This is a genomic window from Litorilinea aerophila (assembly GCF_006569185.2).
Classification (GTDB): Bacteria; Chloroflexota; Anaerolineae; order Caldilineales; family Caldilineaceae; genus Litorilinea; species Litorilinea aerophila.
Map to the genome: position 1 here is coordinate 1 of NZ_VIGC02000004.1, position 57,671 is coordinate 57,671.

Annotated in this window: 38 protein-coding genes (1 of these 38 running past the window's edge); 18 read left to right on the forward strand and 20 right to left on the reverse strand. The window is 63.3% G+C overall.

Annotated elements, in window-relative coordinates; genetic code table 11:
• Positions 1 to 181: 181 nt before the first annotated feature.
• The 11 genes from FKZ61_RS03545 to FKZ61_RS03590 all read right to left on the reverse strand — a co-directional run bounded on the left by FKZ61_RS03545 (position 182) and on the right by FKZ61_RS03590 (position 13,831).
• Positions 182 to 889: an energy-coupling factor ABC transporter ATP-binding protein gene (locus FKZ61_RS03545; RefSeq protein WP_141608706.1), complete on the reverse strand. Its 708-nt coding sequence runs from the start codon at positions 887 to 889 to the stop codon at positions 182 to 184.
• 10 nt (positions 890 to 899) lie between these two features.
• Positions 900 to 1,688 carry a cobalt ECF transporter T component CbiQ gene (gene cbiQ, locus FKZ61_RS03550; RefSeq protein ID WP_141608707.1) on the reverse strand — a complete coding sequence of 263 codons (789 nt, stop codon included), beginning with the start codon at positions 1,686 to 1,688 and terminating at the stop codon, positions 900 to 902.
• Between the two features lie 58 nt (positions 1,689 to 1,746).
• Entirely contained in the window at positions 1,747 to 2,724 is a 978-nt protein-coding gene (locus FKZ61_RS03555; protein ID WP_141608708.1) for an energy-coupling factor ABC transporter permease, read from the reverse strand.
• 816 nt (positions 2,725 to 3,540) lie between these two features.
• A complete protein-coding gene (locus FKZ61_RS03560) occupies positions 3,541 to 4,551 on the reverse strand; it encodes a zinc-binding alcohol dehydrogenase family protein (RefSeq protein WP_141608867.1) in 1,011 nt (336 codons plus the stop codon).
• 226 nt (positions 4,552 to 4,777) lie between these two features.
• Positions 4,778 to 5,296, reverse strand: a complete 519-nt coding sequence (locus FKZ61_RS03565; RefSeq protein WP_141608709.1) for a type 1 glutamine amidotransferase domain-containing protein — start codon at positions 5,294 to 5,296, stop codon at positions 4,778 to 4,780.
• A gap of 76 nt (positions 5,297 to 5,372) precedes the next feature.
• Positions 5,373 to 5,507: a hypothetical protein gene (locus FKZ61_RS23840; RefSeq protein WP_268251865.1), complete on the reverse strand. Its 135-nt coding sequence runs from the start codon at positions 5,505 to 5,507 to the stop codon at positions 5,373 to 5,375.
• Between the two features lie 67 nt (positions 5,508 to 5,574).
• Complete coding sequence (locus FKZ61_RS03570) at positions 5,575 to 7,527, reverse strand: ABC transporter ATP-binding protein (RefSeq protein WP_141608710.1); 1,953 nt, start codon at positions 7,525 to 7,527, stop codon at positions 5,575 to 5,577.
• 4 nt (positions 7,528 to 7,531) lie between these two features.
• Positions 7,532 to 9,340, reverse strand: coding sequence for an ABC transporter ATP-binding protein (locus FKZ61_RS03575; RefSeq protein ID WP_141608711.1), 1,809 nt, complete (start codon positions 9,338 to 9,340; stop codon positions 7,532 to 7,534).
• A gap of 352 nt (positions 9,341 to 9,692) precedes the next feature.
• Positions 9,693 to 10,784 carry an ABC transporter ATP-binding protein gene (locus FKZ61_RS03580; RefSeq protein WP_141608712.1) on the reverse strand — a complete coding sequence of 364 codons (1,092 nt, stop codon included), beginning with the start codon at positions 10,782 to 10,784 and terminating at the stop codon, positions 9,693 to 9,695.
• Positions 10,777 to 12,411: an ABC transporter permease gene (locus tag FKZ61_RS03585; RefSeq protein ID WP_211358388.1), complete on the reverse strand. Its 1,635-nt coding sequence runs from the start codon at positions 12,409 to 12,411 to the stop codon at positions 10,777 to 10,779. Before FKZ61_RS03585 ends, FKZ61_RS03580 begins: the two co-directional genes overlap by 8 nt.
• Before the next feature lie 346 nt (positions 12,412 to 12,757).
• Complete coding sequence (locus FKZ61_RS03590) at positions 12,758 to 13,831, reverse strand: iron ABC transporter substrate-binding protein (protein WP_211358389.1); 1,074 nt, start codon at positions 13,829 to 13,831, stop codon at positions 12,758 to 12,760.
• 279 nt (positions 13,832 to 14,110) lie between these two features.
• On the opposite strand from FKZ61_RS03590, the gene FKZ61_RS03595 reads away from it, so the two are divergent.
• Together FKZ61_RS03595 and FKZ61_RS03600 are read left to right on the forward strand one after the other, a co-directional pair.
• Positions 14,111 to 15,025 carry a class I SAM-dependent methyltransferase gene (locus tag FKZ61_RS03595; RefSeq protein ID WP_141608713.1) on the forward strand — a complete coding sequence of 305 codons (915 nt, stop codon included), beginning with the start codon at positions 14,111 to 14,113 and terminating at the stop codon, positions 15,023 to 15,025.
• A gap of 24 nt (positions 15,026 to 15,049) precedes the next feature.
• Entirely contained in the window at positions 15,050 to 15,895 is an 846-nt protein-coding gene (locus FKZ61_RS03600) for a TrmH family RNA methyltransferase (RefSeq protein WP_141608714.1), read from the forward strand.
• Positions 15,896 to 16,057: 162 nt separating this feature from the next.
• On the opposite strand, the gene FKZ61_RS03605 is transcribed toward FKZ61_RS03600, so the two are convergent.
• From FKZ61_RS03605 to FKZ61_RS03640, 9 genes are all read right to left on the reverse strand, one after another.
• Positions 16,058 to 19,663 (reverse strand): CARDB domain-containing protein, encoded by a 3,606-nt coding sequence (locus FKZ61_RS03605; protein WP_170199194.1) that lies wholly within the window; start codon positions 19,661 to 19,663, stop codon positions 16,058 to 16,060.
• A 121-nt stretch (positions 19,664 to 19,784) separates the two neighbouring features.
• Positions 19,785 to 22,316 (reverse strand): ABC transporter substrate-binding protein, encoded by a 2,532-nt coding sequence (locus FKZ61_RS03610; RefSeq protein ID WP_141608716.1) that lies wholly within the window; start codon positions 22,314 to 22,316, stop codon positions 19,785 to 19,787.
• Between the two features lie 106 nt (positions 22,317 to 22,422).
• Positions 22,423 to 22,740, reverse strand: a complete 318-nt coding sequence (locus FKZ61_RS03615) for a choice-of-anchor U domain-containing protein (RefSeq protein ID WP_141608717.1) — start codon at positions 22,738 to 22,740, stop codon at positions 22,423 to 22,425.
• Between the two features lie 57 nt (positions 22,741 to 22,797).
• Positions 22,798 to 28,143, reverse strand: a complete 5,346-nt coding sequence (locus FKZ61_RS03620; protein WP_141608718.1) for an SBBP repeat-containing protein — start codon at positions 28,141 to 28,143, stop codon at positions 22,798 to 22,800.
• 101 nt (positions 28,144 to 28,244) lie between these two features.
• The gene (locus tag FKZ61_RS23845; RefSeq protein WP_268251866.1) at positions 28,245 to 28,376 is read right to left on the reverse strand and encodes a hypothetical protein; all 132 of its coding nucleotides are present in this window, start codon (positions 28,374 to 28,376) and stop codon (positions 28,245 to 28,247) included.
• A 147-nt stretch (positions 28,377 to 28,523) separates the two neighbouring features.
• Positions 28,524 to 32,132 (reverse strand): NHL repeat-containing protein, encoded by a 3,609-nt coding sequence (locus tag FKZ61_RS03625; RefSeq protein ID WP_170199196.1) that lies wholly within the window; start codon positions 32,130 to 32,132, stop codon positions 28,524 to 28,526.
• A gap of 432 nt (positions 32,133 to 32,564) precedes the next feature.
• The gene (locus FKZ61_RS03630; RefSeq protein WP_141608720.1) at positions 32,565 to 34,976 is read right to left on the reverse strand and encodes an LVIVD repeat-containing protein; all 2,412 of its coding nucleotides are present in this window, start codon (positions 34,974 to 34,976) and stop codon (positions 32,565 to 32,567) included.
• A 566-nt stretch (positions 34,977 to 35,542) separates the two neighbouring features.
• Positions 35,543 to 36,589 carry a Vgb family protein gene (locus tag FKZ61_RS03635; protein ID WP_211358390.1) on the reverse strand — a complete coding sequence of 349 codons (1,047 nt, stop codon included), beginning with the start codon at positions 36,587 to 36,589 and terminating at the stop codon, positions 35,543 to 35,545.
• Positions 36,590 to 36,691: 102 nt separating this feature from the next.
• Positions 36,692 to 37,564 (reverse strand): restriction endonuclease, encoded by an 873-nt coding sequence (locus FKZ61_RS03640; RefSeq protein ID WP_141608721.1) that lies wholly within the window; start codon positions 37,562 to 37,564, stop codon positions 36,692 to 36,694.
• Between the two features lie 487 nt (positions 37,565 to 38,051).
• Here FKZ61_RS03640 and FKZ61_RS03645 point away from each other — a divergent pair, with 487 nt between their 5' ends.
• The 16 genes from FKZ61_RS03645 to FKZ61_RS03725 form a co-directional block, all read left to right on the forward strand.
• Positions 38,052 to 39,086 carry a class I fructose-bisphosphate aldolase gene (locus FKZ61_RS03645; RefSeq protein ID WP_141608722.1) on the forward strand — a complete coding sequence of 345 codons (1,035 nt, stop codon included), beginning with the start codon at positions 38,052 to 38,054 and terminating at the stop codon, positions 39,084 to 39,086.
• Positions 39,087 to 39,206: 120 nt separating this feature from the next.
• Positions 39,207 to 40,124 carry a metallophosphoesterase gene (locus tag FKZ61_RS03650; protein WP_170199198.1) on the forward strand — a complete coding sequence of 306 codons (918 nt, stop codon included), beginning with the start codon at positions 39,207 to 39,209 and terminating at the stop codon, positions 40,122 to 40,124.
• Positions 40,125 to 40,424: 300 nt separating this feature from the next.
• Positions 40,425 to 42,386, forward strand: a complete 1,962-nt coding sequence (gene ftsH, locus FKZ61_RS03655; RefSeq protein WP_141608724.1) for an ATP-dependent zinc metalloprotease FtsH — start codon at positions 40,425 to 40,427, stop codon at positions 42,384 to 42,386.
• Between the two features lie 213 nt (positions 42,387 to 42,599).
• Complete coding sequence (locus FKZ61_RS03660) at positions 42,600 to 43,412, forward strand: hypothetical protein (protein WP_141608725.1); 813 nt, start codon at positions 42,600 to 42,602, stop codon at positions 43,410 to 43,412.
• 28 nt (positions 43,413 to 43,440) lie between these two features.
• The gene (locus FKZ61_RS03665) at positions 43,441 to 44,346 is read left to right on the forward strand and encodes a UbiA family prenyltransferase (protein ID WP_141608726.1); all 906 of its coding nucleotides are present in this window, start codon (positions 43,441 to 43,443) and stop codon (positions 44,344 to 44,346) included.
• Positions 44,347 to 44,678: 332 nt separating this feature from the next.
• A complete protein-coding gene (locus tag FKZ61_RS03670; RefSeq protein ID WP_141608727.1) occupies positions 44,679 to 45,170 on the forward strand; it encodes a deoxycytidylate deaminase in 492 nt (163 codons plus the stop codon).
• A gap of 8 nt (positions 45,171 to 45,178) precedes the next feature.
• Positions 45,179 to 46,531, forward strand: coding sequence for a glycoside hydrolase family 1 protein (locus FKZ61_RS03675; RefSeq protein WP_229964126.1), 1,353 nt, complete (start codon positions 45,179 to 45,181; stop codon positions 46,529 to 46,531).
• Between the two features lie 284 nt (positions 46,532 to 46,815).
• Positions 46,816 to 48,087 (forward strand): mandelate racemase/muconate lactonizing enzyme family protein, encoded by a 1,272-nt coding sequence (locus tag FKZ61_RS23850; RefSeq protein ID WP_141608729.1) that lies wholly within the window; start codon positions 46,816 to 46,818, stop codon positions 48,085 to 48,087.
• A 15-nt stretch (positions 48,088 to 48,102) separates the two neighbouring features.
• Positions 48,103 to 49,281, forward strand: a complete 1,179-nt coding sequence (locus FKZ61_RS03690; RefSeq protein ID WP_141608730.1) for a mandelate racemase/muconate lactonizing enzyme family protein — start codon at positions 48,103 to 48,105, stop codon at positions 49,279 to 49,281.
• Positions 49,282 to 49,324: 43 nt separating this feature from the next.
• Entirely contained in the window at positions 49,325 to 50,170 is an 846-nt protein-coding gene (locus FKZ61_RS03695; protein WP_141608731.1) for a sugar phosphate isomerase/epimerase family protein, read from the forward strand.
• A 64-nt stretch (positions 50,171 to 50,234) separates the two neighbouring features.
• On the forward strand, positions 50,235 to 51,137 hold the full coding sequence (locus tag FKZ61_RS03700) for a dihydrodipicolinate synthase family protein (protein WP_141608732.1): 903 nt from the start codon (positions 50,235 to 50,237) through the stop codon (positions 51,135 to 51,137).
• 79 nt (positions 51,138 to 51,216) lie between these two features.
• A complete protein-coding gene (locus FKZ61_RS03705; protein WP_211358391.1) occupies positions 51,217 to 51,987 on the forward strand; it encodes an SDR family NAD(P)-dependent oxidoreductase in 771 nt (256 codons plus the stop codon).
• Between the two features lie 367 nt (positions 51,988 to 52,354).
• Positions 52,355 to 53,491 (forward strand): Gfo/Idh/MocA family protein, encoded by a 1,137-nt coding sequence (locus FKZ61_RS03710; RefSeq protein ID WP_141608733.1) that lies wholly within the window; start codon positions 52,355 to 52,357, stop codon positions 53,489 to 53,491.
• A gap of 3 nt (positions 53,492 to 53,494) precedes the next feature.
• Entirely contained in the window at positions 53,495 to 54,490 is a 996-nt protein-coding gene (locus FKZ61_RS03715; protein WP_141608734.1) for a Gfo/Idh/MocA family protein, read from the forward strand.
• Positions 54,491 to 54,579: 89 nt separating this feature from the next.
• Positions 54,580 to 55,845, forward strand: coding sequence for a Gfo/Idh/MocA family oxidoreductase (locus FKZ61_RS03720; protein WP_141608735.1), 1,266 nt, complete (start codon positions 54,580 to 54,582; stop codon positions 55,843 to 55,845).
• 788 nt (positions 55,846 to 56,633) lie between these two features.
• A protein-coding gene (locus FKZ61_RS03725) for a chloride channel protein (RefSeq protein WP_141608736.1) crosses the window boundary here: on the forward strand, positions 56,634 to 57,671 show its 5' portion. Its footprint extends 996 nt past the window's final position; the window shows 1,038 of its 2,034 coding nt (coding positions 1–1,038); it begins with the start codon at positions 56,634 to 56,636; the stop codon falls past the right edge of the window.

The following is a 57,671-nucleotide window of genomic DNA, read 5'->3' on the forward strand; positions in this document are numbered from 1 at the left end:
CTACCTAGGAGATAACCAGACACAGGTTGGCCTGCTGTTCTGCTGATGGTTATTCAGTTTTCAATGTGCGTCACGATGTGCTGATGGTTTCATCGCTAAAACCGTCACGATGTGCTGATGTACGACAACTACCGTCTACCAAACTACCGCTACCCACGCCTCTTGCCACGACGGGGCGCTGCTAAGGGGCCAGGCCATGCCGTTCCAACAGGGCGTGGTCGGCCAACAGCTGGGCTGTGGGGCCACAGGCTACCACCTGGCCATTATCCATAATGGCTGTCTGCTCGGCAAGTTCCGCCACCAGGGGCATGTCGTGGCTGGAGATGAGCATGGTCATGTCCAGCCCTTTGAGCAGGTTGATCAGCATGCGCCGGGCTCGAGGGTCCAGGCCGGCCGACGGCTCGTCCAGCACCAGGATCTCCGGGTGCATGGAGAGGACGGTGGCGATGGCAATGCGCTTCTTCTCCCCCATGCTCAGGTGGTGGGAGACCCGGTTCCGGTACTCAGACATGCCCACCGCCCGCAGCGCCGTCTCCACCCGCAGGAGCACGTCCGCTTCTGGCAGACCCATGTGGAGCGGCCCAAAGGCCACGTCATCGAAGACGGTAAGGGAAAAGAGCTGGTCGTCCGGGTTCTGGAAGACCATGCCCACCGCGGCCCGGATGCGGGGAAGATTTTCCTCGTTCATCTCCATCCCCGCCACCCGCACCCGGCCTTCACCCCGCAGAATGCCGTTCAGGTGCAGCATGAGGGTGGATTTGCCCGCACCGTTGGGGCCCACCAGGGTCATCTTGACCCCGGGGGGAACGGTCAGGTTGACGCCCCGCAGGGCCTCCCGCCCGTCCGGGTAGGTGAAGTACAGATCCTCGACTTCGATGGTGTGGTGCACTGCCAACTCCTCAGAGAAACTTGACCATGAGCACGATGGCCAACAGCAGGAACATGACGGCCCATGCCACCCAATCGGCAAACCCGGGGTGATGGTGTGCCAGGGTTCGGATGGACCCCCGATAGCCTCGGGCGACCATGGCCTGGTAGATGCGCTCGCTGCGTTCGAAGGAGCGCAGCATCAGACTGCCCACCATGTAGCCGGCGACTTTGCCCCGCCAGGTCAGGCTGCCGCCGCTAGGCACGCCGGGCAGGGCTGCGCTGCGGGCGGCCCGGGCACGGAGCAGGCGCAGGGCCTCGTCGGCCAGCACGTTCAGGTAGCGATACATGAAGGAGATGATGGCCACCAGGGGCGCCGGCACATAGAGCGCACGCAGCGCCCACAGCAGGTCGTGGAAGGGAGTGGTGGCCACCAGCAGGATGGCCATCTGAACCGAGATCCAGGACTTGACCAGGATGCTCAGGGCGCGCAGGGTACCCGCGTCGGTGATGGCCAGGCCGCCGAACAGGGGCAGGGTAGCGATGGTCTCGCCCGGCACGGTGAAGGGCAGGGTGATCGCGGCCAGGGCAAAGGGCAGGGCGATCACCGAGCGCTTGAGCACGAAGAGCGGCCCCAATCGAGAGAAGTAGGCGGCCTCCATGGCAGCCAGCCAGAGCAGGACATAGATGCCGAAGGCGCCGAACGGAGCCAGGCTCACGGCCAGGATGAAGAGAATCGTCAGGGCCACCTTGGTCCGGGGATCCAGCCCGTGGATCAGGGACTCTCGATGGTGATAGCGATCCTGTAGATGGATGTGCATGGCTCTTCAGAATCCCTGTCATCCGTGTCATCTGTGGAATCTGTGGCTGAAGAAGAAGTCACGGCGCAATCCGCTGCCGGCGCACCAACCGACCTACGCCGTAGGCCAGGCCAAAGACCAGTACCGTTCCCAGGACGACCGCCACCACCCCCGAGAGGGCCGGGTGGCTGATGAAGGGTACGGTATAGTCGGGCAGCAGGCGATAAAGCGGATCCATGGCCCGGGCCAGGAAGCCCTGGTCCGCGGCCACCCGCTCCAGGCCGTCCGGCGCGGGGGAGGCGGCCCAGGAGAGGAGCGCCACGAACAGGGAGATGAGCAGGCCGCCGGCAACCCAGCGGGCTGTCTCTGCGCCCGGCGCTGCTTCCCCGGCTGCCAACAGGTCAGGGCGGGTGCGGGCGATGAGCAGCAGCGCGCCCACGGTAATCAGGGCCTCGCCCACGCCGATGAGGGCATGGATGCCCGCCATGGCCGGCAGGGCAATGGCCAGGGGGGACGTGCCGGAGACGGCCAGCTGGAGGGCCGTGGCTACCGCGCCCACCTCCACCGAGAGCCAGGCCCCGGCCGCCCCGGCCACCATCAGGCCGGTCTGACCCTGGATGAGGCGTCCCACCAGGCGATAGACCAGGGCGCCGGTGAACGCGGTGAGGACGCCCATGTTCATGATGTTCCAGCCCATGACCAGCAGCCCGCCATCCTGAAACAAGAGGGCCTGCAGGCCGATCACCGCGGCCATCACCAGGACGGCTGCCCACGGCCCGAGGACGATGGCGGCCAGCGCACCGCCCAGCAGGTGGCCGCTGGTGCCGCCCGCCACGGGGAAGTTCACCGCCTGGGCCGCAAAGATAAAGGCGGCCATGACCCCCAGCACCGGAACCTGCCGTTCCCCCAGCTGATCCTGGGTCTGACGCAGGGCGTAGCCGATGGTCACCACGGCCAGGAGCCATCCCACCAGGGAAACGGGGGTGCTCAGGAAGCCGTCTGGAATGTGGAGAAGGGTCGGTTTCAGGGACGCGTTCAGCAACAGAAGCCAATTCATCTGCGTCGTTCTCCTTTCGAGTGCGGCAGTCTGTTGGTTTCATTTCCGCACACCGCTGCACGTAGGTCACGCATCCCTGCGTGACAGGGGTGCACGGGACCCTGGTACCCCACGCGCCAGCCTGGCCCCCCTGTCCGGCCAGGAGACCGGACCTACGGTGCTGCGCGTAGGTCACGCATCCCTGCGTGACAGGGAGGCACGGGACCCTGGTCCCCCACGCGTCAGCCTGGCCCCCCTGTCCGGCCAGGAGACCGGACCTACGGTGCTGCACGTAGGTCACGCATCCCTGCGTGACAGGGAGGCACGGGACCCTGGTCCCCCACGCGCCAACCTGGCCCCCCTGTCCGGCCAGGAGACCGGACCTACGGTGCTGCACGTAGGTCACGCATCCCTGCGTGACAGGGAGGCACGGGACCCTGGTCCCCCACGCGCCAACCTGGCCCCTCTGTCCGGCCAGGAGACCGGACCTACGGTGCTGCGCGTAGGTCACGCATCCCTGCGTGACAGGGAGACACGGGACCCTGGTCCCCTACGCGCCAGTCTGCCCCCTCTGTCCGGCCAGGAGACCGGACCTACGGCGCTGCACGTAGGTCACGCATCCCTGCGTGACAGGGGTGCACGGGACCCTGGCCCTCCACGCGCCAGCCTGGCCCCCCTGTCCGGCCAGGAGACCGGACCTACGGCGTGGTGCACAGCTTGGAATCATACTCGCCTTTTCACGCCCCAAACAGAAGGGATCTTCCATATCTGCTGGATTTTCCGGCCCTGTTTCTTCCCAGCCCCCAGAGGGCGATGCCGTGGAAGGCCCGCCGGACCTTATCCATCCACCCGCAGCGCGATTTTACCGATGGTGTGGCCCGTCTCCAACATGCGATGGGCCTCCTGGATGTCGCGCCAGGAGAGGACGGCGCTCAGGGTCGACTCCAGGGTCTGGTCGTCCAGCAGTTCGGCCACCCGGTTCAGGATGGCGCCCTGCTTTTCCGGCTCCACGTTGAGGCGGGGGCGGGTGAACATGAGCTCCCACGCCACGCTGCCCCGAATGGGCACCAGGCCGCTCACGTCCAGGGCCTTCGCCTCCGGCCCGCCCAGGATCAGGCAGATCTTGCCCAGGGGGTTGAGCACCTCCACCAGTTGGGGGAAGTTGCCCAGGGGCGCGGTGCTGAAGATGTAGTCCACGCCGGTGTAGCCCAACTCCTGGAGCTGAGGACGCAGGCGCTGGCTGTGGTCAATGACCTGGTCCGCGCCCATCTTGCGGCATTGGGCCTGGGATTCGGGCCGAGAGGCGGTGGCGACCACGTGGAGCCGGCAAACCCGTTTGGCGATCTGGATGGCGATGGACCCCACGCCGCCTCCGCCGCCCACGATGAGGATGGATCGACCTGCATCTCGACCGCCCTCGTCCACGCCCAGGGTTTCGATGATCCCTTCCCAGGCGGTGAGGGAAGTGAGGGGCATGGCTGCGGCCGCCTCGAAGCTCAGGGTCTGGGGCTTGTGGCCCACGATGCGTTCGTCTACGGCCACGTATTCCGCGTAGCAGCCGGCCCGGGTGATGTCACCGGCAAAGTAGACTTCGTCGCCCACCTGGAAACGGTCCACTTCCGGGCCTACTGCGGCCACGATGCCGGCGCCATCCCAGCCCAGGATTTTGGGCGCATCGGGCACGGGGGTATTGGCTGGCCCTCCCGCCCGCACTTTGGTGTCCACGGGGTTGACCGCGATGGCCCGCACCCGCACTAGCAAGTCCTGGGGGCGCAGCGCTGGCCGGGGAACCTGGGCAAAGTGCAGCACCTCTGGCCCGCCGTAGACCTCCTGCACAATGGCGGTCATCTGGGAAGGAATTTGGGATAGCTCTGACATGATACCTGCCTCCTGGAGAACGACAACCACCGCGAGCACGGTGGTTGTCGTCAGAAATTTTCACGTTGTTCGCAGTTGTTCGCAAGGGCAAGGGCGGACGTCCACGGCTGGCGTCCACGGCGGTGATGAGTCACCGTTGGCTGCTGTTCAAACCAGCCCTCGCCTGGGGTACCTGGGTCTGAACCCGCGCCGCTCCTCAGCTTTCGAGAGCGGCGATGATGGCCGGCAGGAAGTAGGGCAGGTCGGCCGGCGTCCGGGATGTGACCAGCTTGCCGTCCACCACCACGGGCTCGTCCACATACTCGGCGCCGGCGTTGATGAGGTCATCCTTGATGGCGCTGACGCAGGTGGCCCGTTTTCCCCGCATGATACCGGCCGAGATGGGTACCCAGGCAGCGTGGCAGATGGCGGCCACCATGCCACCCTGGTCGTGGACGCCCTTCACCAGGGAGAGGATTTCGGGGTAACGGCGCAGCCGGTCCGGCGCAAAGCCACCGGGCACCACCACGCCGTCGAAGTCGGCGGCCTTCACCTGGGAAGCGGCCACCTCAGCCTTGACCGGGTAACCATGCTTGCTGGTGTAGGTCTTCGCCTCTGGCCCCACCAGGGTCACCCGGGCGCCCGCCTCCAGCAGGCGGTAGTAGGGATACCACAGCTCCGGATCTTCGTACATATCTTCAGCCAGGACGGCCACATGTTTTCCTTCGAGGCTCATGGTGTACTCCTTGTGAATGAGTATACTGCTCTACCTACCCCCTTCCCCTAGGGGAAGGGGGTAGGGGGATGGGGACTCAACAATCACATTGTAACATATTTCGATGGTGTTCCCGGAACTCTTCTGCTGTCAGGCCCAGCAACAGCACGTCGTGGAACTGGCCGCCGGTGTAGATCATGCGGCGCAGGCGACCTTCCTGCCGAAACCCCATCTTTTCGTGTAGACCAGCGGAGGCCCGGTTAAAGGCGTAGACCTGGACAGTGACCTTCTGGTTGGTTTCAGTTTTGGGTGAAGCCGCCGCCGTTCTGCGCGGCCCACTGCATGGTGTACAGGTTGTAGTAGCGTCCCCGGCGGGCCAGGAGCTCCTGGTGGGTGCCCTGTTCCACGATGCGCCCGTGGTCCATCACCACGATTTGGTCAGCGTTGATGATGGTGCTCAGCCGGTGGGCAATCACAAACGATGTGCGCCCCTCCATGAGCCGGTCCAGCGCGAACTGGATCTGCTTCTCGGTGGTGGTGTCCACGCTGCTGGTGGCTTCGTCCAGGATCAGGATGCGGGGATCCGCCAGCAGGGCCCGGGCGAAGGAGATGAGCTGCCGCTGGCCCACGCTCAGGTTGACGCCGTTCTCGCCCACCTGGGTCTGGTAGCCCTCGGGCAATTGGGCAATGAACTCGTGGGCGCCGATGGCCTGGGCCGCGGCCACCACTTCCTCATCGCTGGCCTCTGGCCGGCCGTAGCGGATGTTATCCGCAATGGTGCCGCCAAAGAGGAAGGTGTCCTGCAGGACGATGCCCAGCTGGGAGCGCAGGCTCTGCTGGGTGACGTGGCGCACGTCGTGGCCGTCGATCTTCACCGCACCGTCGGTCACGTCGAAGAAGCGGGCAATGAGGCGAATGACCGTGCTCTTGCCTGCGCCGGTCTCGCCCACCAGGGCGATGCGCTGACCGGGCTCTGCATGGAGGGTCACGCCCCGCAGCACCGGTTCCCCATCCTTGTACTGGAAGAAGACGTTTTCCAGATCCACCCGGCCCTGGATGGGCGGCAGGGGATAGGCGTCAGGCGCGTCCACCAGGTCTGGCTGGGTATCCAGCAGCTGGAAGAGCCGTTCGCAGCCGGCCATGGTGGCCTGGAAGGTGTTGTAGCGCTGGGCCAGTTCCCGGATGGGCTCGAAGAAGCGGTCCACGTAGAGGACGAAGGCCACCAGGGTGCCGGCGGTGAGGGCATCGCCCAGGACCAGCCAGCCGCCCACCCCCACCACCAGCGCGGTGGCCAGCGCGCCCATGAAGTCCACGCCAGGGAAGAAGATGGCCGTTAGCCGGGCGGCATCCACGTTGGCGTCGAAGTAGGAGCGGTTCAGGTCATCAAAGTGCTGGAAGTTGCGCCGCTCCCGGGTGAAGCTCTGGGTCACCCGAATACCGGAGATGGACTCATTCAGGTAGCCATTGATCAGGGAAAGGCGGGTGCGGGTGGCCCGGTACGCGCTGCGAACCCGCTTGCGCCAGTAGTTGGTGAGCCAGATCATCAGGGGCAGCACGGCAAAGGTGACCAGGGCCAGGCGCCAGTTGAGGGAGACCATGGCCACGATGATCCCCAAGAGCACGAAGCCGGAGCGGGCCAGCCCGGTGATGGACCAGGTGACGAAGTCCTGCAGCACGCCCACGTCGCTGATGAGCCGGCTCATCAGGCGGCCCACGCTGTAGTTGTTGTGGAAGTTGAGGGAGAGCCGGTGCAGGTGGCGGAAGAGCTCGCTGCGCAGGTCCGCCACGATGCGGGTCCCCACATAGGCCATGAGCGCGATGCGGCTGCGGTTGGTGGCCCATTCCAGCACCGCGGCCAGCAGGAAGATGACCGTCCACAGGCGCAGTTGGGGGAGGGAACCGGCCCGGATGCCCTGGTCGATGGCCTGGCCGATGAACCAGGGCCCGGCCACGCTGAGCAGGGACGAAATGGACATGAGGATCACCGCCGCGATCATGCGGGCCCGGTAGGGCCGCATGTAGGTGAAGAGGCGCCGGAGGAGGCGGCTGTCGTAGGCCTTGCCAATGGTGTCTTCCTCTTCCTCCGGCAAGAGGTCGCGGATTTTATCCTCCCGGGCCAGCCGCTCCTGCTCCTCCGCGCTGAGGCGGGTGCCGAAGAGCCAGGCCCAGCCCGGTCGATCTGCGCCCCGCAAGGTGGATGGGGCCGTGGAGGCGGAAGGCGTCTGCGTTTGCGTCTGAGTTGCCTGGGACATGGGATTACCTCCTGGTCACACAGGACGCCGGCGTATCGGGCGCCGCCTGTTGTTGTTGCTGGAGGGCGATGAACTCCTCCTGATCCTTGAGCTGCAGGTCGTAGATTGCCCGGTAGAGGCCGCGGCGGGCCAGCAGCTCCTGGTGGGTCCCCCGCTCCACAATGCGGCCATGGTTCAGAACCAGGATCTGGTCCGCGTTTTTCAGGGTCAACAGGCGCTGGGCAATGACGAAGGTGGTTCGCCCCTCCATCAGCACGGCCAGCGCCTCCTGGATCAGGTGCTCTGTCTCGGTGTCCACGCTGCTGGTGGAATCATCCAGAATGAGGATACGGGGGTCCCGCAGGAGGGCCCGGGCGATGGCGATGCGCTGTTTCTGGCCACCGGAGAGGGTCACCCCCCGTTCTCCCACCCGGGTCTGGTACCCCTCCGGGAAGGAGACGATGAAATCGTGGGCCCGGGCAGCCTTGGCCGCGGCGATGATCTCCTCCATGGAGGCTTCGGGGCGGCCGTAGGCGATATTCTCGGCGATGGTGGTGCTGAAGAGGAAGGGCTCCTGAAGCACGATGCCGATGTGCCGGCGCAGGCTCTGGAGCTGCACCCGGCGGATGTCCACGCCATCCACCAGCACCCGCCCCGAGGTGGGGTCGTAGAAGCGGGGGATCAGGTTGGTGATGGTGGACTTGCCAGAGCCGGTGGGGCCGATGAGGGCCACCACCTGGCCCGGTTTGGCCACGAAGTCGATGTCCTCCAGGACGCTGCGGCCGGCGCCGTAGGCGAAGCTCACGTGCTCGAAGCGGACCTCGCCCTGCACCTCCTCCAGGGGGATGGCGTCGGGCGGTTCCTCCACCTCGTTGGGCGTGTCGATGATCTCGAAGACCCGGGCGGCGCTGGCGCTGGCCGTGGCCGCCATGTTGACCAGAAAGCCGATGCGCAGCACCGGGCCGTTGAGGAGCAGCACGTAGGAGATCATGGCGAAGAGGGAGCCCACGGTCACCTCCCCGCGGATGGCCTGGGGGCCGCCAAACCAGAGGAGCAGCAGGATGGCCGAGGCCAGGATCAGGGTGAAGAGGGGCCAGAAGTTGGCCCACACCTGGATGGCCGCGTAGCGTTTCTGGAACCAGCTTTCATTTTCCCGGTCGAACTTCTCCAGCTCGTATTGCTCTCGGGCGAAGGCCTTGACCACGCCGATGCCGGTCATGCTCTCCTGCATCACCGACGAGAGGGTGCCCATCTGTTCCTGGATCACCTTGAACATGGGGCGGATGATGTTGCCGAAGCGCAGGGCCGTGGCCACCAGCAGGGCCAGGGGGCCGATCACCAGCAGGGCCAGCCGGGCATGCTCCAGGAAGAGGGCTACCACCACGCCGGCCAGCAGCAGGATGGTGGCGATGAGGTCCATCAGGCCCACGCCGGTAAAGCGCTCCGTCTCGGTGATATCGCTGGTGGCCCGGCTCATCAGGTCGCCCGTTTGAGCCCGGTCGTGGAAGGCGAAGGGGAGGTTCTGCACCCGCCAGTAGAAGTGGTTACGCAGGTCGTAGGCCACCCGGAAGGTCAGCCACTCGCCGAAGAAGCGCTGGCTGAAGGAGACCATGCCCCGCAGCACTGCGATGCCCAGGATGAGGCCGGCCGCGGTGAAGAGGGCGGAGGGTTGCCGGGTGGTCAGGCCGTTGTCGATGGCACTTTTGATGACCTGGGGCACAATCAGATTGAGCCCCGTGGCGATGAGCATGGAGGTGTAGGCGATGAGCACCTGGCGCCAGTAGGGGCGCAAATAACCCAGCAGCCGTCGATAGATGGCGAATCTTCCTTGCATCGGTTCCCCCTCCTATCTTGTCATGGGTGCGTACCACGCCTGGGGCAAAAAGAATGCCGTGGGCATCGTTACCCACGGCGGGCAGCCTGGCGGGGCGGCAATAAAAAAAGCCGTGGAACCCAAAGTTGTCCACGCGCCGCCTCAACGCCCTATCGATTACACCGGATTTGGCAGGATCCGACCTGTTTTTCGTCGTTTCATACCGGCTCAACCTGTCCTATGCAACCGCTCCCCACAGTCGATGTCGGGACTGATGCCGGTTGCAGAAATGGACATTCGTTAGTTAGTCTAACAAACGGCATGGCCGGTGTCAAATTTGCGGACGAGGCGACGAGGCGGGGGAAACCTCGCTTCAACGGTCCATGAGCATAGGGGCCTGCTCGGCCCTGTGCCCCTCTGGCTCCTCCCTGAGCGGAAAGTAGGCCAGGGGGTGGCCCGGCGTCAACGCCACCCGCACGGCTGTCCCCGGTGCATAGCGAATTGTGTGGGGACCTTCCCAGCGCACCAGTCGTCCCGAGGACAGGTGGACATCATAGAGGTACGAGCTGCCCCGATAGACCATGCGCACAATCCGTCCGGGCCCGTCCGGGTCCGGGGTCAGGGTGAGATCGTCGGGCCGGGCTGCAATCTCCACCCGGGTACCCACGGGCAGGTCAACGGGCTGCGCCAGAAAGCCCAGCTCCGTCTCCAGGCCGCCCTCGCGAACCACCCCTTCCAGGAAGAAGGAGGCACCCATGAACTCGGCCACAAAGCGGGAGGCCGGCGCGGCGAAGACCGTCTCCGGCGGGCCAATTTGCTCCACCCGGCCTTCGTTCATCACCGCAATGCGGTCGCCCATGTAGAGGGCCTCGTCCTGGTGGTGGGTCACAAAGACCACCGTCACCTGGGTCTCCCGCAGGATCTGCAACACCTCGCCCCGCACCTGGTCCCGCAAGCTTTCGTCCAGCCCAGAGAAGGGCTCATCCAGCAGCAGCACCTGGGGGCGGGGCGCCAGCGCCCGGGCCAGGGCCACCCGCTGTTGCTGGCCGCCCGAGAGGGCGTGGGGCATGCGGTTCTCCATGCCCCTCAGCCCCACCAGAGCCAGCACCTCCCGCACCCGTCGCTCCCGGTCCTCTCCCCGCTTCAAGCCATAGGCCACATTTTCCGCCACGCTCAGATGGGGAAACAGGGCGTAGTTCTGGAAGACCATCCCCACCCGCCGCTGTTCCGGCGGCACAAAAATACCCGGCCCGGCCACCACCCGATTGCCGATGAGGACGCGGCCCTGGGTGGGCCGTTCAAAGCCGGCAATCAGGCGCAGGGTGGTGGTCTTACCACAGCCGCTGGGCCCCAGAAGGGCCACAATCTCCCCCACGTGGACCGTCAGGTTCACATCCTGAACCGCGGCCAAGGGAGGCTGGTAGCTTTTGCTCAGATTTTCACAGCGAACGGCAATATCAGTCATCACGTTCTTCCCGCAAGATGTTCAGCGCCATGGGCAAAGAGGACGCCAATACAATGAACAGCGCCGGTGCGGCCGCGGCGGCAAAGAAAGCCTCCGACACCGAGGACCAGACCGCGATGGCCAGGGTCTTGAAGCCGATGGGCGCCAGGAGCAAGGTGGCCGGCAGTTCCTTCATGGCCGTCAGAAAGACCAGGCTCATCCCGGCCAGCAGCCCCGGCCGCAGCAGCGGCAGCGTGACCGTGGCGAAGACCGAGAGGGGCCCTCGTCCCAGGCTGCGGGCCGCCTCCTCGATGCTGGGGTGGATCTGGAGCAGGGATGCCCGCAGGGAACCCACCGCCTGGGGGATGAAGAGGATGCAGTAGGCCAGGAGCAGCATGGGCAGGGTTTGATAGAGCCAGGGGGCATGGTTGGCGCCGAAGAAGACCAGGGCCAGCGCGATGACAATGCCCGGCAGGGCAAAGGCGCTGTAGGTCAACCGCTCCAACAACTGGCTCAGCCGGCCCGGCCGCCGCACCACCAGGATGGCCACAGGCAGGGCGGCCAGGGTTGTGACCAGCGCAGCCAGCCCAGAGGCCAGCAGCGAGTTCCACGTGGCCAGCCCCAGGTCGTTGACCGTCTCCCCGGCCAGCAGGCCCCGCACCAGCCAGTAGACCAACACCAGGGCCGGCAGTACCAGGGCGAAGAAGGTGACGCCGGCGCAGAAGAGGAAGGCCGGCCAGCGCCAGCGCCCCAGATGCACCAGGGACGGCGGCCGAGCCGTCCCGCTGACGCCCTGGTAGTAGGCCGCCCGCCGCTGGATGCGAAATTCCAGCAACACCAGCACCAGGGTGACGGCCACCAGCAGCAGCGCCAGCAGCGCGGCCTGGGAGCGGTCGAAGGACCGGTACTGGACGTAGATTACCCGGGTGAAGGTGTCGTAGCGCATGATGGCCACCGCGCCGAAGTCCCGCAGGGCGTAGAGGGCCACCAGGAGGCTGCCCGCCCCCAACCCCGGGCGCATCAGCGGCAGGGTCACCCGCCAGAAGACCCGCCAGGCACTGTCCCCCAGGTTGCGGGCCGCCTCTTCCAGGGCAGGATCCAGGCGCAGCAGCGTGGCCCGGGCGCTCAACAGCAGATACGGATAGCTCAGAAATGTCAGGGTGATCAGCGCGCCGGGAAAGCCGTAAATGGGGGGCAGTCGCTGGATACCCAGGGGCCCCTCCAACAACTGCTGGACCAACCCCCGGGGACCCAGGGCCGAGACCATCAGGTAGGCGCCCACGTAGCTGGGCATGACCAGGGGCAACGGGGTGAGGATGGACCAGAGCCGCCGCAGGGGCACGTCGGTGCGCACGGTGAGCCAGGCCAGGGGCACGGCAATCACCAGGGAGGCGCCGGTGACCGCAAGGGCCAACCCCAGGGTGCGGGCCAGGGTCAACAGGGTACGGCCCTGCACCAGGTTCTCCCAGCCTGCCGGCCCGGCCTCCAGGCTACGAATGAGCAGGTAGGCCACCGGCAGCAAAAGGATGGCCCCCACTACCAGGCCGGCCGCCCACAGCAGCCAGCCATACCCGTACATGGGCAGCCGCAGCTGCCAGGGGCGTTGTTTCTGGATCAATGAAACCGCAGGGCGAAAAAAGTTCAGCATCCCGGCCATTTCCCGGTTATTGGCCTCTCGCACGAACAGGCCAGCCAAAAGCGCAGGCCGGCCACAGACCTTTTAGTAAATCCCGGCAGAAATTCGCCGATGGTTTCCACCAGAGGTAGTGCCGCCGAATTTCTGCCGTGGTATTTACGCCAGACGGTACTACACGCATTCTACCCGAAACAGGCTCCTCTCCCCACATCTTCACCTCTCCGAATGCGCATCCAAATGCGCAGCGTGCTCCGAATACGTCAAAAGCGCTCAACAAAAGCGTTCAACCCGGCCAGGTCGACACGAACCTGGCCGGGTTGGCTCGGCATGGGATGGGTACTGCTGGCGCCCGGCGCGTTCAGGGCAGGACGCCCACCTCCGACAGCAGGCGAGTCGTACCCTGGAGGTCGGCCAGGTCGGCCAGGTCGATGTCGATGGCGTTGAGCTCTTCCAGGGGGACCAATCCCTCCGGCGGGGGCACGTCATCGATCACCGGGTACTCGTAGGTCTGCTCGGTGAAGTACTGCTGCGCCTCGGGCGAGACCAGGAACTCGATGAACTTTTGGGCGTTCTCCGGGTTCCTGGCTGCGGCCAGCTGGCCCACGCCGGCCACCATCACCAGGGAGCCAGGACCGCCGCCGGGCAGGAAGTAGTTGCGGGCCTTGAAGTCCTCGCCCTCCTCCCGCAGGAAGCGGTAGAGGTAGTAGTGGTTGACGAAGCCCACCTCGATCTCACCGGCGCCCACCGCAGCCACGATGGGGGAGTTGCCCTCAAAGACCACAGGGTCATTGGCCAGGATTCCCTCCAGCCACTGGCGGGTCTTCTCCTCGCCCCAGGCCACCCGCATGGCAGTCACCATGGCCTGGAAGGACGCGTTGGTGGGCGCCCAGCCGATGCGCCCGGCCCACTGGGGATCGACGAAGTCCCAGATATCCGCGGGCAGGTCGGCCTCGGTGAGCATCTCGGTGTTGTAGACCACCACCCGGGCGCGGCCGGACACCCCGACCCATTTCCCTGCAGGGGAGCGGAAGCGGGGCTTGACCCGGTTCAGGATCTCTTCGGGCAGGTCGGCCAGGAGCCCGGCGTTCATCACCGCGCCCAGGCCGCCCGGATCCTGGGCGAAGAAGACGTCGGCCGGCGAGTTGGCGCCCTCTTCCAGCAAGGTAGCCGCTACCTCGGGCGTACTCCCATAGCGCACCTCCACCTGAATCCCCGTGGACTCGGCGAAACGGTCGATGATGGGCTGGACCAGGTTTTCACTGCGGCCTGAGTAGATGACCAGGGAACCAGCATCGGCAGCCGGGGCGGCCTCCCCGGGAGCGGCGGGCTGCACCGGCGCACAGGCCGCCACCATGGCAACCAACAGTAACGCGCTCAGTACCCATCCGGCCCTTCGCCGGGCTTCGGTCCCGGCCCATTTGAAAGCTTTCAACGTTTCCCTCCTTTTCAAGACATTTTCATGATGTTTGAATTCAAGGTGGTTCAACCTGAAATGGCTGTGTGGGGGCACACGGCCCCCACCATAGCACATGCCCCGGGGCGATTCAAGGGGAAATTGGACCCGGTTCCAGGCTTGGGGGGTGCGGCGCTTGTGAAAAACGTAGCTAAGCGGGTTTAAGCCGAGGATTAACCAGCGTTTACGGGTGGGATGAAATCGCCCGCCTCTTCCCAGGCTTGGCCCCACGCTGGCCCCTGTGATACACTCCAGGCCATGACCAATCTGCACGCATCTTTCGACAGCACCCAGCCGGACCCGGCCCTCTTTGCCGGCGAATATACCCTGCTGGATTCGGGCAATGCCAGCAAGCTGGAGCAACTGGGCCCCTACCGCCTGATTCGGCCTGCGCCCCAGGCCATCTGGCATCCTCGCCTGCCCCGCTCCGAGTGGGATCAGGCCCATGCCATCTACGAGCGCAGCTCCAGCGGCGGCGGTTCCTGGCATTGGCAGCGCAAGGTCTCCCGGGAGTTCGACGTCTTGTTCTCCAACCTCTCCTTCCGCATCAAGCTGACCAATTTTGGCCACCTGGGGCTCTTCCCGGAGCAGGCCATCAACTGGGGCTGGCTGCGGGAGAACATCCGGGAGCGCCTGCAGCGGACCAACTACCGCAATCTCCACGTGTTGAACCTCTTCGCCTACACCGGCGGCAGCACCCTGGCCGCCAGCCAGGCCGGCGCCCACGTGGTCCATGTGGATGCGGCCAAAGGGGTGGTGGATTGGGCGCGGCGTAACGCCCGCCAGTGTCACCTGGACGAGCGGCCCATCCGCTGGCTGGTGGACGACGCGCTCAAGTTCGTCAAGCGGGAGATCCGGCGGGGAAACCGCTACCAGGGCATCATCCTGGATCCGCCCTCTTTTGGCCGGGGACCCAAGGGTGAAGTCTTCAAGATCGAGGATGACCTCCTGCCCCTGCTGGAGGCTTGCCGGGAGCTCCTGGCCCGGGATGCCCTCTTTGTCCTCTACAGCTGCCACACCCCCGGCTTCACCCCCATTGTCCTGGCCAACCAGCTGGCCGACGTGGTGGGCGAGCGGGGAGGCAGCCTGGAGCACGGTGAGATGGTCATCCCGGACTCCACGGGCCGGCTTTTGCCCAGCGGCACCTACGCCCGCTGGCTGGCCGACTCGTAACCGTTATCCTGCCCATCCCAATCCATGGCCATCACCATCCAAAGCCTTCAGAACAGCCGCATCAAAGAGCTGGTCAAGTTGAGCCGGCGCCGCCGTCGGGATGAGCGCCGGGTGACCCTGGTGGAAGGGGTGCGGGAAGCCAGCCGGGCCCTGGCCGCGGGCATCGTGCCCCAGGAGGCGTACATCTGCCCCGGGCTCATGGTGGACGAAGCCGCCCAGGCCCTGGGGGCTGAACTGGCCCGCCTGGAGGCTGCAGGCGCCCTGCGCCTTTTCGAAGTGACCCCGGAAGTCTTCGCCAAGATTGCCTATCGGGGCGAGAGCGGCGGCGTGGTGCTGGTCATCCCTTACCTGAGCCACACCCTGGACGAGCTGGCCCGGCGGCGGCCCACCTTCCTGGCGGTGATCGAAGGGGTGGAAAAGCCGGGCAACCTGGGGGCCATCCTGCGCACCGCGGACGCCGCGGGCGTCGACGCGGTCATCGTCTGTGCTGGCGCCACCGACATCCACAACCCCAACGTGGTGCGGGCCAGCCTGGGGACCCTCTTCACCGTGCCGGTGGTAGAGGCGTCCAGCGAGGAGACCATCGCCTGGCTGCGGCAGCAGGGGATCCGCACCCTGGCGGCCACGCCGGCGGGGGAGGTCCCGTACACCGCCGTGGACATGACCGGCCCGGTGGCCGTGGTGTTGGGCAGCGAGGCCCACGGCCTCAGCCCGACCTGGCTGGCCGCGGCCGACGCGCGGGTCTACATCCCCATGCGGGGCATGGCGGACAGCCTGAACCTGGCCATCTCCGCCGCGCTGTTGTTGTATGAGGTGGTGCGCCAGCGGGAGGGGGAAGGCGCTGGTGGCGCGCAGGTTGCCGGCGGTTGAGCCGGGCCTTGGGGATCGGCCGCTACTTCTTTACCAGCGGGATGGCGTTGTCCTCGACTGGAGGTTCCAGCACAGCCAGACGTTCATTGGTGATTGGGTCGTATAGCCCTACCAGGATAGAGGAGAAAGCGAGCGACATGGGGTGAATTCATTGGACTTCACTTACTGGGTTTGGAGCAAAGGAAGATAGAGAAAATGTTCCTGGGCCTGCACGGAAAAGCTCACCTCGGCAGAGATATCTGTCTCATCGCCTAAGTCGTCGTACCCGGTGACCGCCACATAGTAGGTCAAATTGCCGAGCAAACCGCTCAGGAGATTCAGGAGATAACGGGTTTCCCTGCCGGCGTCGAAACGATAGGAATAGAGGCCTGGAGAGGTCCCGATATACACATGATAGCCCTGAGCCCCACTCTCTGACCATGTGACTTCCCATTGGAATTCACCGGCTTCACGAATTTGGAGCTCGGAGGGTGGCGTTCCTTTGGGTGTGAACGGCAGGGCGCCCATATCCGTCCCGGCAGGCGTCCCACGGCCTATTGCCGGTGAACCGGCATGCAGCCGATAGTCCCCATTCGCCATGTCCCGGAACATGGGGTCCATGGACAGTCCTCCCTCACCAGGGCCGCCTCCCACGTAGTCTACACCATTGCCCCACACGTCGTTGTTGCCCCACACGTCGTTGTATCGCACTGTGGCGCCCACTAGATTGACCAGCCCGCTCCCACCATTACCGATGATCAGATTGTTCTCCGCCAAACCGGCGCTATGGTTGAGCACTACACCGCCTTCATCGTTCTGCACCACCGTGTTGTTGCGCACAATGAGGACAGGATGTTCGTTGCTGTTCACCCCACCTCGACTGTTGCGGTCAATGATGTTGCCCTCGATGGTCACCTGAGCCTGATCCGACTCGAACCAGGCCCAGACGCCAAAGGCGTTGCCCGTAATCCGATTTTCCCGAACTACCACGGCTCCTTGCTCTATCCAGACGCCAGCGTTGAAATACCCATCCGCACTGCCTTGAATGGTGAAACCCTGGAGTGAGCTGTCCGTACCCAGGCGCACTACAGGTCCCTCTGCGCCTCCTGCGTCGATGACGGATTGTGACCAACCCTCTCCCACCAGCGAGACCCCTGCCGGAACAGCGACTTGTTCCTGATAGCGGCCGGCCGCGACCTGGATGGTATCCCCGAACAAGGCGTGAGGGATGGCCTCGCCAATGGTCTTGAAGGCTGTCTCGGGCAAACGGCCGTCCCCGGATTTGGTCACCGAAGCGTCCACATACCAGGTCAGGTTCGCCTCCCGCACGCTGACGGGGAAGGAAGTGAGGTTGTTCGCCTCGTTCACCTCCTGGATTGTATTCTCCGGGTCGACCCAGACGTAGATAGTCTCCTGGCCCACCCGGTCCGGCGTCCACTCCACCGCCACCATACGGCTCTCCCCAGCCTCCAGGCGGGTGATGACCTGGGTGGCACCGATCTGCACCCCGCCCTCCCGAGGATCCCCCCGGTACATGGCCACGACCACATCCTCCGCGGCCACCTCTCCCACGTTCCACACCCACATGCGCAGCTCCGTCGGATAGCCCACTACCGCAGACCCGTGACTCCAAGCATCGAAGGCGAACTCCGGCATGTACTCGCGCACATAGGGGCCGGTAAATTCCCCTATAGCAGGCAAGCGAGCTACTTGGACAGGGTTGTCCCATGTGAATTTAAAATGATATCGATGAATGCCCAAAGGTAGGGATATGCTGAACTGGTAGGTGCCTCGACCCCTCTGGCCACTACGCAAGGACATGGGATACGCCACATCGTCGATCACCACATTTGCCGTGTGGGGAGGCAACATCTGTTCGTTCCAGAAGGAGACCAGATAATCAAATGTGGTCTCCACTGTGCCAGTGTAGGGCACTGCCATGCCACTGGGTAACGCAGGCACTGTGGTGCCAGGAGGCCCGCCGCTGAACACTTCCACCAGGGTGCCTCGGCCACCCGGCGCAAAGCCCACGGCCACCTGCCTCAGGTCGGCCGCCATGATGTTGTTACGGTGTCCCTCGCTGTCCATGAAGCCCTGATGGGCCCACTCCATCCCTTCCCGCCCTGATGTGGCTTGGAACAGATTCTCCCCTGTCCCGTAGGGGTATCCGCTGTCGTAGGCGCGCTCACTTGGGCCCCGGCCGGCCAGATCGACATGACCTTGACAGCAGTTGGAATTATTCATTCCCAAAGCATGGGCGCGTGCGGAGTAGGCAAGATTGGGATGCCATCCCAAAGGATTCACTGCGGCCAAATCTGGATACCCCCATGCCCCTGGATCCATGCGTGCCTCGTTGATCAGGACATGCATGTACCGCTCATCCAGGTTGGGCACAGCGTCAAAAGCGGTGCTGTAGGACTCGTTGGAATAGCTCGAATCCCCAGCGTTATTGTAGGCGCGCACACGGTACCAGTAGCTTTCTCCCACTACGGTGTCGACATCGGTGTAAACGGTCGTGTTCGCCGGCAAGGTGATCCAATCGCGCCATTCCGTGCCGAAGATCCCTTCTGCACGCTGCACCACGAAGCCCAGCTCATTGGTGATGTTGTCCGTCCAGGACAGGCGGATGGCCCCCTGGGGGGATGCTCCCACGTGCAGATCGCGTGGATTGGAAAGCGCCTTCGGTGCAGATGCCGGGGGGACTTGTCCGTCCCACACAAAGCCGTAGACATCCCAAGTATGGTTTCGGTTGTCCTGCCAGACCACTGTGTTCCCGCTGACTGCCGGATTGATCTGCTGGCTAGGCTCCAGGGTGACGGGGAACACAGTTCCATCTGCACGCACATAGACAAACACATCCCAGTTCCCGTAGGCGTCCCTGTCCTGCCAAATGATCAAGTGGTCGGAGACAGCGGGGTGTTCCTGCTGTCCCGGCCCTGTAAAGACAGTGAAGCGGCGGTTCTCCACCAGATCATACCCGAGGATGTCATAGCCCGGATCGGGCCAGCCGAAACACTCGTTCTGCCAGACCACTGTGTTGCCGCTCACACGGGGGTGACGGATCTCGCCTCTGCATTCGGTTCCCGGCTCCAGGAGATGGTATGTATTGTCCTCAATCCGATAGCCCCGGACCTGCCAGGTATTTTCGCGATTGTCTCGCCACACAACCCAGCCGTTATCGATGTCTGGATCGCCCTGAAATCCCGCGGCCACCGCCAGCGGAAAGGTTGTGCTGATGCTAATCTGGTATAGATACACGTCCGCCTGCCAGTAGTCGCCCGTTTCATCGTGATAGACAATGTAATCCTCCCAGATACGAGGAAACCGTTGGTGTCCAGGTCCGGTGGCCACGGCAAACACCTCACCGGTGCTCAGCCGGGTTGCGTAGATGTCCCAGGTGCCGTTGCGGTTGTCCTCATAGACCACCACGTCGCCGCTGATGTCCGTAAAGAGCTGGGCGGCACCGTGAGACGTGACCTGGAATTCCTTCCCACCGGCCAGGTCATAGCCCCACACATCCGTGGGGCCCTGGGAGCGATCATCGAACCAGACGACCCTGTTCCCATCTATGGATGGCGCTTCCTCGCTGGTCAACGGGAGGGCCGAGATGGGGAACTCCCCAGCCGGCGGTACGGAGAGGGAACGAACCGGTTGGAGCAAGGGCGGCATGGTAGAGGAGCGGGCCGTGGAGACGGCCGGTGTTGCGGTGGGCGTGGGCCAGGCGGACAGGCGCGGCCGGATCTCGCTGCCATCTACACCGGACGGGATCGGCGTGGGCAGCGGCTCCATGACGAGGCCAGCTTCTGCCGGAGAGGATGCCATCCAGCCCAGACTTAGCAGAAGGACGAGGAGGGTTACTCGCGGCATGAGCATTGGAGTACGCACGGGAAGAGAGCTCATTGCTTCCGGTTCAACGCCGGGTCACAGGCAGGAAGAGCAGGTCGGTGTAGGCAATGCCCTTGGGCACGGAGAGCATCGGCCCGCTGCCTTCCTGCGCGCGCAGGGGCTTGTCTGCATCCAGGAACAGGAGCGTGGTGGCCGTAGGATTCACCGTAGCCGTCACCCAGTAGTAGCCCTCGTCCGCCTCTGCAGTGGCCAGGATCAGGGAAAAGCGTCCCGCTCCATCTGTGTTCACCTCACCTAATAGATGCTGGTTGACCAGTACCTGCACCGACGTATTGGGCGGGAAGTTGTCTCCCTGTACGGTGAAATAGCTGCCCGGCGCGCCGTCCGGATAGTTCAACCAGGTGCGGGCTCCCTCCACCACGAAGTCCCACTTCTCCGCCACGTCGGGATAGTCGGCAAAACGTTGCAGGGTGAGGGTGGGTGTGACCACGTCCAGGTAGAAAGGACCGGTGCCCACCCAGAAATGGCCCCTGGCCCCATACCAGGCCGACAGGCGATTCCAGCGATCTTGCGCCTCCTCCGTGGTCACGTAAGCTCCTAGGGTGTTGGCATAGGGGATATACGTTGAGGCGGCGCTGGTGTTCAGGTAGTTCGCCAGCACCGTCAGGCTAGAACCCTGTACGTAGTCCATCCAACCTACGCCAGTCTTGTCGGCCTTCGCTGCCGTGAAGGCCAGCGCGCCGTCCGCCTCTGCACGGATACCCGGAGCCAGGTTGTGCCAGGCGCCAGGGCCTGTAGCGTACCCAGGCCACCAGGTATGGACGTTGTGCTCAGCGTCCAGTTCCCACGCATCTTCGTAGGTCTCGATGACCAAGGGGTCCAGAGAAACGATGCGAACACCCTTGAAGTGACTCAAAAAGCTCTCCAGACCGGGCTGGGCGCTTTCGTCAAAGATGGGACTCTCCGGCTTGCCCCGGTCAAAGGTCAAAATCATACGCATGACGAAGTCGGCCACATCCAAAGGGCTCCCGTCATGCCATTTGACGGTCTGGAACAAGTCCGCCGGATAGCGGACAGTGCTCTTGATGCGGGCCGTCTGAGGCTGGCCGAACTTTTCCCCGGCAGTGATGAAGCGCTGCTGCACGGGATCCCAGTCTACCCAGGCATCGGTCGACACGGTGATGCTAGAGGCGAAGGTCAGGGTGACCCAAGGATGAGTCCGCACAATGGGTAATCCCTTCTGGGCTACCACTTCCGCGGCCTCGATGCGATGAGGCCAGGGCAACCCGTCCTCCGGATCGGTCATTAGGGCCCAATCTTGAGTAGCGCGAATGGGCATGGTATCCTGGAGCCAGTCGCTCCCTCCCAAGGGGTTCCAGGGACCCATCGGGGTGGATCGCGTCTGGGCGATGCGTATCACGCCACCCTCCTGTTCCTTGAAGCGTACCGTGTGCGGCCAGGCCTGGACACCGGCAATGCCACCCACCCGGCTGACAGCAACAGATATCGCGGAACGAAACGGGGAAAAGCTTTCCCCGTTTACCAGCCAAATGCGTACCGAACCTACACCTGGATCCTGGAAAGAAGCCTCCAATGCCCGACGGAACAGGTCATCTCGTTCTGCCATGGTGGTGTAGGTCCGATTGGCCAGGCGACTTGCCACTTCCTGAAACTCTGGCGACGGGTTGTATGATTGCCACAGGGGCACCGCCATACCTGATGGGGTATAGAAGAACAGAAAATTACTCCCTGCATCCCGCCTGGCCGAGGTTGTGAGCCAGCCACTTGTATATAGGTGCCAGGCTCCTTCCCTAGGATCAGATTGGAGATAGATGGCCGCAGCCTCTGAGCCTGTCTTGTATTGACGATCTACCGTAAAGCCCGCCATTTCCAGTTGGTCCGCGATGTAGTCCCCTATCTGCCGACGCAGATCTTCACTGCGGATCAAGAAAATGACAACGATGGGCTGACCTCCATCGTACCACTTGCCGTTGACTAGAGTGGCACCCATGCTGCGCATCTCTGTGTCGATGGCAGCCAGGGCCTGGGCTGTATCATAGGCGTAACGGGTTTCAATGGCCTGAATAGCTTCCCGATACCGCACGTAGTCGGCATCGGCCGGAATGAGCGGCACATACTTCGGCGTGGCTGCCCCTTGGAATATCGTCTGGGCAATGAAGTTCCGGTCGATCAACCAGTTGAGGGCTTCCCGGATGCGATAGTTGGAGAAGGGGTTCAAGCGACCGTCCTGGAAGCGGGGACCGGCGGGGTTGATGGTCAGCTCGTTGTAGCCGCCAAAGAAGCGCACGTAGTCCAGGTTCGGATCGTTTTCCACCGTTTCAAGGAGAGCGCCGCTTACGATATCGGCTGCGTAGATGTCCAATTGGGAGGTGCGTAACTGTTCAATGGCGGTGGTCACTGACGGCTGGGCGGTAAAGATAACCGTGTCCACCCATGCCCCGGTGTGGTCGGTGGTCCCCGGCGGCGTGCCGGGTTGGTTCTCCTGGGCCAGAACGTTGTGTACACCAATTGCCGTGCAGATCCAGAATGCGAATGTGAGCGCCATCAACGTGCGGAGCATGGCGTGCGTCTTCATCCTCCTCTACCTCCTTTGCGGTGCGTGTAGGGTTATAGGTGCTGTCGGTCTACAGAAAAGGCCGGGGCCGATTTCCTGGCCCCGGCCTATTGCTCTTCCTTGCAGGCTATCTCCAGATCACCGGCAGGTACAGGAACTCGTCCAGCGCTACGCCTCCCGGACCGCCCGGATCCGCTATCACCCCGTTGGCCGTGAGATCCCCGTCCCCGCGGCCCCCGTCCACCAGGTGCAGCCGGATCGTCCGCCCCAGGATCTCCGCACCCGTCCCCGTGGCTGGATCGTAGCCGAACTCGTACCAGTGCGCTTCCGCATCGTCCGGCGTGGGCCCGTACTTCCAGTACCCCGTGGCCATCGGACCATCGTGGACCACGAGGGTCAGGGTGATGCCGCTCCCCGGGCTCAACCCCACCATTTCAAAGGCCAACAGGCTTCCATGTGACCCTCTTACTCACGTTGGTTAGGCTCCCAGGCGGTGCTACGCTCAACGGCCAGCCCAAGGCAGGTAGATACGCCATTCCAGGCTCTTAAGGCTTTCGGTGCGCTGCTCTCTTGGATTCGGATAAAGAGTTTGCACCACAGGGAGATAGATGACATTTTGAGTAGAATTTTCGGGGACAATCGCTGTATTCAGCATCGTGATGCCCAGGACTGGTGCAATTTCATCGGCTGTCAACCTGGGCTCGCTTGTCAAATACAACCGCTTGGTGGACGAAACCACTTCCGTGTTTACCTTCACTACAAAGGACCGTTCCACCTTTTCGCCATTCTCAACCGTGCCAAGCATCCAGCGAACCTGGCCGAATTCGATTGTGCCTCCATCTGTGATGCTCTGCGGCAACACAGTCACGCCGGCCGGAATACTGGTCGTCAGCACAGTATTATTTAGCGGGAACCCAAGACTATTCGTGAAGCTCAAGGTATAGGTCAGAAAATCGCCAGGGTAAACGACCCCTAAGGGGGTAACCTCGTAGTTCAAGTTCGGCCCAGGCAATCCCACCTGTACCAGATCGGCGAAAGCTTCATGCGAGGCACTCTCAGCGTTCACCTGACCGCGAACCACATAGTTCCCCTTAGCAAGTGTTCCGGGCAAGGCAAATAGAACAGTTGCCTCAGACCCGTTCGGCACCTCAAACGGCTGGCTGTTTGTATATACTGTGTTGGATAGGGTATCGAGCACGCGAATTGTCAGGGAACCCGATACGGGATTCTCTTCGAGCCAGTTGGTGACCGTAACCACGACAGGGACCTCTTCTCCAGGCAGGACGGCTCTTGGCAGGGCATAGTCCAAGGCAAACGGCCAAAGAGCCTGAAAAGCAACGGCATTGGAATCCGCTGTAAGCTCCTGTCCATCCAACGGATTCACCAAGCTCAGGGTTGCCGGCGGCAACATTCCTTCAGTGCCAGGAGCCCCCGGAAAACCAAACGTGAAAGTAAGAACCTTCATAGCAGTGGGGTTTACGACCGTGTGCCAGGTGATGCTGCTCCCGCTCTGGACTGCGCCTCCTGCATCCAGCAACTCTATCCCTGCCGGCAAGGTTTGGGTAACGGTAACAGGCACCGTGCTGGTGAATGGATTGTTGATCCACAGTTGTGCTTCGTGCTGCTGTCTCCAAGGTACTGGGAGAATGTAAGTGCTCAAGGGGGGATCAATAGGCATTGCTTCTTGTTCTGCGCTGCTGGCAGCTGCGCTGCTCGATGAGAGACGCGTCGGGTTCCAGGAGCTTATGACGCTGTCGACAAAGTAGACGCCCCAATCATTTGCGCCCAAAATGACGAACTCTATGTCCGATTCCTGTGTCGGCGATATGCCTGTGGTGCCAGAATCTTTTTTGTAATTTAGGCGCACCACTCCTGTTGTCCCTGGCTTCAGGTTGATGGTGGCTTCCTCCTGGGTAAATATAGTTGCCCATGGCAAACCAAAACGACTGGTGTCTACCCTATACCGCGCCGTCACGTAAAATGTGACTTCGTTGGAGCTCGTATTTTCCAAATGGACTTCGCTCCAAGAATCGGTTTCATTCCAGAAGGGCCCCCAACCAGTGCCCTCACTGCGGTGCACAATTCGCTGCACTCGTCCGGTGGCAGGGTTGGGGTCTTGCCGCAGAAGAATCTGGAGCAGACCTCTGGAGGCCGTTTCATGGATCTGTTGCAAGATATCCGGTGAACCGGCCAGCGTAGACACGGCCAGGTTATACATTTGTATGGACTCGCCGAGATTTTTCGCGTTCACATATGTATCCAGAAGAGTTCTCGAACCGCCCAATGCAACCAGTCCGGCACCGTCCAAAAAATAACTTGCCAACAACTTAGCCGAGGTGCGCCACACGAAATTTGCCAGGGCGTTGGACCGCTCTGAATGGGCACGCCGCAGATCTGTCAACGTCAAACGAGGATAACGCAGTCGTTGCCCTAGAAGAATCAAGGCGCCGGTACGCAGTTTCAAATCTGCCTCATAAGTTTTCTGGTCAGCCTCGCTCATGCCGGGCAAATTGGCCAACAGCTGGCTACGGCGTTCGCGAAGAAAATCTTTCAGCTCTTCAGCTGTACGGTCCACAGTGGGGTACAACAGTGTTTGTGTACCATCATTCACACCAAACAGATGTTTTCGCAGCTGATCTTTGGCTATACTTTTCGAGAGTGATTTTGCCGAATAACCGGCAAGTTCGCCTGTGAAAAATTTCAACCCTCCCCAACCCAGAAGTTCAGTAAGCTCTTCAGGAGGAGTCCCTCCCAATTTCGCAAAGCTGAGCTCAAATAGGCGGTAGACTCTGGGATGTGCATTGGCGAATTGGGTATTCCACGTGCCTGGAATGTAGCATCCTGGGCACTTCAAGCGAAAGGCCAGTTTCAGATTCTCCAAATTGCCGCTCTGAGAGAGCCCTCCCAGCACATCTGCCATACCAAAGACAAAATCCGCAGCCAGTTGAGCCGCATTGGCGCCAATCTCACCACGGAAATATGCGCCATGCTCGGCAATTTCTTGAGCATCTCCCTTAATATAATCCAGGCTATCCGTTGCTATATTGACGATTCGATCTATGCTGTGCAGGAATGTCCCGCTGGGAGGAGCGTAGGTCGTAAATGTGACAACTGTAGACCGGGACAACCGGATGCCATCATCCAGGACCGTTGCGAAAATCGTGGCGGTACCTGGAGCTGTAGAACGAACAGAGCCTACCACACGACCATTGTTATCTGTGGCCAATAAAGGCTGCTCGACAAGATCGAGCACACCCCTACTCGATTCCAGCCAGACAGTCTTGCCCGGCACAGGCTGACCTGCCGCGTTCAGAAGTTGGACCACGATCGAGGCCCTGGATGCGCCATCAGCCGGTACGGAATCAGGCTGAGAATATAGCACGGATCTCATCGGATCCACCATGGCCGTAGAACGCCCCACAAAATCCACCCCGGTCGCATCCGGCGGCACGGACACCGTGCGGGAAGCCGGCGAGAAGGTGAAGTCCTCCTTGGCCGGCGTGACCGTATAGGTCCCTTCTGCCAATCCGCTCAGGGTATAGCGGCCGTCGCCGTCCGTGGTGGTGGTATGCCCCGCGTCGTCCGTGATGGTTACACCGGACAGGGGGGCTCCGTTGGCGTTCGTCACCCGACCGGAGACAGAGTGGGTAGCTGGCTCTACATCCGGTGCCAGTTTGACCACAAAGGTATCTGAATCGCCGTCGAAGACATTATCGAAGGCTCCTGGCGTGATCGGGAAGTCAGAGGAGCCGGTCCAACCTGTGACGTAGATATTTCCATTCTTATCTATAGTGATGTCTTGGCTTTCCTCCCTATCTGTTCCTCCCAGGAGGGTGACATAGGGGAGGTCGTTTTCCATGGGGTTCAGCTTGACCAGGAAGATATCGAGATTGTCATAATTGTTATGGCCATTGTTCAAGCTATTATCATACACTTCTGGTGTGGCTGGAAAATCAGAAGATAGAGTTTGGCCCGTGATGTAAGCGTTTCCGTTCTCATCTACATGGATGCCTGTACCCAAATCCCAATTGCTCCCCCCTAAAAAGGTAGCGTAGAGAACGTTGCCTCCTTCAGGGCCCAGCTTAGTCACAAAGACATCGCTAGGGCCATCAAGGCTAGTATCATAGGCTCCAGGAGTGACTGGGAAGTCGGAGGAGCTAGTGTTACCTGTGATCAAGGCATTCCCATCCGGATCCACGGCAATATCGGAGCCAAAGTCTTCATTATTTCCTCCTAAGAAAGTGGCATATAAGAGATCGCTTCCTATGGGGCTAAACTTGGCTACGAAGATATCGTGGTAGCCGCCGTTAAAGCTCGTGTTATAGGCCTTTGGCGTGACCGGGAAGTCGAAGGAGCTAGTAGTGCCCGTGATATAGGCGTTTCCATCCGTATCCACGGCGATACGGGCGCCATCATCCCAGCTGCTTCCCCCCAAGAAGGTAGCGTAAGCGAGGTTGCTCCCCAAGGAGCCCAACTTGGCTATGAAGACATCTACATAGCCGTTAAAGCCCATATCATGAGCTCCGGGTGTAGTTGGGAAGTCGGAGGATTCAGTAGTGCCTGTGATGTATGCGTTCCCATTTCCATCTACGTCAATACCAGTGCCTCCATCTAAGTTGCTTCCTCCTAAGAAGGTAGCGTAGAGGAGGTTGTTTCCTGTAGGGTTCAGCTTCGCTACAAAGATGTCCCGGTTGCCATTGAAGCTTACATCGTAGGCTTCTAATGTAACTGGGAAATCGTAAGAATCAGTGGTGCCCGTGACATAAGCATTGCCGTTCTGATCCACTATGATATCGTTGCCCCACTCGTTACCAGCTCCTCCTAGGAAAGAGGTGTAGAGAAGAGTGTTTCCTGTAGGGCTCAGCTTGGCTACAAAGGCATCACTGGAACCGTTGTGGAACGAGTCGTAGGCCCCCGGCGTGGCCGGGAAGTCGGGGGAATCGGTCCAGCCCGTCACGTAGGCGTTGCCGCTTCCGTCCACGGCGATGGCATAGCTCTGGTCACCACCGCTTCCCCCCAGGAAGGTGGCGTAGGCCAGGTCGGAGGCGCCGGCCGCTTGGACAGAGGGGCCGGGGAGCCAGGGGGCGGAGGAGAAGGGGGAAGTCACCTCAAAGGTCTGGGCGTTGATCCGTTCCACGTTCCCACGTTCCACGTTTGCACGTTCCACGCGGAGCAGGGGCAGGGTGAAGTCGCCCACCGCCGTGCGTAGGCGCAAGCCCTGCCTGCCGCTGGCAGTGGCGAGCACATCTACCTCTTCCTCTTCCGCCCCCTCTACTTGCAGATGTACGGCGGAAAGATCGGCGCCAGCCCGGGTCACCAGCCGCCAGCTCCAGCGGCCGGCCTCACCCGTCACCTCCAGATCCACGCCCGGATAGAGGTCAACATAGCGCACCCCGCTCCAGACCGGCACGTGGGTGCGCCACTTCTCGGGGTCGTTGCCCAGGAAGTAGTTCACCGAGGTCTCCAGTCGGCCGAAGGGCTCCAGACGGGGGTGGGGGGTGGCGCCGGGGAAGGTGAGCTTGAGGTTGACGCCCTGCACGTTAGCGGGTTCCACGTTGGCAGGTTCCCCTCTCAAACGTTCCAACGTACCACCCTGCGCACGTTCCACGGCGCTTATCCAGAGGGCATCCTCGGCCAGCCAGAGGGCCCGGTCGCCGCCGTAGACGCGGAAGCGGACCCCCTCGGGGAACTGGCCCACGTTCTCGATGAACATCACCGAACTGCTCCCCAATGCCGGCATGGCCGGGTCGCTGCCCGTGCCGGCCCCGACCTGGGCCGCCGCAGGCCTGCTCAGGGTCAGGGCCAGCAGGGAGAGCAGGATCCCGATCTGCCAGATTTTCGTTTTCATAGTCGTTCCTTCGGTCTTTTTGTTTTTGTCTTCTCCAGCGTTGTGCGCAGCCGGGGCAAGCCGCCTTTCGGCCGGCCCACCCCGGCCCCGTGTCCCCACGCTCACCGCGCCGGCGTGATGGACACGTCGTCGAAGTGCAGGGTGCCTGTGGGATTGGCGCCGCCGAATAGGAGTGGCAAGAGGAGCGCCATGCAAACCAGAAGACCGAATCCGGTGAAAACGCGCCCTTTCATTTGAGCCTCCTGCTTTACATAGATGCCGTGGCCGGGTATGCTCTTCGGCCAGCGTAAGTATAGCCCCCCCGCCACTACCCCGCCATGGGCATCTCCCGGCGTGTTGTAGCAGTCGATCTCCATGAGATGGGTTGGGGGTAAGCCTGGTCAACGTTCCACAACAGGTAGATAGATGAACTCCTGTTCACCGAAGAGGCCGAAGAGGCTCAAGTGGCAGACCGGCACGGAAAGGCGATTCTGGGCCGGCTGGCGGTTATACGGGCCACAGGCTGCGTCCGTCCAGCTCAGGGTGTCCGGATCCCATCGCAACAGTACCAACAGCTCTTCGTCCAGACCGAAGACTTCGGCATCGGTGTAATCGATGGTGACCTGGATAGGCGACGATAGGGAGAGGTTTTCTTGCAAGATGCCGCCCTGATAGACGTTGAGCTGGAAAGCTCTGCCGGCCAGGCGGTGGTTGGGTGGCCGCCAGCCCAGATTGAAGGGCGCATAGACCAGCGTGCTGCCCGCCGGCAACAGGTTTGCCGGGACGCTCACCATGCTCTTGCCCCCGTCGGCGTAGTTGAACTCCAGGGTGTGGGGCTGGCTCGGATCGGTAATTGTCACAGAGGCCTGCTGGGTTGATTGCATCTCCCATACTTCAGCGCCGTTGGCGCTGTTGTTGACGCCAAGGTAAAGGCGGCCGTTATGCTCAGCCATAGCGTTGAGCCATACATAGGTGTTGTTGCTATCCCCCAGGCCTTCAAGAGCAGCTGGTTCCCAATCGGTCCCATTTATTGTGCGCCAGAGTCGAAAGCCGTTGAACGTATTCTGTGTGGCTGCATAGAGATATCCACCGGTGACGAGCCCACCGAAGATATATTGATTTTGGGGGTTGCCAAAACCGTTATCGACGACTTTGACCCAATCGTTTTGGCTATTGCAGATAGTTGCGATACAACGCCAAATTTCGGCTCCTTTGGTTGTGCCGACGACACGAGAAATAAATGCATATAGCGCGTTGTTGAAAACGATGAGCCTTTCTACGCGATGTGCTTCTAAATCACCAAATCCCGGGTCATTTACGCGCACCCAGTTGGTTCCGTCGTAGCGCCACACCTCACCTCCCAGCGGGCCATCGGAATGTGCATCATTTTGCCAGTCTCCATGACGGGTGCCTGCATACAGGTAGCCGTTGTATTCCACCAGCGACAGGACACCGGTGTTGTATGGGTCACCGAAGCCGCCAGAGGCAATCTGTTGCCAGTTCTGTCCATCGGCTGTGCGCCAGATCTCGGCGCCTAGTGTGCTGTGATCTTGCCTATCCAGAGTTGCGTACAAATAGCCTCCCAGTGCGGCCATTGTGGGCACCCACCGATAGTCGGTGCCGATACTCCCTGGCGGTGTCACGTTCTCCCACGTGGTACCATCCGCCGTGCGCCAGAACTGTGGCCCGTTGGTATGCCAGTTGTTACAATCTGGGTCATCACAGATGAAGGTAAACGTGGCCGCATAAAGATGGTTATTGAACACAGCCATAGCATCGATCTCAACGTTTGTGCTATCGCCAAAACCCAAGTTGTTCACCGTACTCCAAGAGCCATCATTTTCTAAACGCCATACATATGGCCGGTATCCCGAAGCATAGAGATGGCCTTTGAAATTCACCAGGTTGCTGATCCATGTGTTCTGTCGTTCCCCAAACCCATTGATGTTCACCTGCTTCCAACCTGGCACGCCCGGCGCGAATTTTTGGATGCGATGGTTGTTGGTGTCGGTCACATAGACGTTACCAGCGCTGTCTACCGTCACGCCACGAGCACCACGAAATTGCCCGGTCCGGCTCCCCCAACTTCCCCCGATGGTAGTCAGGTAATTGCCGCCTTCATCAAAGACTTGAATGCGATTATTCCATTCATCAGCCACATAGAGCCGGTTAAAGTTGTCTACAAACAGGTTGTTCGGTCCATTGAAATGAGCAAAATCGTTGCTCCGGATGCCGGTCTCCCCCATGGTGCGCACGTACTGACGATTGGCATCGAAGACCTGGACGCGGTGGTTGTCCCGGTCGGAGACGTAGATCGTACCGTTACTGTCTACGGCAACATCCTCCGGCAAGTTGAAATGGGCGTGATCGGTGCCTGCTTGACCCGGCGTTCCCAGAGTCGCGACTAGCTCCAGGCCCGTGTTGTAGATTCTAACTGTGTGGTTGCATGAATTAGCCACGTAGAGATAGCCGTTGCTGGGAGCAAGGGCTACCCCGCCCGGGCACTCCAGGCCATCTATCGTGGCGTGGTATGAACCGTCCGGGTTGTAAATTTGCACCCGATTATGCCAGCGATCAGCGACATAAACCCGCCCATTGGCATCAACAGCCACGTCATCCGGGTTGTTTAGCCGGTCATTGCTGTGATCCCAATCGCCTTTGACGCCTGCCGCGCCTACCGCCCATATCGGTGTGCCATCAGGGGAAAGCTTGTTTAGCCGGTGGCCGTGCTCTTCTGTTAAATAGAAGTTCCCATCATCGGCGATGGCTATACCTGTCGGGGTATTGTAATGGTAGCCGTCAGTAACGTAAGGAACGCCGGTCACACCGTACGTGCGTATATAGTTCCAGGTGCTTCCCGAAGGAAAGAACTGCTGCACACGGGTATTCACCCAATCGGCCACATACAGATTGCCCATGGCATCCACGGCGACATCGGAGGGGTTTTTGAACTGGTTGTTATCCGTCCCCCAACCTGCCCCAATTGTGGTCACATGAGCCCGTGTGGAGCGGTGAAACACCCGGACCTGGTCATTCCAGGTATCGGCCACATAGATGTAATTTGCATCTACAGCCACGCCAGATGGGTTGTTGAGTCCACCAATGGTTGCCACATAGCCGGGCGATGCGGGGTTCGTGATATTGAAAATCTGCACCCGATTGTTGCCGGCGTCTGCCACATAGAGCTCAGTGCCGTAGATAGTGATGTGGCGTGGACCACAGAACTGAGTCTGTCCCGAACCACATATCCCCGTCTGACCGAGGGTGGCCAGATAGGTGCCATTGCTCTGGAAAATTTGAATCCGATGGTTGCCCCGTTCCCGGTTCCAGAAGGGAGCGCCATCACTGACGTAGATATTGCCATTGGCGTCAAAGGCTACACTGATAGGGTCAACAAACTGGCTATTGCTGTTCCCTTCCACCCACATTTCCCCCAACTCGAGGATTTTCTGCCCGGAGGGGTCGAGTTGCACAACACGGTTCGATGTGGCATCCACCACCCAGATGTTTCCCCCACCGTCGACCGCAACATCCACAATCTCCCAGAAGGACGTATCCCCACAGCCGTCGGGGAAACGGGCGCAGCCAAATTGCTGCTTGAAGTTCCCCGCATGATCATACTGGAGAACTCGGTTCCCCCACTGCTCACCAATCCAGATATTGCTTCCATCGGTGCCAATGCCATAAGGGAAGTTAAGGTGTAGGGTATCAGCGGTGTAAGCTACTTCTGACACCCCAAACGTCTGTACGTAGCGGAAGCTCAGCCCCGGCTGGCCAAGGGGAATAGCGGCCGCATCCACGCTCTGGGTTTCCATCTTTGGCGCCTCGGCAAAGGGAGCGGAAGGTTTGCTCTCCGGGCCAGCCAAAGGTGGCCCCTCCGGCGCTGGGAGAATCTCCGCCGGACCTGGCGGCTGTAGCCCTTGGGCGGCAATCGGGAGGGCGGGCAATAGCGCCAGGAACAGCGCTACGCAAAACAGCGGGCAGAATCCGGTGAGAACTCGCGCTTTCATTTTGCTCTCCTGTTTTGTAATGGATTTGGGATTTGGGTGTTCGCTGTGCCGACATAATGCAGGTGTCGTCGAAGTAGCGTATCCTGGGCGAGCGACGGCAGATGCGCACTCCTCGGGCCCTTCCGGTTTCTCCTCCATCAGGGGCGTGCTGTCCTGACGACGGCATTCGTCTGTCAATTCGGCGGCTTGGGTTGGCTCCATGGCAAATCAAGGCAGATGGTATTAGCGGTCGCGCAGCACCAGCGGCAGGTAGAGCTGCACTGCATTGTTCAGGTTTGTGGTGCTCAGATTTAATGTATAGGTGGCCTCACAACCATAGCTGCTGTCCCTCGCAGGGGATATCTGGATGAAGTACTTTCTTCTACGGATTCCACCTCGGTGTCGAAACAGCCTGGCTGCTGAATGGTGCATTCGTTCTTCCGCAAGGCCGGCTCATCGCTGAATGAAAGGCAGGTACAGGGTGTTGCCTTCTGACCGAGTGCCCGGGCCTCCGGGATCGGTGATGACTCCGTTGGCGGCGAGGTCACCATCGCCCCGTCCACCGTCCACCAGATGGAGGGTAATGAGGTTGCCGTTTATCTGGGCGCCCGCGTTGGTGGTGGGGTCGTAGTCAAAGGGATACCAGTGGTCGGCTGGGTTATCGGCTGTAGGCCCGTACTTCCAGTAGCCGGAGGCCACAGGGCCGGTGTGGATGGTGAGGGTCAAGGTGACGGCACTGCCCGGGTTCAGGCCTTGCACCTGGAAGGTCAACAGGCCCTGGGGCAATTCCACCCCGGGCGGAGGAGTGACCGTAGGCGAGATGGATTGTACATTCGAGAGGGTGACGTCCTCGGGCCCGGCCAGGGTGATGGGGTGGCCGGTGGTGCTGACCAGCGTCTCCACGTGGGGTTGTTGGTCGTCGGGGATGCCGTCCCCATTGCCGTCGCTCAGGGGCGGCGTGGACTCCTCAAAACGTAAGATAAACAGACCCCCGTATCCATCTGCCACGTAGGCATAAGGGCCGGCGATTGCGACGACGGAGGCAGCCCACGGCGTATCATAGAATCCCACCTCAGTTGGGTTGGCCGGGTTGGAGACGTCGATGATGCGGAGGCCTGCTGCCTCGCTTGCCAGGTAGGCGTAGGAGCCAACGATTGCGACGTCTTGGAAGTCATACTCCACATTCTCTTCGCCCCGTGTGTCATAGAAACCTACCTGGGTCGGGTTGGCGGGATTTGAGATGTCAATGATGCGCAAGCCATTAGGGCCATCCGCCACGTAGGCGTAGGGACCGGCTACTGCGATGGCATTGACAGATCCCTGTATATTGTAGGAGCCCACTTCGATTGGATTACTGGGGGTGGAGATGTCAATAATACGTAGACCTCCATCCGCCACGTAGGCATAGGAGTCGGCGACTGCGATGTCTACGGCCGTCCCCGGTGTGTTGTAGGAACCTACCTCGGTTGGGCTAGCGGGGTTAGAAATGTCGATGATACGCAAATCTCCATCCGCTATGTAAGCGTAATGACCCGCTACTACGACCTCTTGGACAGACCTCTCGTAGGCACCCACTTCGGTTGGGCTGATCGGGCTGGCGATATTGATAATGCGTAATCCTGCATCTCTAACTGCCACATAAGCGTAAGAGCCGGCAACTGCGACATTGAAGGCAACTCCCGGCGTATTATAGAAGCTAATCTGGTTGGGGTTTGCAGGGTTAGATACGTCGATGATGAACAAGCCTGTATCTACCCCTGCTACATAAGCATGAGCGCCGGCAACTGCAACGTCGGAGACATACTCTGGTATCTCATAGGCACCCACTTCGATTGGACTACTGGGCTTGGAGATGTCGATGATGCGCAAGCCCTTATTCCCATCTGCCATATAGGCATGAAAATCAGCGACTGCGACATCAAAGGCATGCCCCGGCGTGTCATAGGAGCCTACCTCGGTTGGGTTAGCGGGGTTGGAAATATCGATGATACGCAGATTCCCTTCTGTCACATAGGCGTAGTCACCAACGACTTCCACGTCGTCGGCTCCCCACCCTTCGTCGTAGGAGCTCACCTCGATCGGGTTAGCGGGATTGGAGACGTCGATGATGATCAGACTTTTGGCCGTCGGGCCAAATCCCCCTGATATTTCCGTTACATAGGCGTAAGAGCCGGCTACGGCGACGTCAAAGGCATATTCTTGTGTCTTATAGGTGCCCACTTCAGTGGGGTTGACAGGGTTGGAGACGTTAATGATACGCAGACCGCTATATCCTGCTGGCACGTAGACATAGGAACCCGCAACCGCGACGTTATGGACATCTCCCGACAAGTCGTAGGAGCTCACTTCAGTTGGATTGGCCGGATTAGAGATGTTGATGATACGCAGACCTTTATCCCGAACCACCACATAGGCGTAATCACCGGCGACTGCGACCCCCTCAGCATCCCCGGGGGTGTCATAGGAGCCTACCTCGATCGGATTGGCCGGGTTGGAGATATCGATGATACGCAGACCTCCCCCTTCGGCTGCGACATAGACGTAGTTGCCCGAAACAGCCACGTTAGACACAGAATCCGGTAGCACCACATACCCCACCCGGGACAGATTGCCCGACCCGCTGAACTCCATCACGGCTAACTCAGGGCCAATGCCCGCGTAAATGTAATTTCCCTGGACAGCTACGGCCAGAGCAGAGCCCCCGATGTGTCCAACCAGTTCCACATTCTGGGCCTGCTGCACCAGGGCGGCGGCCTGGGCGCGGTCCGGGGACAGGGGCACGCCGTTCCCGAAGATGGACGGAGCCGCGCCCCAGGCCAGGAGGGCGATAAGCGAGAGCAGGGCAATGAACGGTTTTCTTCCCATGATTTCACCTCGGTGTCGAAACAGCCTGGCTGCTGAATGGTGCGACCACTCTTCAGCAAGGCCGGCTCAGCGCCGGATGAAAGGCAGGCCAGCCATGGACAATGTGCGCTTCAGGTTGTGTATGCTGATGGACAGCAGGCAGATACTACCGCCGCTGTTCGACGCCAGCATGGAGATGGACTTTGTTCAAGATTGGATGTAGGTGTGGTTCCGTGGCTTTTCACGGAACCGGCCCGGCGAGGGAAAATCTGGCAGAGCTCGTGATGTCGGGTGCGATGATGTCCGCTCGATAACCCGCCTGGGGGACGGCCGCCCATCCACTGGACGGGCGGCCGGGCCGACCGGCCGATACTAGGGCCATCATAGCACCTTCCACACCGGGATACAAGCCCCCTGGCGCCGGCCCTCTCTGTGGGAGGGGGGATCCGGCGCCATTTTTGCAAATTTTGCAAAAATATCCCCCGCCCATTCGCTGGACAGGGGAAGAGGTTGCCTGGTTCGTCAAGCAGGAAGGTAGGCGCAGTTGGGTGTAGCGCCGGTTTGACGCTGTTTACAGCTCCCGCAGTTTACGGCTCCCGCACCACCACCAGCTGATCCACGCCCGACTCTGCGCCCCAAACCTCCCCAGGGCGGCCCAGGAGCTGGCGCACGTTGGCCGGTGAGCTGGGCAGGGGAAAGACGTCGAAACGCTCCTGGGAGGGGTCGAAGCGCACCAGCGCATTGGATCCGAAGTCGCTCAGCCAGACCGCGTCGTGCTCATCCACGTATACGGCGTAGGGCCGGGGCCTGTCGCCGGGCAGGGGCCATTCCCGCCACGCATCACGGGCCGGGTCATACATGGCCAGCTGGCCTGCGTTCCACTCGCTCACCCAGAGGCGGCCAACAGAGTCGGACCAGATGCGTCGTGCGCCCTGGCCAGGGGTGGGCGGCTCCAGGACCACGGCTTCGAAGGTGTTGAGATCGATGCGGGCGATGTGACTGCCGGCCAGGGAAGCGTAGTAGATGGCGCCGTCCGGCGTGGCTGTGATGCCGTAGGGGCCACGCCCGCGCGGTGCATCGAAGACCTGCACCGTGCCCGTGGCCGGGTCGAGGCGGCCGTAGATGCCGCTCTGGCCGGTGAACCAGAGGATGCCGTCGGCGTCAAAGGCGGCCGTGTTGAGGTTGGCATAGCCACTGTCCGGCGGCAGGGGGAAGACTGCCACCGCCTCTGTCTCTGGGTCTACCCGGACGATGGCGTTCAAACCACCGTCGGTGACCCAGGCCGCGCCGTCTGGGCCGACGATGACGCCGTGGGGAGCCGAGCCCGTACCCAGGGGAATGTGATGGGTCTCACCGGTGGTAGGATCCAGCCGACCCAGCTCGCCGCTGGCCTGGGCCGTGTACCAGACGGTTCCATCGGGTGCCGGGGCCACGTCGTGGGGATGGGATCCCCGGGGGACCGGGTACTCCTGCAGGGTGAGTTGACTGGCGTCGGGGATGGAGGCTGGAGCCGTTGGCGTGACCGTCTCCGTTACGGGTGTGGACGCGAAGGGGGTGGGCGCGGCCGCGGGTGTGACCGCTGTGCAGCCGACGAGCCAGAGGGCAGCTAAGCCGGCCAGTATTGTGCGCAGCATGATCTCCTCCTTGTATTCTCTGTCTACCCACTCTGCACCGAGGACAAAGACCCAATACTTCCTTCCGGGAGGCATGCCTGCTTTCAGGGAAGATCAAGGCTTTCAAATAGATTGAAACCACTCTTCATCAATGATTATTTTTTCAACCACTTTTCTCTGGACACCGAGCTCAAGATTTTTCAGCAGGTCGAGCAATTGTTCGCCGTCGATCAGGTCAATGGGAGGCGCGCCGTCCCGCGTCGCTTCCTTCTGGGCGTCACGGGAAAATGATCCTGTGGTGATGAAGAGGCCTTTGTCCGTGCGCCCGACCATTGCGCCGCGAAAATCCCTGATTTCCTTGGCTCCGACAGTTCCCGCCCAGCGTTTGCATTGAAATAAAACTTGAAAGCTCACCAGATTCTGTACTCGAAGAATGCCCCGCCCATCGATGCCTCCATCCCCTGTCCGGCCGGTTACATCCACTTCTACAAAGCCACATTCGCGTAGGAGTCGTTGGGCAAGCCGTTCAAATGAATCTGGCATCATTCTTGATAGCACGGACATTAATTGGCTTCGCCATGCATCGGACGAAGTTTCATCTTCCAGATCGGGCGGCTCACCACTTTCTCCTTGTTCTGCCGAGCTCAAGGAGCGGGATTGTTTGGCCACATATTGGCTGCGGACCAGAGATACGACGCGTCGCGGGTCGACAGATTCCGTCTGTCGACCTTGCGGGGTAAGTGCCCACACCCCCCTCTCACTGTTCTCGATGTATCCTGCCTGCTTCAGATAGGTCCGGGCCCAGGCCATCCGGTAGGCAACTTCCGTTTGGTTTCCCCGTTCTGGATTATGGGGAATAGACAGCAGCTCATCGGTGAGTCCCATGTCCTCGCTGACTTTTTCAAAAATTTCCTGGTTGGTTGCCGAGCCACCGAGTTCGTGCAGCGCCTTCAAAATAGGGTTCATATATTCATCAAAGGTGGGAACAGACTGCATGGTACTCCTTCAGGGAAGAGATGGTTCTGGATAGATCTGTAGCGCGAGTTCCCGGATTTGGGGAGCTGACTTCTACGTAGTCCAAGATACGTAGTCCAAGAGTGGCATAGGATCGTTCTTCGTCAGTATAGCCAGAAGTTAAGAAAACGACAAGGACTTCCCGTTTTATCCGGGTGTATAGTAGCCGGGATGCGACATTATGGCATGGGGCAAGCCCGTTTGCTCCCGGTACCCATGCGGACAGATCCGATAGAGGCGGGGCTTGCCCCACCCGTTTGTCCCAAAGTCCAAATATGCCCGGTTTCCCAGGACAAACTTCACTGCTCCGGCCCTTCTCCTTGTGGTATACTGGAAATGGTCTGGATATACGAATCATAAAGATGACACGGAGACTCTCTGGAAAATCTGTGCTCATCTGGGCAATCTGCGGTCTCTGTAGAAGAGCGACGAATCGATTTCGACAAGATCAAGATGAAGGAGCCTTCCCATGTTCCCCAAAGCTGAACTGGAAGCGACAGCCCGGGCGCTGGTGGCGCCGGGCAAGGGTATCCTCGCCGCAGACGAGAGCACCGGGACCATCAAGAAGCGTTTCGACACCATCCACCTGGAATCTACCCCGGAGACCCGCCGGGCCTACCGGGAGCTGCTCTTTACCACCGACGGCGTGGAGGAGTTCATCAGCGGCGTCATCCTGTACGACGAGACCATCCGCCAGCAGGCCCAGGACGGCACGCCTTTGCCCCAGGTCCTGAGCCGGCGGGGCATTATCCCCGGCATCAAGGTGGACAAGGGCGCCAAGGACCTGGCCGGCTTCCCCGGCGAAAAGGTGACGGAAGGGCTGGACGGCCTGCGGGAGCGCCTGGCCGAATATCGCGAGCTGGGTGCCCGTTTCGCCAAGTGGCGCGCGGTTATTGACATCGGCGACGGCATTCCCACCCGCACCTGCATCATGGCCAACGCCCACGCCCTGGCCCGCTACGCCGCCCTCTGCCAGGAGGCCGGGCTGGTGCCCATCGTGGAGCCGGAAGTGCTCATGGACGGCAGCCACGACATAGAGCGCTGTGCCGAGGTGACCGAGGCAACCCTGCGGGCCGTCTTCGGCGAGCTGTACGAGGCCCGGGTCTACCTGGAGGGGACGCTGCTCAAGCCCAACATGGTCATCGCCGGCAAGAAGTGCCCCCGCCAGGCCTCCACCCAGGAGGTGGCCGAGGCCACGGTGCGCATCCTCCGGCGGGCCGTCCCCGCAGCCGTGCCGGGTATCGTCTTCCTCTCCGGCGGACAGAGCCCGGTGCAGGCCACGGAAAACCTCAACGCCATGAACGCCATGGGCAGCCATCCCTGGGAGCTGAGCTTCTCCTATGGGCGAGCCCTCCAGGAGCCGGTGCTGCAGGCCTGGCGGGGAGATCCGGCCAACGTGGCTGCCGCCCAGCAGGCCTTCTACCACCGGGCCCGCTGTAACAGCGCCGCCCGCTACGGCAAGTACACGCCGGCCATGGAGGAGGCAGCTGCCCCGGTGGCGTAACTCCGGTGGCGTAAAAGGCCCCTTCCCCGGCTCAGGCGACCTGGAGGTATTCCTGAGCCGGGGAACCCTCCTTGCCCCCTCACCGTTTTGAGGATTATGGAATGGTTGTTCCGGACTGACATGGGCTTGGTTGCCCCGGCTTCCCACGGAAACTCGCCGGATGCCGGGCAGGAGCGTGTTCTCACCCGGCGGCGCTGGACCCGTCGCCGCTTCCTTCAGTGGATGGGCGCCCTGGCCGCCGGCAGTGGCGCCACGGCAGCCTATACGCGCCTGGTGGAGCCCCGCTGGCTGGATGTGGAGCGGGTGACCCTGCAGGTGCCAGGGCTGCCGGAACGGCTGGCCGGTACGACTCTGGCCCAGATTTCCGACATTCACCTCAGCGAATATTTTTCTCCCGAACGGCTACTCCAGACCGTGCAACTGGTCAACCGACTGGCGCCCCGCTGGGTCATGTTGACCGGCGACTACGTGGGTCGGGATCCCGAGGCCGCCCGGGGATTGGTGGAGCCCCTGCGGCATCTGGACGCGCCCGCCTTCGCCGTGCTGGGCAACCACGACCTCTGGACCGATGCGTCCCTGGTCGCGCGCTCCCTGGCCGAAGGGGCGGTTTCCCTCCTGCGCAACCAGGCCATCCCGCTGGCGGACGGCCTCTGGCTGGCCGGCCTGGATGATGTCTGGAGCGGCCGGCCGGATCTGACCCAGGCCCTGGCCAATGTGCCGTCGGCCGCAGTCACCCTCCTGATGGTGCATGAGCCGGACTTTTTCAGCCAGGTGGTGCGCCGGGAGGCGCCGGTGGCGGTCCAGTTCAGCGGCCACAGCCATGGTGGACAGGTGCGCCTGCCCCGGTTGCGCCGGGACGGCCTGGGCCTGGAGCTCTACGCGCCCATCCTCCCCCGCTACGGCCGACATTATCCCATGGGCCTCCAGCGGGTGGGCGAGCGGCAGGTCTACACCAGCCGGGGCATCGGCGTCTGGCCGCTGCCCTATCGTTTCAACTGCCGGCCGGAGGTGTCCCTTTTCACCCTGCAGCCAGCCTGAAATGCCTGGCTGCCCCGGGTTGGAAGCGAACCTACTGCTGGCGATACAAAATGGCGCTATGGTAATGGCGCCATGACATGTCAAAATAGGGTGTGGAAAATAGGCGTGGAAACTGGTGGAAACTGGATGTGGCAACAAAGTGAGGACCGGCTGCGACCAGCCGGGGTTTAGCTCATTTGTTTGACGTAAGTAGGGCCCTGTGTTAGACTTTTGGAACGTGGCCAGTGGATGGTGGAATCGCATCTTCCCACCAGCCATTTCCCGGACTTTTCGCAGGCATAGTCGCAAACAGGATCTGTGATGAATCCCAAACGAATCCGCACCGGTGCGATCTACGTGCTGCTTCTGATCGCCCTGGGTGCCTTCCTCTACACTTCCTTCGCCCGCTCGCCTGGGGGCGCTGCCACCGTTATCCCCATCGCCAAAGCGGCGGACATGGTCCGCAAGGGCGAGGTGGCCAGCATCAGCATCAAGGACGACCGCATCACCCTGGTCCGGAAGGGGTCCAACGAGCTGCTCCAGTCCCGCATTGAAACCGACGCCGGGCTGGTGGAGACGTTGCGCAATTTGGGCGTCACTCCGACGGAGCTCCAGGCGGTGGACATCAGCGTAGAGGCGCCGCGGCTGTGGGAGAGCTGGGGGGGCGTCCTGTTGGCGCTGTTGCCCCTGCTTCTGTTGGGCCTCTTTTTCTTCTTTATCATGCGCCAGGCCCAGGGCGCGGGCAATCAGGCCTTCAGCTTCGGCAAGAGCCGGGCCCGCATGTTCACCGGCGACCGGCCCACGGTCACCTTTGACGACGTGGCCGGCAACGAAGAGGCCAAGCAGGAGCTCCAGGAAGTGGTGGAGTTCCTCAAGGAACCGGAAAAGTTCGCCAGCCTGGGGGCGCGCATCCCCAAGGGCGTGCTCCTGGTGGGGCCACCGGGCACCGGCAAAACCCTTATGGCCAAGGCCGTCTCCGGCGAGGCCGGCGTGCCCTTCTTCAGCATCTCCGGCTCCGAGTTCGTGGAGATGTTCGTGGGCGTGGGCGCCAGCCGGGTGCGGGACCTCTTCGAGCAGGCCAAGAAGAATTCGCCCTGCATCATCTTCATCGACGAGATCGACGCGGTGGGCCGCCACCGGGGCGCCGGCATGGGGGGCTCCCACGACGAGCGGGAGCAGACCCTGAACCAGATCCTGGTGGAGATGGACGGCTTTGATACCGATACCAACGTCATCCTCATCGCCGCCACCAACCGGCCCGACATCCTGGACCCGGCCCTGCTGCGGCCTGGCCGCTTCGACCGCCGGGTGACCATGGATGCCCCGGACGTCAAGGGCCGGCGGGAGATCCTGGATGTCCACGTGCGGGGCAAGCCCCTGGCCGCCGACGTGGATCTGGACGTGATCGCCAAGCAGACGCCTGGCTTTGCCGGCGCGGACCTGGAGAACCTGGTCAACGAGGCGGCCATCCTGGCCGCGCGGCGCAACCGCCGCTCCATCGGCATGGCCGAGCTGCAGGAGGCCATCGAGCGGGTCATCGCCGGCCCGGAACGGCGCAGCCGCCTCATCACCCCCCGGGAGAAAGAGGTGGTGGCCTTCCACGAGGCGGGCCACGCGGTGGCCATGCATTTCCTGCCCAACCACGACCCGGTCCACAAGGTGACCATCGTGCCCCGAGGCATGGCCGGCGGCTACACCCTGAGCCTGCCCAACGAAGAGACCCGGCTGGTGACCAAGGAGAAGTTCCAGGAACAGCTGGTGGCCCTGCTGGGGGGCCGGGTGGCCGAAGAGCTGCGCTTCAAAGACGTGACCACTGGCGCCAGCAACGATCTGGAGCGGGTCACCGCCATGGCCCGGGCCATGGTTACCCAGTGGGGCATGAGCCCCAAACTGGGGCCCATCCGCTACGGCGAGCGGGAGGAGTTGGTCTTCCTGGGCCGGGAGATCAGCGAGCGGCGCAATTACAGCGACCGGGTCGCCCAGGCCATCGATGAGGAGGTCCGCCGGTTTGTGGAGGAGGCCCACACCCGCTGTCGCCAGCTCCTGTCGGCCCACTGGGACAAGGTGGAGCTGGTGGCCCAGTGCCTCCTGGACGTGGAGACCATCGACGCGGCCGAGTTTGAAGCGTTGATGCGCGGGGAAAATCCCTTTGCCGAGGCGGAGCAGAACCGGGGCAAGTCAGTGGCGCCGGCCGGTTCCCGCTCGGGCGAAGCCTCTGTGGGCAGCGATAAGCGCTCCGACAGCGGCGTGGACATCGGCGGTACCCTGCCTGCACCGGCCTGATGGGCCCTTCCCCCGGCCCGGAAACAGAGGGTGCGCGGCGCATAGGCGGCTTCACACACCACGCCGCAGGTCCGGCCTCCTGGCCGAACAAGGGTGCCGGTGTTCCCTGCGCCCCTGTTACGCAAGGATGCGTGACCTACCTGCCACGCACTACACACTACATTAAGCACCATTGGTCTATTGAAGCCGGGCTATTCCCTTGAAGGACGACCCTTGAACTTGCGCATCGGTCAACCTCACCAAAATGGAACCCACGGGGCCCCGCCGCAGCCGGGCGGGGCCTCTACGCTACGTTCGGCTGCCCCCCAACCGGCCCGACCCGTCACCATTTTCCCGGACGAGGCGCCCAGGACGTCCTGGCGGGTGCTGGCCTATGAGCTGGATCGCTTCCTGCTGGGCGGGACGCCGGTCCGCAGGATGGTGAACGTGCTGCTCTGGCTGGTGGCGTTGCTGTGGGCGCCGGGATGGCTGCCCGGTGGCCGGGTGGTGAGCCTGGTGGCCGTGCTCCTGGTGATCGCGAACTGGCTGCTCTGGGCGCGCCTGCGCCGCCAGGACTTTGTCTCTTTTACTGAGAAAGCGCCTCCTGAGGTCACGCCTGAGATGATGCCTGTGGCCGATAAAATTGCCATCCACGCCACGGGCCAGTTTTCGGTGGAGGGCAAGTACCGGCGTTTTACCTGGTTGCCCGGCTTCTACCGCACCTTTGCCACAGGGGAACACGCGGTCCTCTGCCTGGTGCGGGGACGCCGTTTCTTGCGGGTGGCCCGCTGGCCCCAGGATGAAGTGGGCATGTGGTACGTCTTCTTCATGCCCAGGGACATCCTGCGAATTCGCTGGGGCCGCCTCCGCTTTGGGCGCCAGGATTCCCTGGCCCTGGCCATCGACTACAACATGACCATCCCCTCAGAGGACCCCCACAAGCCTGACCGCTCCTGGCCCGAGACCCTGTATCTGGCCGTGGAGAGCGAGGCGGATGGACGCCGCATTCTGGCCGACCTCCACTTTGATGTGACCGCGGGCACCTGACCCTTTTCTGCCATCGCTCCACCCATCCATGTTTCCACTGCTGGCTTCGGCCCTCTCCTGGGTAGCAGACCGCCCCCTGGCCCGGAGCTGGGCCACGCTGCGGCTGTTGCGTCTGAGCAATTCCCTGCCTGCCAGCGTCCTGGTGCTGTTGGGCGCGCGGCTGGCCGGCATCTGGCCGCCGCTGCCGCCGGTCTGGCGGGCCGCCGCGGCCATGTGGTGTATCACCGCCTTCGGCTACGTGAGCAACGACCTGGTGGACCAGGCGGAGGATGCCATCAACAAGCCGGACCGGCCCCTGCCCGCCGGCGCTGTGACACCGGCTGCGGCGGGCGCTCTGGCCACGGCCCTGGCCCTGGGAGGGCTGCTCCTGGCCGCGTCCCTGGGGCTCCTGGCCACGGCGGTGGCTGGTGGGGTGGTCGGCCTGCTGATTTTCTACAACCTGCGCCTGAAGGCCCTGCCCCTGGCCGGCAACACCCTGGTCGCCCTGTTGGCTGCTGCCAGCCTGTGGGTGGGGCCTGTGGCTGTCTGGGGCATAGGCGCACTGACCGCCTGGCCGCGGCTGGAACAACTGCTGCCGCCCACCCTGTTGCTGGCCAGCTTCATCCAGGCCCGGGAGCTGGTGAAGACCCTGGAGGACATTCCAGGCGATGCGGCCGCCGGGAAGACAACGGCCGCGGTGCGCTGGGGGGTACGCCCGACCTTGACGCTGGTGGCTGGGCTGGCCCTGCTGGCTACGGGCTTCACTCTGATCTCCGTGGGCTTCGGTGATTTTTCACCTGCCTACCTGGTGCTGGTGCTGGTCGGGGTGGACCTGCCCCTGCTGGCCACGGTCGCCGTCCTCTGGCGGGATGCCAGCCCGCGTCGGGTCAGTCGATGCCTGGCCTGGTTGAAGGGGAGTTATTTCTGTGGTCTGCTGGCATTGATCTTGGCCTGAGGATCAATATCGGCCGGGTGGACCGTATGTAGGGCGGGCTGGAAGCCCGCCGTGGGTGGTTTCTGACCCTGGTGAAGGAAACCCGTCCCCTGCCGGACATCGCCGCTTCGTGGTAGGCGGCAGGGGCGACATGATTCGCCCCTACATACGGCGCATCCGTCGCCGTCCCTTCACCCGCCGGGATGGGGCGACAACGGGCGGGCCTTGGCCCGCCCCTACAGGAACCGGCCCCTTGTGCGGCTGGCGACAACGGGCGGGCACGGGGGCCCGCCCCTACATATTGGTGTTCATCTGTGCAATCTGTGGAACAACGACCATCAAGGAGAAGGGTTATGGCGGAAGCTCGCCGTTCCCGTCCCAGTTGGGACGAATACTTCATGGACATCGCCTTCACCGTGGCCCAGCGCAGCACCTGCGACCGGGCCCACGTGGGCGCGGTGCTGGTCCGCGACCGGCGCATCCTGTGTACCGGCTACAACGGCGCGCCGGCCGGCCTGCCCCACTGTGACGACGTGGGCCATCTGATGGTGGACGGCCACTGTGTGCGCACCCTCCACGCCGAGCAGAACGCCCTGATCCAGGCCGCGCTCCACGGCGTCAGCACCGAGGGTGCCACCGCCTACGTCACCCACCAACCCTGCCTCACCTGCGCCAAGATGATCATCAACGCCGGGGTGCGCCGGGTGGTCTACGCCGGCAACTACCCCGACGCCTACTCCCGGGACTTCCTGGCCCAGGCCGGCGTGGAGCTGGTCCACCTGCCCCGCCGGCGGCCCGGCGACAGTGTCTACCGGCCGGAGCCCGAATCCAGCCCAGCGCCATGACAGGCCCTGTGTTACCCTTTCCCGACGGCTTTCTGTGGGGAACGGCCTCGTCCGCCTATCAGGTGGAGGGCGGCAACACCAACAACCAGTGGTGGCTCTTCGAACAGCAGCCGCGGCCGGAGGGCTCCGGCATCTGGAACGGGGATCGCTGTGGGCTGGCATGCGACTGGTGGCGCCACGCGGAGCAGGACTTTGACCGCATGCAGCAGTTTCACCTGAACGCCCACCGGCTCAGCGTGGAGTGGAGCCGGGTGGAGCCGGCCCCCTCCTGCTTTGACAGGGCCGCCCTGGATCGCTACCGGCAGATGGTGGGCGAGCTGCGGGACCGGGGCATCACGCCCATGGTCAACTGCCACCACTTCACCAATCCCATCTGGCTGGAGGTGGCCGGCGGCTGGGAGCGCCCGGAGACGGTGCACCGCTTCCAGCGCTACGTCCACCGGGTGGTCTCGGCCCTGGCGGACCTTCGTCCCATCTGGCTCACCATCAACGAGCCCCTGGTCTACCTGGGTCAGGGCTGGTTCCGGGGCATCTGGCCGCCCTTCAAGCGGGATCCGGTGGCCGCCCTGCGGGTCTACCGGCACCTGCTCCTGGCCCACGCAGCGGCCTACCACACCATCCACGCCCTGCAGCCGGACGCGCTGGTGGGCTATGCCAAGGCCCGGCGCCTGTTCACCCCAGCACGCGACGACCATGCCGGCGACCGCCTGGCAGCCTGGCTCCGCCGCTATCTCTTCGAGGAGCTGTGGCAGCGGGCCACCCAGACGGGGCGAATCCTGCCGCCTGTGGGGCTGGGCGAGTACCGGGCCGACCTGGCCGACAGCTTTGACTTCGTGGGCATCAACTATTACTCCCGCAGTCTGGTGCGCTTCACCCCCCGGCCCTGGTCCCTCTTCGGCCAGGAGACCTTCACCCCGGGTGCCGAGACCTCGGACAGCGGCCGGCGGGGCCCGTACAGCGAACTGTACCCGGAAGGCCTGTACCGCCTTTGCCTGGAGGCCCGGCCCCTGGGCAAGCCCATCTACGTCCTGGAGAACGGCCTGCCGGACGCGGACGACGACCAGCGTCCCCGTTGGCTGCTGGCCCACCTGCTGCAGATGCGCCGGGCCATGGCCGCAGGCTGTGACGTCCGGGGCTATTTCCACTGGACCTTCGTGGACAACTTCGAATGGACCGAGGGCTGGGGGCTGCGCTTTGGCCTGGTGGCGCTGGACCCGGTCACCCAGGAGCGGCAGGCCCGCCCCAGCGCCTACCTGTACGGCGACATCGCCCGACGCAATGCCATCGCCCGCGAGCATGTGGTTCGCCACGCCCCGGGGCTGCTGCCCCTGTTCGACGCGCTGAGCACCGCCACGGGGTAGGGACCACGCAGCTCCGACCCGGGTGCGCAGCCCATGGCCGATGAAATTTGACAGGCGTTGTCTCTTCCAAATAACATAAATGGGCGCGGTGTTCAGCGCTGTTGCCCCATGCCGCCTGCCCTGGCAGAACAGGCGCTTGGAGCCGGGCTGAATCTGCGTACACCATCTCCCCTGGTGTGTGATTGCCTGCCTTCCACAACACGCGTGCGCCGGGGCTCTCGACGTCCCGTTGCACCACCATCAACCCAAACACGCAGCCTGCAACAGCACAGGATGACAAACCCATGAAGCCCAACTTACGTATTGCCCAGGTGGAGCGCATCACCCTGCGCGTGCCCTTCACCCCGCGCACGGCCCGCTGGAACGCGCTGTTGGTCTGGAAGTGGCAGATCGTGGAGGTGATCCGGGTGACCAGCGACGCCGGCCTGGTGGGCTATGGCGAGACGCTGCCCTACTACACCTGGGGCCGGGTCTCGGACGAGGCCATGGAGCGGGTGCAGGGCGGCAACCCGGCCGACTTCCTGGGCGACGATTCCCTGGGCGCCGGGCTGCAGATGGCCCTCTACGACCTGGTGGGCAAGGCCCTGGAGGTGCCGGTCCACCGGCTCTTCAACCTGCCCAAGGTGCGGGACTGGTGTCCCATCGCCTGGTGGAACACCAAGATGGGGCCGGAGGATCTGGCCGAGGAGGCCCGGGACGCAGTGGCCCAGGGCTACATCTTCCACAAGTTCAAGACCCGGCCCTGGATCGACGTCTACGCCCAGGTGGAAGCCGTGAGCGCAGTCACGCCGCCCCACTACCGGCTGGATCTGGACTGGAACAGCATGTTGCTCAACGCGGGCAACGCGGTGCCCGTGCTCCAGAAGCTGGACCAGTACGAGCGGGTCTCCATCTACGAGGGGCCCATCCCCCAGCACGACGTGGAAGGGCTGCGGGAGCTGCGCCGCAAGGTGGCACACCCCATTGCCCTGCACTTCGGCGTGCCGCCCTTCCCCACCGCCGTGCGCCACAAGGTCTGCGACGGTTTCGTCATTGGCGGCGGCGTCTCCCAGGTGCTGCGCCAGGGGACCCTGGCCGGTGAGTTCGCCAAGCCCTTCTGGCTGCAGCTGGTGGGCGTGGGTCTGGTGACCGCGCTGGCCGCCCACCTGGGCGCGGTGCTTCCCTTTGCCCAGTGGCCCACCATCACCTGCCTGAACAACTACACCGACGACCTCCTGACCGAGCCCTTGACCATCCAGGGCGGCTACCTCAAAGTGCCCGATGGGCCGGGGCTGGGCGTCACCGTGGACGAGGAGGCCCTGAGCCGCTTCCGGATGGAGCCCCCCTACGACCTGCCGGAGCCCCGCCACATCCTTTCGGTGGTCTGGCCCGGCGGCCGGGTGGTCCACTACGCCAGCATGCGGGACCAGGTCTGGCCCGACTTCCTGGCCGGCAACCACCCCGTCCAGGAGCCGGGCGTGCGCCTGGAGATCTGGGAGGACGACGGCACGCCCGAGTGGGCTGACCTCTACGCCCGGGTCCAGCAAGGCCCGGTCCGCAGCACCCGTCCCGACTGAGTAAGGGAGTCACAAATGCCCCAGATGACCCGGCCAGGCGGCCTGACCTTCACCCGGTTTCGTGTCTGGCAGGTGGTGGTGCCAGCCCGGGCCGACATCCTCTCGGCCCCGGAAAGCCGCGGCCCCCTCTACCGGGATAGCCTGGCCTGGCCCGACATGCCCATCCACCTGGTAGAGGGGGAGACATCGGCCGGCTTTACCGCCGTCGGGGAGTGCGACCGGGGCACGTCCCGGGCCACGGTAGAGGCGACCCTGCGGGATCTGCTGGGGCGCAACCTGCTGGCCATGGCACCGGCCACCGTCTGGATGGAGGGCACCTCGCCCGTGGGCCTGCCCATGAGCTATCCCGCCTGGTCCTGGGAAAGCGCCGGCGGGCGGAGCTACCTGCTCCTGGAGTCCCTCTGGTACGATGCGGTGGGCAAGGCCGCGGGCCTGCCTGCCCACCAGCTCCTGGGCGGCGCGGTGCGCAAGGCGGTGGCCACCGACTTTTGGGTCAACCGGCCTGGGTCGGAGACCCTGCGGGCGCTGATCCGGGAGGCCGTGGACCGGGGGCTGCGGGGCATGAAGATGAAGTCCAACTTCCAGGGAGATACCGCCCGGGCGCTGCTCTCCCTGGCCGGGGATCTGCCCGAGAATTTCCGCTTCACCATCGATCCCATGTACGCCTGGCGCAGCCTGCGGGAGAGCGCCCGGCGGCTGGAGGCCCTGGCCCGGCTCCCCTGCGAGATCCAGATCGAGGATCCCTTTCCCTGGCAGGTGGCCGAAGATTGGCGACAGGCCCGCTCCATTTCGCCCCTGACCATCATCTGCCACCCCCGCCGGGAGGAGATCTTCCGCTTCGCCCTGCAGGAGGAGCTGGCCCACGCCTACAACCTGGGCACCGGCAGCCTGGTTGGCTTCCTGCACATGGCCCGGGTGGCCGAGTTCTTTCATAAGGACTGCTGGCAGGGCAGCTCCCTGGAGCTGGGCGTGCTCCAGCATCTGCGGCTGCACGCGGCTGCCTGCGCGCGCAACTGCGTGCTGGCCAGCGACCTCCAGAGCGAGTGGGTGCGGGAGCATACCCTGGTCACCCCGCGCATGGCGTATCGGGACGGCGCCGCGCTGGTGCCGGAGGAGCCGGGTTTGGGTGTGGCGCTGGACCACGACGCCGTCGCCTACTATGCGCGGGATTACTTCGAGGTGACGGTGGAGTGATGACAAAAGACGAGTTGTTCACATTCACGAGGTTAACAACGCGATGAAACTGAGCTGTTTGCCGGTCTCCCTCTACGCCGATCTGAGCGCAGGCCGGCGTACCCTCCAGGAGTGGTTTGCGCTGGCGGCCGACCTGGGCCTGGACGGCGCGGACATGAGCGTGGCCCACCTCCAGAGCCGGGACGCAGCCTATCTGGACGGGCTGCGACGCCAAGCGGAGGATGCGGGCGTACCCATCACCATGCTGGTCACCTACGCCGATTTCACCCATCCCGACCCCGGGGAGCGGGCCCGCCAGGTGGACGAGGTGCGCGCGTACATCGACGTGGCCGCGCGGCTGGGGGCGCCCTTCCTGCGGGTGACCGCGGGCCAGGCCCACCCAGGCGTGGAGCGGGAGGCGGGCATCGAGTGGGCGGTCCAGGGGCTGCTGGCCGGCCTGGAGCAGGCGGCCCAGGCCGGGGTGACCCTGTGCTACGAGAACCACACCATCGGCTATGCCTGGCAATACTTCGACTTTTCTCAACCGGCGGACATCTTCCTGGAGATCGTGGCCCGCACCGAAGGAAGCGGCCTGCAGCTCCTTTTCGACACGGCCAACAACCTGGCCCTGAACGACGATCCCCTGGCCGTGCTGGAGCAGGTGAAGCATCGGGTGGCCATGGTCCACGTCAGCGACATCCGCCAGGCCGGCCGTTTTGAGCCGGTGTTGGTGGGGACGGGCGTGGCGCCCATCGTGCCCATTCTGTCCCGCCTCATCGCCGCCGGCTTCGACGGCTGGGTGAGCGTGGAAGAGGCCAGCAAACGGGGCGAAGAAGGGTTGCGCCGGGCCATCCCTTATGTCGACTGGGCCTGGGTAGAAGCCGGGGGAAGGCCGCGGCACGCTGGGTGAAATGACTGGAACACGGATCAATCCTGATTATCAATCCTGATTGAAGTGACGAAAGAGGATCACAATGCCCCAATTTCAAGGCGCCTGGCCGGCGCTGTTGACGCCCTTTACCGCCCGTGACGAGGTGAACATACCGGTCCTGCGCGCGGTCATCGACTACCTGCTCGGCAAGGGCATCGGCGGCTTCTACGTCTGTGGCAGCACCGGCGAGGGCGTCTACATGTCCGTCGCCGAACGCCAGCGGGTGGCCGAAACGGTGGTGGAGCAGGTGAATGGCCGGGTGCCGGTCATCGTCCACGTGGGCGCCCTGGCGCTCCCCGATGCCGTGGCCCTGGCTTCCCATGCCCAGGCGATCGGCGCGGACGCCGTGGCCAGCATCATTCCGCCCTTCTACAACGACGTGGCCAGCATCGTCGATTACTTCGCCGCCCTGAGCGCAGCCGCGCCCGACCTGCCCCTGCTCAGCTACATCTTCGGGGGCCCCACCGACGCGGTGGCCCTCATGCGCCAGCTCATGGCCATCCCCACCGTGGCCGGCAGCAAGTACACCGGCCCCAACATGCACGAGTTCCGCCAGATCGTGGAGCTGGGGGCGGAGTACCGGGGCGACCATCCCTGGACCGTCTTCTCGGGCATGGACGAAGAGTGTCTCTTCGCCAGCATGTTCGGCGCCAGCGGCAACATCGGCTCCACCCTCAACTACATCCCCGGCGTCTATCGGGAGATCCACGCCTGCCGGGAGCAAGGAGACCTGGCCCGGGCCACTGAGCTGCAGCTCCAGGCCAACCAGGTGACCCGCGTTCTCTTCAGCTTTGGCTTCATGGGCGCGCTCAAAGCGGTGATGGCCATCCTGGGCTTCGACTGTGGCCAGCCCCGCCTGCCCAATCGCCCCTTCCCCGCGGAACGGCGCGCAGCGCTGCACGCCCAGCTGGAGGCCGTGGGCTTCGCCGCCCTGGCAGCCATGTAGCCCTGGCCGTTGTCCACAGGCGCCATCGGACACAGCCCCACCCTTCTGCGAAACCCTGGATGAGATGAAAGGATAGGAGATGATGACCCAACCCATTTCGTTCGACCTGACCGATAAGGTGATGATCGTCACCGGCGCAGGCAAGGGCATCGGCAAGGCCATCGCCCTGGCCGCGGCCCAGTTCGGTGCGGACCTGGCCCTGGGCAGCCGCACGGTGAGCGAGTCCGAAGCCACGGCCGAGGCGTGCCGGGCCCTGGGTCGCCGCGCCTACGCCTGGCCCCTGGATGTTTCCAGGGTGGAGAGCATTCGCACCTTCGTGGCCCAGACGATGGACACCTTCGGCCGGGTGGATGTGCTGGTGAACAACGCGGGGTACAACGTGCCCAAGCCGGCCCTGGACTATACCGAAGAGGAGTTCGACTACATCTCCGACGTCAACTTCAAGGGTGCCTTCTTCATGTCCACCACCGTGGCCCGCCACATGATCCAGCAGCAGGTGGAGGGCAGCATCATCACCATCAGCTCCCAGGTGGGCGTGGTGGGCGGCCCGTTGCGTTCCATCTACGCGGCGGCCAAGGGCGCGGTGGGCCAGTTCACCCGTTCCCTGGCCGCGGAGTGGGCCCCCCACAAGATCACGGTCAACGCGGTGGCCCCCACCTTCACCCGGACGCCCCTGCTGGAGAAGGCGTTGCAGAACCCCGATTTTGCCAAAAACCTGGAGAAGGTCCCCATGGGCCGCATCGCCGAACCCGAGGAGATCGCGGCCGCGGTCATCTATCTGGCCTCCCCGGCGGCCCGCATGGTGACCGGCCAGGTGCTCTGCGTGGACGGCGGCTTCACCGCCGTGTAGTCAATCCCGGCAGAAATTCGCCGATCAGGCCTCTGGCCCGCGGCATAGCCGATCAGGCCTCTGGCCTGCGGCTTCGCCGATCAGGCCTCTGGCCTGCGGCTTCGCCGATCAGGCCTCTGGCCTGCGGCATAGCCGATCGGGCCTCTGGCCCGCGGCATAGCCGATCGGGCCTCTGGCCCGCGGCATAGCCGATCGGGCCTCTGGCCCGCGGCATAGCCGATCGGGCTTCTGGCCCGCGGCATAGCCGCTCGGGCTTCTGGCCCGCGGCTTCGCCGACCGTTTCCACCAGAGGTCGTGCGCCCAGAGGGCACCCGGAATTTCTTCCGTGGTATTTACGCCAGACTGTACCAGGAAAGAGGTCCTGTCCATGTCCACCAAACACCGTGTTGCCATCATCGGCTGCGGCGGTATGTCCCGCAACCACATCCGCGGCTACCTGAACTGTGGCCGCTACGAGATCGTGGCCATGGCCGACCTGGAAGAGTCGGCCATGGAGGAGGTCGACCAGCAGTTCAACCTGTCCACCCGTCACTACACCGACGCCCGGGAGATGCTGGCCCAGGAGCGGCCGGACGTGGTCTCCATCTGCACCTGGCACGCGGGCCACGCCACGTGGACCATCGCCGCGGCTGCCTTCAAGCCCAAGGCCATCCTCTGCGAAAAGCCCATGGCCGACACCGTGGGCCGGGCCGAGCAGATGATGATTGCCTGCCGGCGCAACAACGTGAAGCTGGCCATCGCCCACCAGCGCCGCTTCCTGCCGGCCTACACCCTGGCCCGGGACCTCATCGCCCAGGGCGCCATCGGCCAGGTGCAGCTCATCCAGAGCTTCGGCGGCGCCGGCCTGCCCAACTACAGCTCCCACCAGACCGACATGTACCGCTACCTCCTGGGCGACGACGAGTGCGAATGGGTGATGGGCAACATCGAGCGCAAGACCGACCAGTACGAGCGCAACACCCGCATCGAAGATTGCGCGGTGGGCGTCTTCCAGTTTCGCAGCGGCGCCCGGGCCCTGCTCCTCAGCGACCTGGTGCCCAACTACTACCAGGGCGCGCTCATCTACGGCAGCCAGGGGATGATCAACCTGACTACGGAAAACCTGCAGCTGATGAACCAGGAGACCGGCGGCCGCTGGGAGCTCCACCAGCCCGATGGGAAGTTCTTCACCGTGGCCGAGCTGGGCCGGCGTTTCGAATGGGACGAGGCCGGGGCTGCCCAGGCCGACGAGCTGGCCGACTGGATCGAGGGCAAGATCGACACCCACCGGGGCGAAGCCCAGAACGGCTACAAGGCCCTCCAGATGATCCACGCCATCTACGAATCGGCCCGCTGCCACGAGAAGGTCATCATGCCCCTGCAGACCCGGCTCAACCCCCTGGATCTGATGGTGGAGTCCGGCCACCTGGCGCCCCAGCGGCCGGGCCGCTACGACATCCGCGCCTTCCTGCTGCGGGGCGAACGCATGACCGCGGACACCGAGGGCGCCCAGCTTCCGGAGTGAACCATGGATCCCATCCGCATGGCCCAATACGGGACAAAGCATGGCCACGCCGCGGGCAAGCTGCTGGCCATGTTGAACAACCCGGACGTGGAGCTGGCCGGCGTCTACGAGCCGGACCCGGAACGGCGGGCTGCCCTGATGGCCGAGCCGGGTCCGTTCCAGGAGGTCCGCTGGTTCGACCACAAGGAGGAACTGCTGGACGACCCCACCATCGTGGCTGTGGCCTCCGAGGGGCTGAACGCCGAGAGCCTGGACCAGACTGAGGAGCTCGTAGCCGCGGGCAAGCACGTCTGGTACGACAAGCCGGCCGGCGACAACTGGCCCCAGTGGCAGCGTGTCGTCGCCCAGGCGCGCCAGAAGGGCCTCCACATTCAGATGGGCTACATGTTCCGCTATCACCACGGCTTCCGGCAGGTGGCGGAATGGGCCCGGTCGGGGCTGTTGGGCCATGTCTTCGCCATCCGCGCCCACATGTCCACCCACCTCACCGTGGCCCAGCGAGCGGTGATCAGCCAGCACGCCGGGGGGATCTTTTATGACCTGGCCGGCCATATGCTGGACCAGATCGTCTGGATCCTGGGGCGGCCCCAGAAGGTGACCGCGTTTCTGCGCAACGACAGCGGCCTGGTGCCCGCGTTCCGGGACAACACCCTGGGGGTCTTCGAGTTCGAACGGGCCCTGGCCTACGTGGACATCGCTGCCATGGAACCCCGCCCCATGGCCCGCCGCTTCGAGGTCTACGGTGACCGGGGCAGCGCCATCATCGTGGATCCCTTCGAGCCGGCCCGAACTTTACGCCTCTGCCTGGAAGAGGCGGCCGGCGGTTACGAGCAGGGCGAGCACTTCCTCCCCCTGCCCCCCCAGACCCGTCAGGAGATGTACCAGGCGGAGCTGATCGCCTTCCTGGCCACCATCCGCGGTCACCAGCTGCCGGACCGTCCCCTGGATCACGAGCTGCTGGTCCAGGAGACCCTGCTCCGGGCCACAGGCGGCATCTGATCCAGTGGTTCGTAGGTCAAGCATCCTTTCGTGACGAGGGCGCGGGGAACGCCGACACTATCTTGCAAACGAACTTTGTGGAGGAATCAATGGAACGCATTCCGTTAGCAATTGTGGGCTGTGGTGGGATGGGCCACCGCCACCTGTACGGCCTGGCCGAACTGCACCGGGCCGGTCTCTCCCGCTTTGACCTGGTGGCCGCGTGCGACCCGGTGGCGGACAACGCCAACTCCCTGGCCGATCAGGCCGCGGAGTTCTTCGGACGGCGGCCGGCCGTGGTGGCGGACATGGCCGATCTGGTCCCCCTGGGCGTCGCGGCGGTGGACATCACCACCACGCCCCGCCACCATCACACCCTGGGCGTGACCGCCCTGGAGCACGGCTGGCACGCCATGATCGAGAAGCCGGTGGGCCTGACGGTGCGGGCCTGCAACCGGATCCGGCAGGCCGCGGCCCACAGGGGGCTGGTGGTGAGCGTGGCCGAGAACTACCGGCGGGATCCCATCAATCGGCTGGCCAGAGCCCTGCTGGATGCGGGCATCATCGGCACGCCCCGCTTCATGGTGCACAACACCGTGGGCGGCGGCAACCAGATGCTCATCTCCGTCTGGCGGCACATGAAGGATCAGAGTGGCGTCCTGCTGGATGTGGGCGTCCACTATGCGGATATGATGGAGTATTTCATGGGGCCCATCACCAGCGTCTACGCCCAGGTGCGTCTGCACGAGCCGGTGCGCCACAACCCCGCCGGCGCAGGGGAAGAGCCCCAGGCCAGCCCTGCGGGGGTCTACACCCGCTGGCAGAAGCAGATGCCCGCGGATTTCGAAGTGACGGCCGAGGATGCGGTCTACGCCACGGTCAACTTCGCCAGCGGCGCGGTGGGCCAGTACATCGAGGATCACGCCGGCCATGGCAAGGGCCTCTGGTCTCGCCTGATTTATGGCTCCCTGGGCTCGCTGGACCTGCCCCACGACCGCAGCGGCCATCCCATCACCCTGTACCGGGAACAGGGGCGCCAGGTGGTGGATGACGGCCGCCTGCTGGATCTGGTGCCGGACTTTCACCTGAACCGGGCCACGGCTACCCTCTTTGGGGGCGACCGCCTCTGGCGCTACGATTTCCCCTTCGCCGAGACCGACCGCAAGCTCATCGCCGTGGAGTACGACGACTTCGCCGGCGCCATCCTGGGCGAGCATCCCATCGATGTGGACCTGGACCAGGGGACCCGCTCCGTTGCGGTTTCCTACGCCATGCTGGAGTCGGGCGTGGCCGGTCGTCCGGTGACCCTGGACGAGGTGCTGAACGAGCAGGTGGATGCATATCAGCGGGAGATCAACGAGGGGCTGGGCCTTTGAGGGCCATGAGCCATCCGCCCGGATTAGGCGCAACGGGACGTAGGGCGGGCCGACGGGGTATCGGCATCCGTCCGGATCCGGCGGCATCGGGCGGCTGGGAGCCCGCCCCTACGGCAAACCGGCATTTTTTCGCAATTGGCGACAACGGGCGGGCACGGCGGCCCGCCTCTACGGGAACCGGTGCCACGTCGTAGGCGCAGCTCGTAGCTGCGCCTACGTCTCTGCCCCTCCATCCACCCGGAACTGGCGACCTCGTGCGGTTAGAAACCGCACCTACGGCACGGGTTGCCATCCGCCCCAGTTGGGCCACGGATCCGTAGGGCGGGTCTCCGGCCCGCCGAACGTGGCCGGATCTGCGGGAACCGGCATCATCGGGTGGGCACGGTACCGGACCGGTGCCACGTCATAGGCGCAGCTCGTCGCTGCGCATCGACAGCATCCCTTCGTCCGCCTGGGCCTGGCGACACCGTGCGGCCAGAGACCGCACCTACGGCAAACCGGCGCCCTTCCTCGGCTGTCGGAATCGCGCGGGCACGGTACCGGACCGGTGCCACGTCGTAGGCGCAGCTCGTCGCTGCCCTTCCATCCACCCGGAACTGGCGCCATCGTGCGGTTAGAAACCGCACCTGCGGTGTGGTGATATTGTGCGGCTTGGAGCCGCCAACGAATCTGGGCCACACCGAAACCATCCACGCTTGGCGTTCGGTCTGGGGTCATGTTAAAGTTGAGTGTTGGCAAAATGACATTCCATTCCATCACTCCAAGCGACATGGCAGGTTTCTAAAACGATGAAAGCAAACGGTCTGTGGACGGCGCTGCCCATACGTTGGCTGGACCGCTGGCTCCCCAGCGAGGTGCCCTTGCTGGCCGGTGCCGCCATCCTGGTGGGCCTGGGGGCTGGCGGCAGCGTCTGGCTCTTCAAGTATCTAATCGAGGTGGCGACAGCTTTTTCCTTTGGGTGGCTGGCCGAGCAGCTTTTACAGCCCTGGGGATCGTGGACGGTGGCGCTGGTGCCCGTGCTGGGCGGGCTGGTGGTGGGCTTGATCGTCCACTTCTTTGTCGGGGTCGAACGCCACCATGGGGTGGCGGGGATCATCGAATCGGTGGCTCTGGCCGGGGGACGGCTGCGCTACTGGCGCATTCCGGCCAAGGCCCTGGCATCGGTGGTTTCCATCGGCAGCGGCGCATCGGTCGGCCCGGAAGATCCCTCGGTCCAGATCGGCGCGGGCTTTGGCTCCATGTTTGGCCAGCTCTTCCGGCTCTCCGATGAGCGGGTGCGGGCGCTGGTGGCGGGCGGCGCGGCAGCCGGCATCGCCGCGGCTTTCAACGCGCCCATCGCCGGCGTCTTCTTCTCCCTGGAGCTGTTGCTGGGGGAGCTCAACGGCAACGCGTGGGGGACCATCATCCTGGCCTCCTTCGTCTCGGCCGTCTTCACCCAGGCGGTCTCTGGTCCCCAGCCGGCCTTCCACATCCCAGCCTATGCCTTTCACTCCATCGGGGAGCTGCCCCTGTACCTGGGGCTGGGGCTGGTGGCCGGGCCCATTGCGGCGCTGTACGTTCGCCTCTTGTATACCTTCCAGGATTTGTTCCACCTGTGGCACGTGCCCCGCTGGTGTAAGCCCATGGCCGCGGGGCTGGTGGTGGGGCTGGTGGGCATCTGGTTGCCCCAACTCTTCGGCGTGGGCTATGGCACCATCGAGGCCATCCTGGCCGGCCAGGATCTGGCCATCGGCCTGCTGTTGGCCCTGCTGGTAGGCAAGCTCATCCTGACGCCGGTGAGCATCGGCGGTGGGTTTTTGGGCGGCGTCTTTGCCCCCTCCCTCTTC

Bases quoted from the DNA above. Each gene is read 5' to 3' on its own strand.
- cbiQ (WP_141608707.1), bottom strand. From the start codon at position 1,688: ATGCACATCCATCTACAGGATCGCTATCACCATCGAGAGTCCCTGATC.
- FKZ61_RS03555 (WP_141608708.1), bottom strand. From the start codon at position 2,724: ATGAATTGGCTTCTGTTGCTGAACGCGTCCCTGAAACCGACCCTTCTC.
- FKZ61_RS03560 (WP_141608867.1), bottom strand. From the start codon at position 4,551: ATGACCGCCATTGTGCAGGAGGTCTACGGCGGGCCAGAGGTGCTGCAC.
- FKZ61_RS03565 (WP_141608709.1), bottom strand. From the start codon at position 5,296: ATGAGCCTCGAAGGAAAACATGTGGCCGTCCTGGCTGAAGATATGTAC.
- FKZ61_RS23840 (WP_268251865.1), bottom strand. From the start codon at position 5,507: ATGGGGTTTCGGCAGGAAGGTCGCCTGCGCCGCATGATCTACACCGGC.
- FKZ61_RS03570 (WP_141608710.1), bottom strand. From the start codon at position 7,527: ATGTCCCAGGCAACTCAGACGCAAACGCAGACGCCTTCCGCCTCCACG.
- FKZ61_RS03575 (WP_141608711.1), bottom strand. From the start codon at position 9,340: ATGCAAGGAAGATTCGCCATCTATCGACGGCTGCTGGGTTATTTGCGC.
- FKZ61_RS03580 (WP_141608712.1), bottom strand. From the start codon at position 10,784: ATGACTGATATTGCCGTTCGCTGTGAAAATCTGAGCAAAAGCTACCAG.
- FKZ61_RS03585 (WP_211358388.1), bottom strand. From the start codon at position 12,411: ATGCTGAACTTTTTTCGCCCTGCGGTTTCATTGATCCAGAAACAACGC.
- FKZ61_RS03595 (WP_141608713.1), top strand. From the start codon at position 14,111: ATGACCAATCTGCACGCATCTTTCGACAGCACCCAGCCGGACCCGGCC.
- FKZ61_RS03600 (WP_141608714.1), top strand. From the start codon at position 15,050: ATGGCCATCACCATCCAAAGCCTTCAGAACAGCCGCATCAAAGAGCTG.
- FKZ61_RS03605 (WP_170199194.1), bottom strand. From the start codon at position 19,663: ATGGAGCCGCTGCCCACGCCGATCCCGTCCGGTGTAGATGGCAGCGAG.
- FKZ61_RS03610 (WP_141608716.1), bottom strand. From the start codon at position 22,316: ATGAAGACGCACGCCATGCTCCGCACGTTGATGGCGCTCACATTCGCA.
- FKZ61_RS03620 (WP_141608718.1), bottom strand. From the start codon at position 28,143: ATGAAAACGAAAATCTGGCAGATCGGGATCCTGCTCTCCCTGCTGGCC.
- FKZ61_RS23845 (WP_268251866.1), bottom strand. From the start codon at position 28,376: ATGAAAGGGCGCGTTTTCACCGGATTCGGTCTTCTGGTTTGCATGGCG.
- FKZ61_RS03625 (WP_170199196.1), bottom strand. From the start codon at position 32,132: ATGAAAGCGCGAGTTCTCACCGGATTCTGCCCGCTGTTTTGCGTAGCG.
- FKZ61_RS03630 (WP_141608720.1), bottom strand. From the start codon at position 34,976: ATGGGAAGAAAACCGTTCATTGCCCTGCTCTCGCTTATCGCCCTCCTG.
- FKZ61_RS03635 (WP_211358390.1), bottom strand. From the start codon at position 36,589: ATGCTGCGCACAATACTGGCCGGCTTAGCTGCCCTCTGGCTCGTCGGC.
- FKZ61_RS03640 (WP_141608721.1), bottom strand. From the start codon at position 37,564: ATGCAGTCTGTTCCCACCTTTGATGAATATATGAACCCTATTTTGAAG.
- FKZ61_RS03645 (WP_141608722.1), top strand. From the start codon at position 38,052: ATGTTCCCCAAAGCTGAACTGGAAGCGACAGCCCGGGCGCTGGTGGCG.
- FKZ61_RS03650 (WP_170199198.1), top strand. From the start codon at position 39,207: ATGGGCTTGGTTGCCCCGGCTTCCCACGGAAACTCGCCGGATGCCGGG.
- ftsH (WP_141608724.1), top strand. From the start codon at position 40,425: ATGAATCCCAAACGAATCCGCACCGGTGCGATCTACGTGCTGCTTCTG.
- FKZ61_RS03665 (WP_141608726.1), top strand. From the start codon at position 43,441: ATGTTTCCACTGCTGGCTTCGGCCCTCTCCTGGGTAGCAGACCGCCCC.
- FKZ61_RS03670 (WP_141608727.1), top strand. From the start codon at position 44,679: ATGGCGGAAGCTCGCCGTTCCCGTCCCAGTTGGGACGAATACTTCATG.
- FKZ61_RS23850 (WP_141608729.1), top strand. From the start codon at position 46,816: ATGAAGCCCAACTTACGTATTGCCCAGGTGGAGCGCATCACCCTGCGC.
- FKZ61_RS03690 (WP_141608730.1), top strand. From the start codon at position 48,103: ATGCCCCAGATGACCCGGCCAGGCGGCCTGACCTTCACCCGGTTTCGT.
- FKZ61_RS03695 (WP_141608731.1), top strand. From the start codon at position 49,325: ATGAAACTGAGCTGTTTGCCGGTCTCCCTCTACGCCGATCTGAGCGCA.
- FKZ61_RS03700 (WP_141608732.1), top strand. From the start codon at position 50,235: ATGCCCCAATTTCAAGGCGCCTGGCCGGCGCTGTTGACGCCCTTTACC.
- FKZ61_RS03705 (WP_211358391.1), top strand. From the start codon at position 51,217: ATGATGACCCAACCCATTTCGTTCGACCTGACCGATAAGGTGATGATC.
- FKZ61_RS03710 (WP_141608733.1), top strand. From the start codon at position 52,355: ATGTCCACCAAACACCGTGTTGCCATCATCGGCTGCGGCGGTATGTCC.
- FKZ61_RS03715 (WP_141608734.1), top strand. From the start codon at position 53,495: ATGGATCCCATCCGCATGGCCCAATACGGGACAAAGCATGGCCACGCC.
- FKZ61_RS03720 (WP_141608735.1), top strand. From the start codon at position 54,580: ATGGAACGCATTCCGTTAGCAATTGTGGGCTGTGGTGGGATGGGCCAC.